Annotated in this window: 51 protein-coding genes, 3 pseudogenes and 2 CRISPR repeat arrays (2 of these 56 running past the window's edge); of the genes and pseudogenes, 24 read left to right on the forward strand and 30 right to left on the reverse strand. The window is 70.4% G+C overall.

Features of this window, described 5'->3' with window-relative positions; genetic code table 11:
- Nucleotides 1–201: the 3' end of a GNAT family N-acetyltransferase gene (locus tag C1701_RS14890; protein WP_026419277.1), read on the forward strand. The gene continues 282 nt to the left of window position 1, outside the view; only the last 201 of its 483 coding nucleotides appear in the window; its start codon lies off the left edge, out of view; the stop codon is at nucleotides 199–201.
- Nucleotides 202–382: 181 nt separating this feature from the next.
- On the opposite strand, the gene C1701_RS14895 is transcribed toward C1701_RS14890, so the two are convergent.
- The 3 genes from C1701_RS14895 to C1701_RS14905 form a co-directional block, all read right to left on the reverse strand.
- Entirely contained in the window at nucleotides 383–922 is a 540-nt protein-coding gene (locus tag C1701_RS14895) for a GNAT family N-acetyltransferase (RefSeq protein WP_030105020.1), read from the reverse strand.
- Nucleotides 923–955: 33 nt separating this feature from the next.
- Nucleotides 956–1540 (reverse strand): histidine phosphatase family protein, encoded by a 585-nt coding sequence (locus C1701_RS14900; protein WP_026419275.1) that lies wholly within the window; start codon nucleotides 1538–1540, stop codon nucleotides 956–958.
- Nucleotides 1541–1879: 339 nt separating this feature from the next.
- Nucleotides 1880–2491 (reverse strand): dTDP-4-dehydrorhamnose 3,5-epimerase family protein, encoded by a 612-nt coding sequence (locus tag C1701_RS14905; RefSeq protein ID WP_026419274.1) that lies wholly within the window; start codon nucleotides 2489–2491, stop codon nucleotides 1880–1882.
- Nucleotides 2492–2816: 325 nt separating this feature from the next.
- On the opposite strand from C1701_RS14905, the gene C1701_RS14910 reads away from it, so the two are divergent.
- Together C1701_RS14910 and C1701_RS14915 are read left to right on the forward strand one after the other, a co-directional pair.
- The gene (locus C1701_RS14910) at nucleotides 2817–3977 is read left to right on the forward strand and encodes an NAD(P)-dependent malic enzyme (protein WP_030105021.1); all 1161 of its coding nucleotides are present in this window, start codon (nucleotides 2817–2819) and stop codon (nucleotides 3975–3977) included.
- Between the two features lie 562 nt (nucleotides 3978–4539).
- Nucleotides 4540–7437, forward strand: a complete 2898-nt coding sequence (locus tag C1701_RS14915) for a sensor domain-containing protein (protein ID WP_103056043.1) — start codon at nucleotides 4540–4542, stop codon at nucleotides 7435–7437.
- Nucleotides 7438–7477: 40 nt separating this feature from the next.
- On the opposite strand, the gene C1701_RS14920 is transcribed toward C1701_RS14915, so the two are convergent.
- Complete coding sequence (locus tag C1701_RS14920; protein WP_245588849.1) at nucleotides 7478–9157, reverse strand: bis-aminopropyl spermidine synthase family protein; 1680 nt, start codon at nucleotides 9155–9157, stop codon at nucleotides 7478–7480.
- Between the two features lie 92 nt (nucleotides 9158–9249).
- Here C1701_RS14920 and C1701_RS14925 point away from each other — a divergent pair, with 92 nt between their 5' ends.
- The 4 genes from C1701_RS14925 to C1701_RS14940 are packed head-to-tail and all read left to right on the forward strand — an operon-like array spanning nucleotide 9250 to nucleotide 12695.
- Nucleotides 9250–10407, forward strand: a complete 1158-nt coding sequence (locus tag C1701_RS14925; RefSeq protein WP_103056044.1) for an ABC transporter ATP-binding protein — start codon at nucleotides 9250–9252, stop codon at nucleotides 10405–10407.
- On the forward strand, nucleotides 10404–11078 hold the full coding sequence (locus C1701_RS14930) for an ABC transporter permease (RefSeq protein ID WP_103056045.1): 675 nt from the start codon (nucleotides 10404–10406) through the stop codon (nucleotides 11076–11078). Before C1701_RS14925 ends, C1701_RS14930 begins: the two co-directional genes overlap by 4 nt.
- The gene (locus C1701_RS14935; RefSeq protein ID WP_245588848.1) at nucleotides 11075–11857 is read left to right on the forward strand and encodes an ABC transporter permease; all 783 of its coding nucleotides are present in this window, start codon (nucleotides 11075–11077) and stop codon (nucleotides 11855–11857) included. Before C1701_RS14930 ends, C1701_RS14935 begins: the two co-directional genes overlap by 4 nt.
- Nucleotides 11790–12695 carry an ABC transporter substrate-binding protein gene (locus C1701_RS14940; protein ID WP_245588847.1) on the forward strand — a complete coding sequence of 302 codons (906 nt, stop codon included), beginning with the start codon at nucleotides 11790–11792 and terminating at the stop codon, nucleotides 12693–12695. The genes C1701_RS14935 and C1701_RS14940 overlap by 68 nt, the downstream gene beginning before the upstream one ends.
- 150 nt (nucleotides 12696–12845) lie before the next feature.
- On the opposite strand, the gene C1701_RS14945 is transcribed toward C1701_RS14940, so the two are convergent.
- The 3 genes from C1701_RS14945 to C1701_RS14955 form a co-directional block, all read right to left on the reverse strand.
- A complete protein-coding gene (locus C1701_RS14945) occupies nucleotides 12846–13652 on the reverse strand; it encodes a choice-of-anchor P family protein (protein WP_030105025.1) in 807 nt (268 codons plus the stop codon).
- Nucleotides 13653–13723: 71 nt separating this feature from the next.
- Entirely contained in the window at nucleotides 13724–14593 is an 870-nt protein-coding gene (locus C1701_RS14950) for a L,D-transpeptidase (protein WP_103056046.1), read from the reverse strand.
- 859 nt (nucleotides 14594–15452) lie between these two features.
- The gene (locus C1701_RS14955) at nucleotides 15453–16256 is read right to left on the reverse strand and encodes an IclR family transcriptional regulator (protein ID WP_103057055.1); all 804 of its coding nucleotides are present in this window, start codon (nucleotides 16254–16256) and stop codon (nucleotides 15453–15455) included.
- Nucleotides 16257–16453: 197 nt separating this feature from the next.
- Here C1701_RS14955 and hutH point away from each other — a divergent pair, with 197 nt between their 5' ends.
- The 5 genes from hutH to hutI all read left to right on the forward strand — a co-directional run bounded on the left by hutH (nucleotide 16454) and on the right by hutI (nucleotide 23816).
- On the forward strand, nucleotides 16454–18043 hold the full coding sequence (gene hutH, locus C1701_RS14960) for a histidine ammonia-lyase (protein WP_103056047.1): 1590 nt from the start codon (nucleotides 16454–16456) through the stop codon (nucleotides 18041–18043).
- Nucleotides 18044–18193: 150 nt separating this feature from the next.
- A complete protein-coding gene (gene hutU / locus C1701_RS14965; RefSeq protein ID WP_035292531.1) occupies nucleotides 18194–19852 on the forward strand; it encodes a urocanate hydratase in 1659 nt (552 codons plus the stop codon).
- Between the two features lie 121 nt (nucleotides 19853–19973).
- Nucleotides 19974–21200 carry an allantoate amidohydrolase gene (locus C1701_RS14970; RefSeq protein ID WP_030105032.1) on the forward strand — a complete coding sequence of 409 codons (1227 nt, stop codon included), beginning with the start codon at nucleotides 19974–19976 and terminating at the stop codon, nucleotides 21198–21200.
- On the forward strand, nucleotides 21197–22537 hold the full coding sequence (locus tag C1701_RS14975) for a formimidoylglutamate deiminase (RefSeq protein WP_026419262.1): 1341 nt from the start codon (nucleotides 21197–21199) through the stop codon (nucleotides 22535–22537). The genes C1701_RS14970 and C1701_RS14975 overlap by 4 nt, the downstream gene beginning before the upstream one ends.
- A 118-nt stretch (nucleotides 22538–22655) precedes the next feature.
- Complete coding sequence (hutI, locus tag C1701_RS14980; protein WP_026419261.1) at nucleotides 22656–23816, forward strand: imidazolonepropionase; 1161 nt, start codon at nucleotides 22656–22658, stop codon at nucleotides 23814–23816.
- A 53-nt stretch (nucleotides 23817–23869) separates the two neighbouring features.
- Here the strand turns inward: hutI and C1701_RS14985 are convergent, their stop codons facing one another.
- The 5 genes from C1701_RS14985 to C1701_RS15010 form a co-directional block, all read right to left on the reverse strand.
- Entirely contained in the window at nucleotides 23870–24052 is a 183-nt protein-coding gene (locus C1701_RS14985) for a DUF6104 family protein (protein ID WP_026419260.1), read from the reverse strand.
- A gap of 298 nt (nucleotides 24053–24350) precedes the next feature.
- Nucleotides 24351–25166 (reverse strand): ESX secretion-associated protein EspG, encoded by an 816-nt coding sequence (locus C1701_RS14990; protein ID WP_103056048.1) that lies wholly within the window; start codon nucleotides 25164–25166, stop codon nucleotides 24351–24353.
- Nucleotides 25163–25540 (reverse strand): hypothetical protein, encoded by a 378-nt coding sequence (locus C1701_RS27405; RefSeq protein ID WP_337661684.1) that lies wholly within the window; start codon nucleotides 25538–25540, stop codon nucleotides 25163–25165. Before C1701_RS27405 ends, C1701_RS14990 begins: the two co-directional genes overlap by 4 nt.
- Nucleotides 25541–25795: 255 nt before the next feature.
- Nucleotides 25796–26380 carry a condensation domain-containing protein gene (locus C1701_RS15000; RefSeq protein ID WP_103056049.1) on the reverse strand — a complete coding sequence of 195 codons (585 nt, stop codon included), beginning with the start codon at nucleotides 26378–26380 and terminating at the stop codon, nucleotides 25796–25798.
- A 1703-nt stretch (nucleotides 26381–28083) separates the two neighbouring features.
- A complete protein-coding gene (locus C1701_RS15010) occupies nucleotides 28084–30867 on the reverse strand; it encodes an AAA family ATPase (RefSeq protein ID WP_337661685.1) in 2784 nt (927 codons plus the stop codon).
- Between the two features lie 2076 nt (nucleotides 30868–32943).
- Between C1701_RS15010 and C1701_RS15015 the strand changes: the two genes are divergently transcribed.
- Complete coding sequence (locus C1701_RS15015; RefSeq protein ID WP_026420633.1) at nucleotides 32944–33636, forward strand: O-methyltransferase; 693 nt, start codon at nucleotides 32944–32946, stop codon at nucleotides 33634–33636.
- A gap of 711 nt (nucleotides 33637–34347) precedes the next feature.
- Here C1701_RS15015 and C1701_RS27410 read toward each other — a convergent pair.
- The 8 genes from C1701_RS27410 to C1701_RS15050 all read right to left on the reverse strand — a co-directional run bounded on the left by C1701_RS27410 (nucleotide 34348) and on the right by C1701_RS15050 (nucleotide 44940).
- Entirely contained in the window at nucleotides 34348–34779 is a 432-nt protein-coding gene (locus C1701_RS27410) for a hypothetical protein (protein ID WP_337661686.1), read from the reverse strand.
- Nucleotides 34780–35060: 281 nt separating this feature from the next.
- Nucleotides 35061–35858, reverse strand: a complete 798-nt coding sequence (locus C1701_RS15025) for a TylF/MycF family methyltransferase (protein ID WP_248783903.1) — start codon at nucleotides 35856–35858, stop codon at nucleotides 35061–35063.
- A gap of 490 nt (nucleotides 35859–36348) precedes the next feature.
- The gene (locus tag C1701_RS27415; RefSeq protein ID WP_337661687.1) at nucleotides 36349–36531 is read right to left on the reverse strand and encodes a hypothetical protein; all 183 of its coding nucleotides are present in this window, start codon (nucleotides 36529–36531) and stop codon (nucleotides 36349–36351) included.
- A 480-nt stretch (nucleotides 36532–37011) separates the two neighbouring features.
- Nucleotides 37012–37689, reverse strand: coding sequence for an HAD family hydrolase (locus C1701_RS15030; RefSeq protein ID WP_103056052.1), 678 nt, complete (start codon nucleotides 37687–37689; stop codon nucleotides 37012–37014).
- Between the two features lie 389 nt (nucleotides 37690–38078).
- The gene (locus C1701_RS15035) at nucleotides 38079–38534 is read right to left on the reverse strand and encodes a YybH family protein (protein ID WP_103056053.1); all 456 of its coding nucleotides are present in this window, start codon (nucleotides 38532–38534) and stop codon (nucleotides 38079–38081) included.
- A gap of 90 nt (nucleotides 38535–38624) precedes the next feature.
- Nucleotides 38625–38985: direct repeats of the CRISPR family, unit length 30 nt; unit sequence GTTGGAACTCCTCGTAGGAGCGATGAGGAC.
- A 1061-nt stretch (nucleotides 38986–40046) separates the two neighbouring features.
- Nucleotides 40047–40476: a CRISPR direct-repeat array (repeat unit 30 nt; unit sequence GTTGGAACTCCTCGTAGGAGCGATGAGGAC).
- A 1523-nt stretch (nucleotides 40477–41999) separates the two neighbouring features.
- On the reverse strand, nucleotides 42000–42749 hold the full coding sequence (locus C1701_RS15040) for a polymorphic toxin-type HINT domain-containing protein (RefSeq protein ID WP_103056054.1): 750 nt from the start codon (nucleotides 42747–42749) through the stop codon (nucleotides 42000–42002).
- 670 nt (nucleotides 42750–43419) lie between these two features.
- On the reverse strand, nucleotides 43420–43797 hold the full coding sequence (locus C1701_RS15045) for a CPCC family cysteine-rich protein (protein WP_103056055.1): 378 nt from the start codon (nucleotides 43795–43797) through the stop codon (nucleotides 43420–43422).
- Between the two features lie 912 nt (nucleotides 43798–44709).
- On the reverse strand, nucleotides 44710–44940 hold the full coding sequence (locus C1701_RS15050) for a DUF7848 domain-containing protein (protein ID WP_103056056.1): 231 nt from the start codon (nucleotides 44938–44940) through the stop codon (nucleotides 44710–44712).
- Between the two features lie 399 nt (nucleotides 44941–45339).
- On the opposite strand from C1701_RS15050, the gene C1701_RS27420 reads away from it, so the two are divergent.
- From C1701_RS27420 to C1701_RS27430, 5 genes and pseudogenes are all read left to right on the forward strand, one after another.
- Nucleotides 45340–45540: a replication initiator gene (locus C1701_RS27420; RefSeq protein ID WP_337662296.1), complete on the forward strand. Its 201-nt coding sequence runs from the start codon at nucleotides 45340–45342 to the stop codon at nucleotides 45538–45540.
- 14 nt (nucleotides 45541–45554) lie between these two features.
- Nucleotides 45555–46166, forward strand: coding sequence for a replication initiator (locus C1701_RS15060; RefSeq protein ID WP_337662297.1), 612 nt, complete (start codon nucleotides 45555–45557; stop codon nucleotides 46164–46166).
- The gene (locus tag C1701_RS15065) at nucleotides 46156–46341 is read left to right on the forward strand and encodes a helix-turn-helix domain-containing protein (RefSeq protein WP_103056057.1); all 186 of its coding nucleotides are present in this window, start codon (nucleotides 46156–46158) and stop codon (nucleotides 46339–46341) included. Before C1701_RS15060 ends, C1701_RS15065 begins: the two co-directional genes overlap by 11 nt.
- 67 nt (nucleotides 46342–46408) lie before the next feature.
- Nucleotides 46409–47071 (forward strand): annotated as a pseudogene (locus tag C1701_RS28145) (site-specific integrase); the annotation flags it as partial.
- Between the two features lie 157 nt (nucleotides 47072–47228).
- The gene (locus C1701_RS27430) at nucleotides 47229–47504 is read left to right on the forward strand and encodes a tyrosine-type recombinase/integrase (protein WP_337661689.1); all 276 of its coding nucleotides are present in this window, start codon (nucleotides 47229–47231) and stop codon (nucleotides 47502–47504) included.
- Nucleotides 47505–47641: 137 nt separating this feature from the next.
- On the opposite strand, the gene C1701_RS15075 is transcribed toward C1701_RS27430, so the two are convergent.
- From C1701_RS15075 to C1701_RS27445, 5 genes and pseudogenes are all read right to left on the reverse strand, one after another.
- The gene (locus C1701_RS15075) at nucleotides 47642–47884 is read right to left on the reverse strand and encodes a hypothetical protein (protein ID WP_103057056.1); all 243 of its coding nucleotides are present in this window, start codon (nucleotides 47882–47884) and stop codon (nucleotides 47642–47644) included.
- Between the two features lie 14 nt (nucleotides 47885–47898).
- The gene (locus C1701_RS15080) at nucleotides 47899–48225 is read right to left on the reverse strand and encodes a Fic family protein (protein WP_337661690.1); all 327 of its coding nucleotides are present in this window, start codon (nucleotides 48223–48225) and stop codon (nucleotides 47899–47901) included.
- 93 nt (nucleotides 48226–48318) lie between these two features.
- Nucleotides 48319–48426: pseudogene (locus C1701_RS27435) on the reverse strand (hypothetical protein); the annotation flags it as partial.
- Between the two features lie 538 nt (nucleotides 48427–48964).
- Nucleotides 48965–49261, reverse strand: a complete 297-nt coding sequence (locus C1701_RS27440) for a hypothetical protein (RefSeq protein WP_337661691.1) — start codon at nucleotides 49259–49261, stop codon at nucleotides 48965–48967.
- A gap of 41 nt (nucleotides 49262–49302) precedes the next feature.
- Entirely contained in the window at nucleotides 49303–49905 is a 603-nt protein-coding gene (locus C1701_RS27445) for a type I-E CRISPR-associated protein Cas6/Cse3/CasE (protein ID WP_337661692.1), read from the reverse strand.
- A 201-nt stretch (nucleotides 49906–50106) separates the two neighbouring features.
- On the opposite strand from C1701_RS27445, the gene C1701_RS15100 reads away from it, so the two are divergent.
- The 3 genes from C1701_RS15100 to C1701_RS15110 are packed head-to-tail and all read left to right on the forward strand — an operon-like array spanning nucleotide 50107 to nucleotide 51942.
- Nucleotides 50107–50343 carry a hypothetical protein gene (locus tag C1701_RS15100; RefSeq protein WP_337662298.1) on the forward strand — a complete coding sequence of 79 codons (237 nt, stop codon included), beginning with the start codon at nucleotides 50107–50109 and terminating at the stop codon, nucleotides 50341–50343.
- Nucleotides 50344–50357: 14 nt separating this feature from the next.
- On the forward strand, nucleotides 50358–51101 hold the full coding sequence (locus tag C1701_RS15105; RefSeq protein WP_103056059.1) for an AAA family ATPase: 744 nt from the start codon (nucleotides 50358–50360) through the stop codon (nucleotides 51099–51101).
- 55 nt (nucleotides 51102–51156) lie between these two features.
- On the forward strand, nucleotides 51157–51942 hold the full coding sequence (locus C1701_RS15110) for an aminoglycoside phosphotransferase (RefSeq protein ID WP_418153759.1): 786 nt from the start codon (nucleotides 51157–51159) through the stop codon (nucleotides 51940–51942).
- 217 nt (nucleotides 51943–52159) lie between these two features.
- Here the strand turns inward: C1701_RS15110 and C1701_RS27450 are convergent, their stop codons facing one another.
- Together C1701_RS27450 and C1701_RS27455 are read right to left on the reverse strand one after the other, a co-directional pair.
- Nucleotides 52160–52294 carry a hypothetical protein gene (locus C1701_RS27450; protein ID WP_337662323.1) on the reverse strand — a complete coding sequence of 45 codons (135 nt, stop codon included), beginning with the start codon at nucleotides 52292–52294 and terminating at the stop codon, nucleotides 52160–52162.
- A 171-nt stretch (nucleotides 52295–52465) separates the two neighbouring features.
- Nucleotides 52466–52519 (reverse strand): annotated as a pseudogene (locus C1701_RS27455) (hypothetical protein); the annotation flags it as partial.
- Nucleotides 52520–52659: 140 nt separating this feature from the next.
- Between C1701_RS27455 and C1701_RS15120 the strand changes: the two are divergent.
- Nucleotides 52660–53499 carry a rhamnogalacturonan lyase family protein gene (locus tag C1701_RS15120; RefSeq protein ID WP_337662299.1) on the forward strand — a complete coding sequence of 280 codons (840 nt, stop codon included), beginning with the start codon at nucleotides 52660–52662 and terminating at the stop codon, nucleotides 53497–53499.
- 379 nt (nucleotides 53500–53878) lie between these two features.
- On the opposite strand, the gene C1701_RS15125 is transcribed toward C1701_RS15120, so the two are convergent.
- Together C1701_RS15125 and C1701_RS15130 are read right to left on the reverse strand one after the other, a co-directional pair.
- Nucleotides 53879–54487, reverse strand: coding sequence for a DUF3558 domain-containing protein (locus tag C1701_RS15125; RefSeq protein ID WP_155886162.1), 609 nt, complete (start codon nucleotides 54485–54487; stop codon nucleotides 53879–53881).
- A gap of 16 nt (nucleotides 54488–54503) precedes the next feature.
- Entirely contained in the window at nucleotides 54504–54917 is a 414-nt protein-coding gene (locus tag C1701_RS15130) for a hypothetical protein (protein ID WP_026419194.1), read from the reverse strand.
- Nucleotides 54918–55786: 869 nt separating this feature from the next.
- Here C1701_RS15130 and C1701_RS15140 point away from each other — a divergent pair.
- Nucleotides 55787–56497, forward strand: coding sequence for a trimeric intracellular cation channel family protein (locus C1701_RS15140; RefSeq protein WP_081893708.1), 711 nt, complete (start codon nucleotides 55787–55789; stop codon nucleotides 56495–56497).
- Nucleotides 56498–56634: 137 nt separating this feature from the next.
- Here the strand turns inward: C1701_RS15140 and C1701_RS15145 are convergent, their stop codons facing one another.
- Nucleotides 56635–57225, reverse strand: a complete 591-nt coding sequence (locus C1701_RS15145) for a rhodanese-like domain-containing protein (protein ID WP_026419193.1) — start codon at nucleotides 57223–57225, stop codon at nucleotides 56635–56637.
- 410 nt (nucleotides 57226–57635) lie between these two features.
- Here C1701_RS15145 and C1701_RS15150 point away from each other — a divergent pair, with 410 nt between their 5' ends.
- Nucleotides 57636–57671, forward strand: partial view of a C39 family peptidase gene (locus C1701_RS15150; protein WP_103056061.1) — the beginning only. The gene runs 1254 nt beyond the window's last position; only the first 36 of its 1290 coding nucleotides appear in the window; it begins with the start codon at nucleotides 57636–57638; its stop codon lies beyond the right edge, outside the window.

A 57671-nucleotide genomic window follows, 5' to 3' on the forward strand; every position in this document is an offset into this window, starting at 1 on the left:
CGTCTCGCCGAGTTCGTCCTCGCGGAGGCGGCCCAGGCCGGCTACCTCGCGATGCAGTTCAACGCGGTCGTCGAGACCAACACCCACGCGGTCCGGCTGTGGAAGTCGCTCGGCTTCGAGGTGCTCGCGACCGTCCCCGACGCCTTCCGCCACCCCCGTCTCGGCCTCGTCGGCGCGCACATCATGCGTCGCGCGCTCTGAACCACCCGGGGCCGAGGGGGATCGCACGGCGGTCGGGGACCCGCCGACGTCTCCGACGGGCGACGCGTCCGCTCGTCGAACCGGTGCGGCGCGGGCGCCACGACCGGGTCTGACGTCGTACGCGTCGCCCCGCCCGCCCCACGGTGGGCCGCGGCGGTGCCAGGCCCCGGGTCGAACGCGTTCAGCCAGAACCGGTCGGGAGCGGGGCTTCGGTTCCCGGCTTCCCGGCTCCCACCGGATCGGCCGAACCCAACGCGGCCAGCGGGCTCCCGGTCAGGCGGAACACGGTCCACTCGTCCATCGGCACGGCGCCCAGTGAACGGTAGAAGGCGATCGTCGGCTCCAACCAGTTCAGCACCGACCACTCCAGACGGGCGTAACCGCGCTCGACGCACAGCTCCGCCAGCGCGGCCAGCAACGCCCGCCCGAGACCCTCCCCCCGCCGGTCCTGGGCGACGAACAGGTCCTCCAGGTAGATGCCGTGCGTGCCCCGCCACGTGGAGAAGTTCAGGAACCACAGGGCGAAGCCCACCACCTCACCACCCACCTCGGCGACGTGGCCGAACAGGGCGGGTTCGGGACCGAACAACGCGGTCCGCAGGGCGTCGGCCGTCAGGTGGCACTCGTGCGCCGCCTCCTCGTGCGCGGCCAACTGGTGCGCCAGCTCCACCACTCGGGTGACGTCACGGGGTTCGACGCGGCGAACGCGGGAATCGGGCATGATCGTGGGGACGCCTTCCTCGACGGGGCCTACCTACCGGCCCCAGGATCCCAGGTTCAGCGCCTGGAGCTGCGGCGTCCCCCTGTCCACCCCCAGCACCGCCGCGCCCCCGGTCAGCATCGAGAAGTGCGCGGCGGTGGAGAACGGGAGGCCGAGCCAGCGGGCGATCATCACCCGGCTGAGATGGCCGTGGCCGACGAGGACGACGTCCCGGTGCGGGAGGGCGTCCCGGACCCGGTGCAGGACGCGGTCTGCGCGGGACGTGACCTGGGCCGCGGTTTCCCCGTGGGGAGCGGGATGGGTCCAGATCGACCACCCGGGGAGCTCGCGGCGGATGTCGGCGGTCGTCCTGCCCTCGTAGTCCCCGTAGTCGATCTCGCGGAGGTCCTCACTGACCTCGGTGTGGTCGAGCCCGGCGAGTTCCGCCGTCCTGCGGGCGCGCTGCCGAGGGCTGACGAGGACCAGCGGTGGGGGGCCGGTCGGGAGCACCCCGCGCAGCACCTCGCCGGCCCGCACCGCCTGTTCCTCGCCCACCGGTGTCAGGGGGACGTCGGTGCGCCCGGTGTGACGACCAGCGAGGGACCAGGGCGTCTGCCCGTGGCGGACGAGGAACACCAGGGGACGCCGATCCCCAGGCTGGTCGGCGGGTGCGCCGGTCCCGGGACCCGCCGGGCTCACGTCGGCCTCCCCGAACGCGGGAGGCCACCCGTCCGGACCGGGAGATCCCGGGAGGGGCCCCGCCCCGTGTTCGGCGAACTCGTGGCCCCGCGGCCGGCGGCGCCCTGCGGGAGAAGGCTCGACCGGCGCGCCGTCGTGGGCTTCCCGACCGGGTCGGGTGGAGGCGGGGGCATGGGTCCTCCTGCTGGTGGCCGGGGTACCGCGTCGACGTGCCGGACCCTACTCGTGGCCGGGTCGATCCACCGCTCGACGCCGTGCCCCGGGGCGGGGTCGAGCGCGTCAGGCCCCGCCCGGGTCGGCCGGCCTCCCGTACCAGGCGAGGCAGTCCTCGTACCGGGGCAGCAGGCCAGCCTCCTGGGCCTCCCGCAACGTCGGTGCGCTCCGGTCCTTGTCGGACAGGACCAGTCCGTCGTGCTGGGGCAGTGGAAGTCCGAGCTCGGGGTCCAGCGGGTTGATGCCGTGCTCGGAGGCCGGCCGGTACCCGGTCGAGCAGAGGTAGGTCAGGAGGGTGTCATCCTCGAGCGCGACGAGCGCGTGACCGAGACCCTCGGCGAGGTAGAGCGCGTGGAAGTCGAGCGAGTCCAGGCGGACCGCCTCCCACCGGCCGAAGGTCGGGGAACCCACGCGAATGTCGACGACGATGTCGAGCAGCGCCCCCCGGGGGCAGTAGACGTACTTGGCCTGGCCCGGTGGCACGGCCGAGAAGTGCACGCCGCGAACGGTGCCTCGCCGGGACACGCTGTGGTTGGTCTGGGCGAGCCGGAATGGTCGCCCCACCGCCTCCACGAACGCGTCCTCCTGGAACGGTGCCACGAACAGCCCGCGGTGGTCGGGGAAGACGGAGGGGATGAACTCGACGGCTCCGGCGATCTCAAGCTTGCGTACCTGCACACCGGGCAGCGTATGAGGTCGTCTCCGCGACCGGAGGAGGGGCCGGTGCGGCCGGAGCCGCCCACCACGCCGGTACCGCCCTCGTCGGTGCGTGCCGGATCCCGGGCGGGGCGTGGTGGGGACGTGCACGGACCCTCACCTTTCGCTGGCCCGGCCTTGGGGAGTCCGCCGAGGCGCTGTCACACTGTCCGGCACCGCGTCGTCGCCGCGTGGCCAGACCCCGAGCCCGCGCCCACCGCCCCGCCCCGCCCAGTTCCTTGTCGGCCCACCGCGCCGTCCCCCTCACTGGAGCCTGGTGGCGGTGCCATCGCTCAGTTAGGACGACATGACAACGCTGGACACCACCTCGCCACTGACCGACTCCGAGATCCTCGAGGGACACCGAGGGGGGAAGCTCGCCGTCAACCTCACCCGCCCCCTGGTCGACGCGCGGACCCTCTCGATCGCCTACACGCCCGGCGTGGCCAGGATGAGCCGTGCCATAGCCGACGACCCGGCTCTCGCCGGTACCCACACCTGGGCCGGTCGGCTGGTGGCCGTCGTCAGCGACGGCACCGCCGTGCTGGGTCTCGGTGACGTGGGACCCCGTGCCGCGCTCCCGGTGATGGAGGGGAAGGCGGCGTTGTTCAAGGAGTTCGCGGGTCTGGACTCCATCCCCCTCGTGCTCGACACGACCGACGTCGACGAGCTCGTCGAGACCCTCGTCCGGCTCCGACCCTCCTTCGGTGCCGTCAACCTGGAGGACGTCGCGGCCCCGCGCTGCTTCGAGCTGGAGGACCGCCTTGTCGAGGCGCTCGACTGCCCGGTCATGCACGACGACCAGCACGGCACCGCGATCGTGGTGCTCGCCGCGCTGCGGGGAGCCGCCACGGTGGTGGACCGCGCGGTCGAATCGCTGCGGGTCGTGATCTCCGGCGCGGGCGCCGCCGGTGTCGCGTGCGCGCGCATCCTGCTGGCGGCCGGCGTCGCCGACGTCACGGTGCTGGACTCACGGGGGGTGCTCCACGTCGGGCGTGACGACCTGAACCCGGTGAAGCGGACCCTGTTGGGGCGCACGAACCCGAGGGGGCTCACCGGTGGGCTGGCCGAGGCGCTGGCGGGGGCGGATGTCCTCGTCGGGGTGTCGTCCTCCCCCGTGCCCGAGGAGTTGGTCGCGTCGATGGCCCCGGGAGCCGTGGTGTTCGCGCTGTCCAACCCCGACCCGGAGATCCACCCGGACATCGCCGCGCGGCACGCGTCGGTCGTCGCGACCGGGCGCAGCGACTTCCCCAACCAGATCAACAACGTGTTGGCCTTCCCCGGGGTGTTCCGGGGAGCGCTGGACGCCGGAGCCCGTCGTATCACCGAGCGGATGAAGCTCGCGGCCGCGGAGGCCATCGCCCGGGTGGCCCTGCCGGGCCTGAGGGCGGACCGGGTCGTGCCGAGCGTGTTCGACCCGGCGGTCGCTCCGGCCGTGGCCGAGGCGGTGGCCGGCGCCGCCCGCTGAGGGCGGCCGCCCCGGATGCCGGTCGGCGGGCGCTCACCGCCGCCGACCGGCCCGTTCCGAACCCGTGGGTCTTGGTGGAGCGAACTCGCCGGGAATCACTGAATTGTGCGAGTAGTTCGCGCGGAAACTCTCTCTTCCGGGTGAAGATGTGCGTTGGTTGGTCACGCAGAGCGCCCAAAACCCGCCCTTCCGCAATTCGGACGACCAATCCGCGCGGGTAAGCCCGTTACGGAATGATCCTCGCCGCTGGCCCGGCGCCGCCGTGGGGGATACCTTGCAGCGACCGGGGTCAGGCCCGCTCCCGCGGGGACCCGACTTCGGGCGGACCCGTGTGCGGCTGGGAGGATCGGTCCGGCGACCAGCGCACTTGACTCAAGCTTGACACTGAATGGATGTGGAGACTCGGGTGGCGGTCAACCGCGCGACTCCGGACGGTGTCCTTTCCCTCGCCTGTTCAGGGGAGAGCTCCGCACCTGCCAATGGAGTACAACCGAATGTGTCCACTCGGCATGTTCCGTGGGACAACGCTCTGCCTCTGGGGCCCGTGCGGGAGGATGAGACCGTGACCGACCCGGCCCAGCGCGCCGAGATCAGCGTGGATGCGTGGCGCGCACGCTGCGGCGCAGCGGACAACCCCCCGGAGGCCCAGGCCTCCACGCCGACCGAGCTCGACCGGCTGACCGCGCTCACCGTTCCGGCGGCGCTGTGCAGCGACGGAGACGTCGTCGAGTACGCGAACGAACCCTTCGCCAGGTTGCTGGCGGCAGGCGGCGTCGACGACCTCATCGGCAAGGACCTCGGCAGCTTCCTCGTCCGGGCGGGCGCGCTGGGCGCGCACCGGCTCTCCCGGCTCGACGGCTCCGAGACCACGGTGCGACTGTCGGTGTGGCCGACGGGGAACGGCCGCGATCCCGCGCTCCGCCTCGTGCTCTGCACCCCCTGTGACGAGGAGCGGCCGCCGGGGGAGGCCGTACCCGCCGCCCCGGCCGCGCCCCGCGCCGCCCGCGTGCCCACCGGGCAGTTCCCCGACGTGGGCTGGTTGACCGACGCCCAGGACCTCGCGGAGGCGGAGCGGCTCGCCGGGGTGGGGAGCTGGACCTACGACCCCGCCACCGAGGAGATGTACTTCAGCCAGGGCGCCTTGGAGATGTTCGCCCGCCACGGCTACGACCTGGACGACCCGCTGGCCAACGTGCACCCCAACGACCGGGACGCCACCGCCACCCTCATCAACGACGCGGGGCGGAACCGGATCGAGATGGAGTTGCGCGACCTCACCGGTGAACACTTCTTCATGCTCCGCGCCCGACCCGACTTCGACGAGTCCGGCGAGGTCATCCGTTGGCTGGGCACCCTCCAGGACGTCACCACCATCCGGGAGAACGAGCGACGGCTCCGGGAGCGGCTCCGACGTTCCGAGGACGCCGAACGAGTCGCCATGTTGGGCATCTGGGAGTGGGACCCGGTCACGGACGAGTGCCGGTGGTCCGAGACGATGGCGGCGCTCGTGGGCGTGTCCTCGGACCTGGACCTGACCTACGGCAGCTACCTGAGCTTCGTCCACCCCGACGACCGGCAGTGGGTGGACCGGCTCTGGCGCCAGCTCGCCGTCAAGCACGAACCGGTGTCCTGCGAGCACCAGATGGTCACGGCGGACGGCGCGGAGCGGATCTTCCGGTGCAACGGCGCGGCCGTCACCGGCCCGGACGGCCGGGTGACCCTGGTGGGCACCGCCCAGGACGTGACCGAACACCGGGCCGCCGAGGCCATCGTGGAACGCTCCAGCCAGCGCTTCGCCGACCTCGTGTCGATCACCCCGGTGGGGATCGGGATCTTCGACCACTCCGAACGGTTGGTCGACGCCAACGACGCGCTGTGCGAGCTGCTCGGCTACGACCTCGACCAGCTGCGGGGCATCACCGCCGAGGAGATGACCCATCCCGAGGACCGCACGGCGCGGTCCCGCTCCGCGGCCTGGATCACCGAGTCGGGGGAGAAGAGCTCCAAGGTCGCGCAGCGCCTCCTGGTGCGGTCCAGCGGGGAGCCGGTGTACTGCGAGCTGCACATCGCCATCTCCGTCCAGGACGACGGGAGCCGGTTCTGGCTCGTCGTCTTCCAGGACATCACCGAACGCCGCAGGACCGCGGAGGCGCTCCGCCACCAGGCGACCCACGACGACCTGACGGGGCTGCCCAACCGGGCAGCGGTCAAGGAGTTGTTGGGGAAACTGCTGGCCACCGTCGACCCCGACCAGCTCGCCGTGCTGTTCTGCGACATCGACAACTTCAAGCGGGTCAACGACTCCCTCGGCCACGACGCGGGAGACGAGCTGCTGGTGGCCCTGGCCCGCAGGCTGGAAGGGGGACTCCCCCCGCACTGCACGGCCGCGAGGATCTCCGGTGACGAGTACGTGGTGATCTGCTCCGACGTCGCGGCCGTCGGAGGTGTCGACGCGCTCGCCACCCGGGTGGCCGGCCTGCTGCGCGCCGCGGTACCGGTCCACAACCAGCTGGTCCGCGTCTCGGCGTCCATCGGGGCGGCGGTGCCCACCGGCGCCACCTCCACGGGCGCCGACCTGCTGAGGTTCGCGGACGCGGCGATGTTCGAGGCGAAGCGGGAGGGCGCCGGGCGGGTGTCGCTGGCCAGCGCGGCCCTCATCGCCTCGGCGGACCGCCAGGTGCACCTGGAAGGCCAGCTGCGGGACGCGCTCAGCCGGGACGGGCTCACCCTGCACTTCCAGCCCGTCGTGGGTGCCGACGGTTCGGTGCAGACCGCGGAGGCCCTCGTGCGGTGGCCGCACCCGGACCGGGGTCTGCTGTCCCCGGACATCTTCCTGCCGGTCGCCGAGCAGGGCGACCTGCTCCGCGAGCTCGACCGTTGGGTGCTCAGGACCGCGTTGCGGGAGGCCGCGTCCTGGCCGGAACCCGACGGGCGGCAGGTGGGGGTGGCGGTCAACCTGGCCGGCCTCGTGCCCGGTGTTCCCGACTTCGTCGAGTCGGTGATCAACGCGGTGTCGGAGAGCGGGATCGCCTGGGACCGGGTGATCCTCGAACTCGTCGAGACGAGCCTGATGGACCTGCCCTCACGAGTGCTCAACGCGATGGGGCAGCTGGTGGACCGGGGCGTGCGGTTCGCCGTGGACGACTTCGGGACCGGCTACTCCTCCCTCGCCAGGCTCAAGGAACTCCCGGCCCAGATCGTGAAGGTGGACCGCCAGTTCGTCTCCGGAGTGGGCACCGACCCCTCCGACTTCGCGGTGGCCCGCGCGGTGGTGGACATGGCCAGGGCGATGGGGCGCAGCTGCGTCGCCGAGGGCGTCGAGACGGCGACGCAGTTCCACGTCCTCCGGGGTGTGGGCGTCGACGCCTACCAGGGCTGGTTGTTCTCCCGTCCCGTCCCGCCCAAGGAGTTCCGGGCCGTCCTGGGACTCGGCCCCCTCCACGTGCCCAGGGCGGGCTGACCGGTAACCCGAGGTCGGTGCCGGAGGAGGGAGGCCCGGGTCAGGAGGCGCGCACCGCCGCCAGCAGCTCGGCCAGCCGGTGCCGGGGGAGGTCGATGAGCCGCTCGGCGAGGTCCTCCCGGCGAGGCGCCAACCGGCGCACCAGCTCCCGCGCCTCCTTCTTGTTGAGGCTGACCCCGTCGGCTGCCCGCCGGCGGATCAGGGCCTCCCGCCATACGTTGTCGACCCGCCCGTGCGCCCTGCGCAGCAGTTGGCGGGCGCACCACTCACCCTCGGCCAACCGCGAACCGGTGCGGTCCGCCGGCCGTGCCGGGTCCTCGGCTGGACCGGCCGGGGTCGCCGCGATCACCGCCTGCCCCCGGCCGGGGACCCCTCGGTGGAAGCGGAGCTGGTACCGCCCCTCGAGCAGGCCCGCGAGCCGTCGCTGCCCTGCCTCGTCCACCACGTCGGGGTGGCCGTCCGGCACCAGCACCGCGACCCGGTCGGCCGAGGCCGCCAGCAGGATCCGGAGCGGGCCGAAGCCCTGGTCGCCGGTGGCGTCGGCGAGGAGCACGCCACCCGGGGGCCCCACCGGCTCGGACCAGTCGACACGGCGTGGCGCGCTGTCGTCGTCGGTCGCGCCCACCAGGTCCCGCAGCCGTGAGGTCCAGTCCGCCGTCCGCTCGGCCGTCCGACCAGCGGCCTCCACCGACTGCGCCCCGTGGGTGTAGATGTTGCTGGGAGCGTCCTGCGGTCGCCGACCCGCTCCGCTGACCGGTCGGCAGACGTACAGGTCGCTGCTGCTACCGATCGCCTGCGCCCCCACGTAGCGGTCGAAGTCGGGCAGGATCGCCTCGAACAGCAGACCGAGCCGCCCGAGCTGGCGCTGCACGGTCAGCCCCAGCCGAGGTGTGCGCGCGCTGTACCCGTAGGCCACGAGCAGCCGGCCGGTCCCGGCGCGGAGTGCCTCGACACCGCGAGCGGCGAACAGGCCGATGCCCTCCTCGGTGTAGGGCGGGTCGGTGAAGACGAGGTCCGCCTGCCGCACCGCGGTGGGCGGGAGCCCGAACCGCAGGTCCGCGTGCAGGCACCGGACGCGCAGGCCACGGCGGGTGGCGATGGTGTCGATGTGCTCGAGGACGCGCTCGTCGAGGTCGACGACGGTGATGGGGAGGTCGGGGCACAGCCCCCCGAGGGCGAGCGAGGTGAGGTCGTGGTCGCCGAGGAACATCACCCTGGCGTCCACGAGGTCATAGGTGTCGCGCAGCCACAGCGCCCGGTTGACCACGCTCGTCGGCGTCGCCGGCACGTGGTCGAGGTGCGGGAGCGGCGGCGGACCGGAGGCGATGTCCTCGGTGGTCGTGGCCACCAGGTCGGCGTGGTCCTCGAAGCCCGGTTGGCGGGGTTCGGAGGGAGGGCGGGACACCCGGCCGAGGAGGGGGCGGTACTGGGCGACGCGGTCCGGGCGGAGCCGGAACTCCTCCTCCTCACCCCGCCGGGAGATCCGGTCCAGGTCGGGGCCGAGCGCCGTCAACAGCTCCTCCACCGTGCGCCGGGGTACCGCCGCCAACCGGACGGCGTCGGCGAGGGAGACGGGCCCCGCCACGATCAGCGCGAGGACGGCGCGGACCCGGTCCCGGTGGATGCCGGCCTCCTGCGACAACCCGGCCACGGCGGCCAGCGCCGTGTCCGTCACGTCGTCCGGGCGTTCGGCGTCGGCGCCGTCCTGCGATGTGGCCACAGTTCTCCCACTCTACGGACGAGCCCCGGTAGGCCACGTGCCCGGTGGCACTTTTGGTCGCCGTGGTGCCCCGTTCCGTCTAGGGTCGAGCGATGACTTCGGCCGGCGAGTGGCCGTGGCGAGAGCTTGGGGGGGCTCGGTTGATCGAGTTCCAGTCGGTCACCAAGGCGTTCGACGACGGGACCGTCGCCGTGAACGACCTGGACCTGACGGTGGAGGCGGGCACGATCACGGTCTTCGTCGGACCGTCCGGTTGTGGCAAGACGACGTCCCTGCGCATGGTCAACCGCATGGTGGAGCCCACCTCGGGGCGAGTCCTGGTCGACGGTCGTGACGTCCGGTCGGCGGACCCGGCGTCGCTCCGCAGGGGGATCGGGTACGTCATCCAACACGCGGGACTGTTCCCGCACCGCACGGTGCTGGACAACGTCGCCACCGTGCCCCTGCTGGCCGGGTGGACCCGGAGGCGGGCACGGTCCAGGGCGGCCGAGCTGTTGGAGGTGGTCGGTCTTCCCGAGGAGGTGGGACGCCGCTACCCGGCGCAGCTCTCCGGAGGCCAGCAGCAGCGGGTGGGAGTCGCCAGGGCGTTGGCCGCGGACCCTCCCGTGCTGTTGATGGACGAGCCGTTCAGCGCGGTGGACCCCGTGGTGCGCGAAGGCCTCCAGGACGAGCTGCTGCGGTTGCAGAGCGAACTGGACAAGACCGTCCTGTTCGTCACCCACGACATCGACGAGGCCGTGCGGGTGGGTGAGCGGGTGGCGGTGTTCGCCACGGGCGGCGTGCTCGCCCAGTACTCCGAACCACCGGAGCTGTTGGCGCGGCCGGCGAACGACTTCGTCGCCGACTTCGTCGGTCGGGACCGGGGGTACCGGGGGCTGTCGTTCGTCGCGGGCGCCGCGTTGCGGCCCGACGAGGTGGAGACCGTCACGGTCGGAGCGCCGGGCGTGGTGTCCGGTGACGAGTGGCTCTTGGCCCTCGACGAGGACCGGCGTCCCCGGGGCTGGTTGCGGCCGAGGGCCACCGTGGCGGGTCCGCTCAGCGAACAGGAGCTGGAGCCGGGCGGCTCACTGCACACCCTCGGCCTGCCGCTGCGCGGTGCCCTCGACGCCGCGTTGTCCTCGCCCTCGGGGCGGGGAGTCGTCGTGGACCGCGACGGTCGAGCCGTGGGTGTGGTCACGGCGCACCAGGTGCTCGAACTGCTGTCCACCGAGCGGGCCGCCGCCGACTCCGAGCCGGAGGGCGGACGGTGACCCTGGACGAGCTGGGTCGCTACCTCGGCAGCCCGAGCAACCGCGAGCAGCTCGCCGAGCAGTTCGGCCAGCACGTCTACCTGTCGCTGGTCCCGCTGCTGCTCGGGCTGCTGGTGGCCGTTCCGCTCGGGTGGGGAGCGCAGCGGCTCCCCTCGGTCCGCGCGGTGGTCTTCGGCGGGGCGAGCGTCCTCTACACCGTGCCGTCGCTGGCCCTGTTCGTGGTGATCCCCGGCATCATCGGGACGAGGACCCTGGACAGCATCAACGTGGTGGTGGCGCTCACCCTGTACACGGCCGCCCTGCTGGTCCGGTCCGTGGTGGGAGCGCTGGACGCGGTGCCCGGCCCGGTGACCGCCGCCGCCACCGCGATGGGGTACCGCCCGTTGCGGCGGTTCCTCACCGTCGAGCTGCCCCTGGCCGTGCCCGTGCTCACGGCCGGGGTCCGGGTGGCGTCGGTCAGCAACATCAGCCTGGTCAGCGTTGGCGCGCTCATCGGAACGGGTGGCTTGGGTGTGCTGTTCACCGAGGGCTTCCGCACGCGGTACCTCGCGCCGATCCTGGTCGGGATCGTGCTGACCCTCCTCCTGGCCCTGGTGGTCGACCGGGCGCTGGTCCTGGCGCGGAACCGCCTGACCCCCTGGACGAGGTCGACCCCGGGAGGCGCCCGGTGATCCCGCAGCTCATCGAGTGGTTGACCGACCCGGCGCACTGGCGCGGCCCGGACGGCATTCCGAAACGACTCCTGGAGCACCTCTACTACTGCCTGGTCGCCGCCGGGTTCGCCACGCTCGTCGCCCTGCCCGTCGGCCTCTTCATCGGGCACACCGGGCGGGGCGGGACGCTCCTGGTCGGCGCGGGCAACGCGTTGCGCGCACTGCCGACGCTCGGCCTGGTCACCTTCCTCTACCTGGTCGTCGGGGGCACCCAGACCGCGACGCTCATCGGGCTCGTGGTGCTCGCGGTGCCGCCGATCCTCGCCGGCGCCTACTCGGGTGTGCAACAGGTGGACCGACGGGTGGTGGACGCGGCCGTCGGTGTGGGGATGACCCGCTGGCAACGGCTCTGGCAGGTGGAGGTGCCCAACGCGATGCCGCTGATCCTCGGCGGCATCCGCAACGCCGTGTTGCAGGTGGTGGCGACCGCCGCCGTCGCCGCGTACGTGGGTCTGGGCGGGCTCGGGCGGTACGTGCTCGACGGGATCCGCGCCGTGGACTACCCGAAGGTGCTCGCCGGCGCGCTGCTGGTCGCCCTGTTGGCGATCCTGCTGGACGTGGTGCTCTCCGGGGTGCAGTGGCTCGTGGTGCCAGCCGGGTTGAGAACGGCTGGTGTGGGGGATGTAGGACGACGCCGGCCGAGACGGCCGGCACGACGGGAGGTTCGTGGTGAGACGACGGACACTGGTGGTGGCCGTGTCGACGGCGGCGCTGGCCACGGCCTGCGGAAGCGGTGATCCGCTTTCGGAGGACACCGGGCCGGGCAACGATGGCGGGGGGTCGACGACCATCACGGTCGGGTCGGCGGACTTCGCCGAGAACCAGATCCTGATGGAGATCTATGCCGAGGTCCTGCGGGGAACCGGGGCGGAGGTCAACACCGAGCCCGGCGTCGGCAGCCGGGAGTTCCTGGTCGGTGGTCTGGAGGACGGCTCGTTGACGGTGGTCCCCGAGTACACGGGGAACCTGTTGTACTACGTGGACACCGATGCCGGCGAGACGACACCGGACGACGTGTACGGGGCGCTCGCCGAGCGGCTGCCCGAGGGGCTCGCGGTGCTGGACCAGGCCGAGGCCCAGAACTCGGACGTGCTCACCGTCACGGAGGGCACGGCGGGTCGGTACGGCCTGGAGACGCTGGACGACCTCGGCGAGGTCTGCGGTGAGCTGGTGCTCGGCGCGGCGGGCGAGTGGCGGGACCGCTGGGCGTCGCGCATCCAGGAGCTCTACGGGTGCGAGTTCGCCGAGATCCGCACGACCGATGCGGGCGGTCCGATCACGATCGACAACCTGGACGACGGGACGGTGGACGTCGCGAACCTGTTCACCACCATGCCCGCCATCCAGGAGCACGGTTTCGTGGAGCTGGAGGACACCCGGCAGATGTACCCGGCGCAGAACGTCGTCCCCCTGGTGCGGGACGGGGATCTCAGCGCCGAGCAGCGGGACGCGCTGAACGAGGTGAGCGCGCGCATCAGCACCGACGACCTGACCGAGTTGGCCCGTCGGGTCGAGGTGGACCGGGAGAACTACGTCGACGTGGCACGGGACTTCGTCGAGCGGGTCCTCGGCTGAGCGCCGCCAGGGTGCGGTCCCACGCCGGTGGGGCGTGACCGGGACTGGTCACGCCCCACCGGCCTCGGGAGGAGGCGGTCCCCGGTGTCCCGGGGCGGCGGATCGGCGCGGGTGATCCGCCTGGAGCACCGAGGTGACGTGGCTGTCAGGTCATCCGGTCACCGGGTGGTGCCCGGGTACCGGAGTGGGTCGGGGCGCGTGGCCGCCGCCGGGACCGGGGTCGCCCGGCTCCGCGTCGCCGGGCTGATTGTCCTTGTTTCCGGGGCCACCGGGGTCGGGGGACTCGCCGGGCCGCTCATCGGGGTCCTCCTCGCCCGGAGGGGCGGGAGCCTGGCCCCCCTCATCCGGTCCTTCCGGTCCGGTGCCGCCGTCGCCGGCGTCGCCGCAGGTGGCGGAGGCGATGTCAATGGTCTGGAGGCCGACCACCCGGATGGACAGCGCCGTGACGGTCAGGGTCCCGTCCTCGTTCTCCACCTGCTTGTTCAGCAGCACCTCCGCGATCCCGGGCACCTGGACCCCAGTGTTCGGGCCGACACCGGCCTCCAGCGCGACACCGCCCAGGGAGGCGCCGACGACGGTGGAGGTGCCCTGACCGTTCTCGCATTCGGCGGTGATGACGTCGGCGTTGAGGTCGGCGAGGCCGAGGTCGAGCAGGGACACCTCACCCAACCCCACCCTCAGGTCGGTGACGCTGGCCCTGGCGTGCCCCTCGCCGGCGGCCGCGTTCAACGCCCCGACGCGCACCAGGTCCAACGGGACGCCGACCTCGGCGACCGACCTCTCCTGGTAGCCGGCCGCGCTGTCGAGGTGGGGCAGGGGCTCCACCGTGAGCAGGCCGCGAGCGGACAGGGCGAAGGCCGAACTCGGGGCCTGGTCGGCCTGGGCGGCTGGCGTGAGGACCAGGCCGGCGCTCACCGTCGCGGCGAGGACCCCGAGGGTGGCTGTTCTGCTGGGCACGGTTGGCGTTCCTTTCTGGGGCCTCCGACGTGGCCGGAGGATGGGACGGGATCGGTGCGGGGAGTGCGGGCTCAACGGACCAGGACGACCGTGCCCAGTGGCAGGGTGATCAGCAGGTCGAGGGCGTCGTCGGGAACCCGGACGCAACCGTCGCTGGTCTCGGTTCCGAAGGGTGTCCCGTCAGGCCAGCCGTGGATGGCGACGGTGCCGGGTCCGCCCGCGTAGGTCTGGTGGGTGTCGGAGTGGGCGCCCAACGGCAGGGTGTAGGGGCTGAAGTCGGTGACGGTCTCCTGGATGGAGGCCATCACGAAGGTGCGGCCGGTCGGAGTCGGGGCTTCGGCGCTGCCGACACCGACGGTCCACCGGCCGATCTCCTCCCCTTCCCGGGTGACGGTGAGGGCGAAGTCCGCGAGGTCGACCGTGACGAGGAAGTCGTTGCCCGCCTCCTCGAGGTCGTCGTCGGCGTGGAGCCAGCCCGTGGAGCCGTTCGGCCGGGAGGGCAGCAGGACCTGGAGCCAGTCGCCGGCGCGGTCGACGACGGGCAGCCAGGTCGGCGAACCGAGCTGGCGCTCGGGGAGGCGCGCGACGGGCGCGCCACCTGGTTCCCCGTACACCGGCACCTCGGCGTGGGCTCGGACGACGGTGCCGGTGCCGGGGTCGTGCGGAGCGGGGTCGACGGGGGCGTCGGGGACGTCGCCGAAGGTGCTGGCCTCCGGCAGCCCGGCCAGTTCGGTGTCCGTCACCGCGACGGGACGCACGTCCCCCGGCGCCGGGGTGGGCTGGGCGGGCATGGATTCCGAGGCGGCGCAGCCGGCCAGCACCGCGACCAGGCAGGTGAGCAGGACGGCGAGGACGGGCCGGGGAGGACCGGGGTGCGGGACGGCCGGACCGCCGGGGGCGGGCACGAGCCGGTTGGGCACGGAAGTCCAGGGCAGCGGCATCTCGGGGTTCCTTTCCCGCTGGTGGCAGCGGTGGAGGCGGAGGGGACGGGGAACCGGTCCCACCGGTCGGAACTGGGTGTCGCACGGAGGGCCGGCGCACCGAGAGGTGCGCGGCGGTGCGCTCGGCGCGTGGGGCGGCCCGTGCGGGAGCGGCTCGTCGTGCCGGGGTGCCCGAGGTGGGCTGGGCACGCGCGGTGCGTGGTGGCTACCGGCCACCGGTCCGGTGTCCCTCCGGAGGGGCGCGGTGCCGAGGCGACCCGTCACACCGCCGCTGGATGTCGGGGGTGCCGGGGTGTTCGTGGGGGTGCGGCGTCGTCGGAGGATCGCGCGGTGTACCCGGCGGGCCCGCTGATCGGCGGGCGCCCGTCCTGGGTGTCGCGGTCCTCGGGTGAGGTGTCGCGCGGTTGTCCTCACCGACGACGTGGTGACCCCTCCGCCGCTGTCCCGAACGAGCGGGGCGTCGGCGAGGAGCATCGCGGGCGGCCGACGATCAGGCAAGACCGGAGGCCCGGCGCCACCGGGTTCCCCACCAGGGCATACCGCGCGTTCCCGCTGGTAGATCGACCGCCAGCTTTTCACTCGATGGGGTGAGGTTCTGGGTGCTGTGTCGCCTCGGAGGGATGGTGTGGCGCAGCGTTCCCGGACGCGACGTGTCCGATTGTCGAACTCCTGCTCGAAAGCGTGGGTTACCGACCAACCTGTTCGAGTGGGAGCCGTCACCGTCCGCTCGCGGGTACCCGTCCGGGGAGCCGGTCATGATGATCCGCTGGACACCTCGGCGGGCCAGGGGCGGAGGACGCCCCTCCCGCGCAAGCGCGAGCACGCGACCGGCGCGGTTCCTCGTCAGTGGGACCCGTCCTCACCGGGTACGAGTCCGACCCCGCCCGAGACCGCCGATCCGCGCGGTCAGCTCCCCGGCGGTGCGGGTCACCGGTTCCGCGAGGTCCGGCCACTCCTGGCCACACTCCTCGACCCCCTCGCACACGTGCCGGAACGTCAGGCTCACCGCCGCCACCGCCCGGCCGGCGTGGTCGAGCACCGGGGCCCCGACCGACGCCCAGGACTCCGTGACGCAGCCGTCCTCCACCGCCCACCCCCGGCGGACCTGCCGGGCCAGCAGAGCGCGGAGCTCGGGCAGGGTTCGCGGCCCCCTCCCGGTACGGCGCACGAAGCTGCCGGCCCGGGGGAACAGGGCCCGGACCTGAGCCGAGGGCAGCCCACCCAGGATCGCCCGGCCGGACGCCGGCAACGTGGCCGGCAACCGCACCTCCTCCCGCGTCACCAGGGTCTGCGGTGTCGGCGGCTGGGCCTTCACCAGGTAGACGACCTCCGCGCCGTGCGGGACGACGAGCTGCGCCGGATGCCCGGTGGCCGCCGCCAACCCGGTCAACAACGGACGGCCGAGCCGTTCCAGGCTGCGCGACGCGGAGTGCGCCGACCCCAGATCGGCCGCCGCCCACCCGAGCCCGTACCGGTGCTCCTCCGGGTAGTGCACCACGAACCCGGCGGCGACGAGCTCGCCCAACAGGTGGTAGGTCGACGAGCGGGGCAGGCCGACCTCCCTGGCGAGGTGAGCGGCCGAAACCGGCGAGGGCCGGCTCCCCAGGGCCCGCAGCAGGGCGAGGCCCCGCCGCAGGGCCGGAACATCGCTGCTGTCCCCCACCCGAGCCTCCCGTCCAGCTCCGCCACCCGGCGGGACCGCCCCGCCCACCACCACCGCACCACCCGGCTCGGACAGCCGGCCCCGGGACCGGTGCGGGCCCGCCCCCTCAGACACCACCTGGTGCGAGTCTGGGATACCAGACGCCTCCCGGCTGGTGTCCGCTTGGCGCCCCGCCCTCATCGCGCTGTGATGGAGGCATGTCAGCCCACGCGATCGCGGTCGGCCCCGGGCCCCTCACCGCCGCCGAGGTACTCGCCGTGGCCCGCGCCGGCGCCCCCGTGCGCCTCACCCCCGAAGCGAGGGACCTCGTCGTCGAGTCCAGGGAACGAGTCCGAGGGCTCGCAGCCGAACCCCGCGCCGTCTACGGCGTGTCCACCGGCTTCGGGGCACTCGCGACCCGCCACATCCCGGCGGACCGACGCGCCGACCTGCAGCGGTCGCTGGTCCGATCCCACGCCGCCGGCACCGGCCCCGTCGTGGAGACCGAGGTGGTCCGCGCCATGATGGCGCTGCGCCTCCGGACGCTGGCGGCCGGCAGGAGCGGGGTGCGACCGGCGACCGTCGACGCGTTGGTCGGAATGCTCAACGCGGGCCTCACCCCCGTCGTGCACGAGTACGGGTCGCTGGGGTGCTCCGGAGATCTCGCCCCGCTCGCCGCCGTCGCGCTGGCGTTGATGGGGGAAGGGGAGATCACCGACACGGAAGGGCGCCGACGCCCCGCCGCCGAAGCCCTCCCCGCCGCGGGGCTCCGGCCCGTCGAACTCGCGGAGAAGGAAGGGCTCGCCCTGACCAACGGCACCGACGGCATGCTGGGCATGCTGGTGCTCGCCGTCGCGGACCTGCGTCGACTGCTCGACATCGCGGACGTGACCGCCGCCATGACCGTCGAAGCCCTCCTGGGCACCGACCGCGTGTTCGCCGACGACCTCCAGCGGCTCCGCCCCCACCCCGGGCAGGCGGTGGCCGCGGCCAGGATGACCGCGCTGCTCGCCGGGTCCGAGATCATGGCCAGCCACCGGGGGCCCGAGTGCCCGGTGGTGCAGGACGCCTACTCGCTCCGCTGCGCGCCACAGGTCCACGGCGCCGCGAGGGACACGCTCGACCACGCCGCTTCCGTCGCCGAACGGGAACTCGCCAGCGTGATCGACAACCCCGTCGTCCTGCCAGGCGGGCGGGTCGAGTCCAACGGCAACTTCCACGGCGCGCCCCTCGCCTACGTGCTGGACTTCCTGGCCATCCCGCTCGCCGACGTCGCCAGCATGGCCGAACGGCGCACCGACCGGATGCTCGACGTGCACCGCTCCCACGGACTACCACCGTTCCTCGCCGTCGACGCCGGCGTGGACTCCGGCCACATGATCGCCCAGTACACCCAGGCCGCCGTCGTCTCCGAGCTGAAACGACTCGCCAGCCCCGCCTCGGTCGACTCCATCCCCAGCTCCGCGATGCAGGAGGACCACGTCTCCCTCGGCTGGTCGGCGGCGCGCAAGCTCCGACGAGCCGTCGACGGACTGACCTCGGTGCTCGCCGTGGAGCTGGTCACCGCCGCGCGGGCCCTCGACCTCCGGGCCCCGCTCCGGCCGGCGGCGGCCACGGGAGCCGTCCGCGACCTGCTCCGCGTGACCGTCCCCCCGCCAGGACCCGACCGGCACCTCGCACCGGAGATCCACGCCGCCGAGGACCTGGTTCGCGGCGGGCAGGTGCTCGACGCCGTCGCCGAACATCTCCCGGACGGACTGGCCACCCACCACGACCACCCCCCGGCGGTGGAGCCCCGACCCCACTGACCGGCGACCAACCGGGACGGGGACGAGCCAGGCCCCGGCCCCACCAGTCCCAGCACCTCGGAGGCACGAACGCCTCGCGCCTCGCGCCCCCGCCGGACCCGACAGCGCACGACCGCCCACCCTCGCCACCCCGACAACGTGGAGGTCACCGTGAACCCAGGACCACGAGCGGTGCGCGCCGCCCGAGGCACCAACCTGACCGCCAGGAGCTGGAGCACCGAGGCCCCGCTGCGCATGCTGCACAACAACCTCGACCCCGAGGTCGCCGAACGCCCCGAGGACCTCGTCGTCTACGGCGGGACCGGCAGGGCCGCGCGGGACTGGGCCAGCTTCGACGCGATCACCCGCGAACTGACGCGGCTCGACCAGGACGAGACGCTGCTCGTCCAGTCCGGGAAACCCGTCGGCGTCCTCCGCACCCACGAATGGGCTCCGCGGGTGTTGATCGCCAACTCCAACCTCGTCGGGGACTGGGCGACCTGGCCCGAGTTCCGCCGCCTGGAACACCTCGGCCTGACGATGTACGGGCAGATGACCGCCGGGTCCTGGATCTACATCGGCACCCAGGGCATCCTTCAGGGCACCTACGAGACCTTCGCCGCCGTCGCCGCCAAACGCTTCGGCGGCAGCCTCGCCGGGACCCTGACCCTCACCGCGGGGCTGGGTGGCATGGGCGGAGCCCAGCCACTGGCGGTCACGATGAACGGCGGCGTCGCCCTCGTCGTGGAAGTCGACCCGGCCCGGGCCCGCCGCCGGGTCGACACCCGGTACCTCGACGAGGTCGCCGACGACCTCGACGACGCCGTCCACCGGGTGCTCGCGGCGCGCCGGGAACGCCGCCCGCTCTCGGTCGGCCTGGTCGGCAACGCCGCCGAAGTGCTGCCCGAACTGCTGCGCCGCGGCGTGGACGTCGACATCGTCACCGACCAGACCTCCGCCCACGATCCGCTCTCCTACCTGCCCGCCGGCGTCGCCCTGGAGGAATGGACCGACTACGCCAGGGCCAAGCCCGACGAGTTCACCGATCGGGCCAGGGCGTCCATGGCTGAGCACGTGGCGGCCATGGTCGGCTTCCTCGACGCGGGGGCGGAGGTCTTCGACTACGGCAACTCGCTGCGGGGGGAGGCGCGGCTCGGAGGGTACGAACGAGCCTTCGACTTCCCGGGATTCGTCCCCGCCTACATCCGCCCCCTCTTCTGCGAGGGCCGAGGGCCGTTCCGCTGGGCCGCCCTCTCCGGGGACCCCGCCGACATCGCCCGCACCGACCGGGCCGTCCTGGACCTGTTCCCCGACAACGAGCCCCTGGCCCGCTGGCTCCGGCTCGCCGGCGAACGCGTCGCCTTCCAGGGGCTCCCGGCCAGGATCTGCTGGCTGGGACAGGGGGAACGCGCCGAGGCCGGCGCCCTGTTCAACGACCTCGTCGCCACCGGGGAGGTCAGCGCGCCCCTCGTCCTCGGCCGCGACCACCTCGACACCGGCTCGGTGGCCTCCCCCTACCGGGAGACCGAGGGAATGCTCGACGGCTCCGACGCCATCGCGGACTGGCCCCTGCTCAACGCCCTGGTCAACACCGCCTCGGGCGCGACCTGGGTCTCCCTCCACCACGGAGGCGGGGTGGGCATGGGGCGGTCCCTGCACGCGGGCCAGGTCACCGTCGCCGACGGCACGGAACTCGCCGGCCGCAAGCTGGAACGCGTGCTGACCAACGACCCCGCCACCGGTGTGCTCCGCCACGCCGACGCCGGCTACGCCAGGGCCGTCGAGGTGGCCGACCAGGCGTCGCTGCGCGTCCCCGTCCCGCGAGACTGACGGCCCGGCCGACCGCCGGGCGCACCAACTGGTGGACACGGAGGACGGACGGGAACGACGGCTGGATCTTGCCCGTCGGCGACCGTACCGTTCGAGAGGACGGCATGGGAGGGAGCGAGCCATGGCGGAAGGTGCTACCGGCCTGCTGGCCGGGATCGAACGAGTGGGAATGGACCGCAGGCGGGGTGGTTTCTCCCGCCACGGCTTCGACTACGCGGAGATGGAACTGCGCGAGTGGTTCAGTGAACAGGCCGACCGCCGAGGCCTGGATGTCCGCCCCGACCGCAACGGCAACCTGTGGGCCTGGTGGGGACCACCAGGGCCCAACGCCATCGTCACCGGGAGCCACCTCGACTCCGTTCCCGGTGGCGGCGCGTTCGACGGTCCGCTCGGCGTGGCCTCGGCACTGGCGGCGGTGGACCTGCTGCGCGCCCGCGACCACGTACCCCGCCGCCCACTGGCGGTCGTCGTGTTCGCCGAGGAGGAAGGCGGCCGGTTCGGGGTGCCCTGCCTCGGTTCCCGACTGCTCACCGGGGGCATCGTCCCCAAGGACGCCGCCCGGCTGATGGACGGCAACGGCATGACCCTCGCCGAGGCGATGAGCGGTGCGGGCCTCGACCCGCAACGCATCGGTCGCGACGGCGAGGCACTGCGCCACATCGGCTGCTTCGTCGAACTCCACGTCGAACAGGGCCGAGGGCTCGTCGAACTCGACGCCCCGGTCGGACTGGCCACCTCGATCCTGGCCCACGGCCGGTGGCGGCTCACCTTCTTCGGCGAGGGCAACCACGCGGGCGCGACCCCGATGTCCGACCGCCGCGACCCGCTGGTCCCCGCAGCCCGGACCGTGCTGGCCGCGCGCCGCATCGGCGAATCCGTACCCGGCGCCCGCGCCACCGTCGGAAGGCTCAGCCCGAACCCCGGCGGGACCAACGTCATCTCCTCCAGCGCCGACCTCTGGTTGGACGCCAGAGCCGCCGACGACGCCGCCACCCGCGCTGTCGTCGAACAGGTCACCGCCGCCGCCAAGGACGCCGCCGCCGACGAGGGCTGCGAGCTGCTGGTCGTCGAGGAGTCCTACGGCGGCCCCGTCACCTTCGACGAGGGACTCCGCCGAACCCTGTCCGCGACCCTCGGGGACGTTCCCGCGTTGCCGACCGGGGCCGGCCACGACGCCGGGATCCTCGCCGCCGAGGTGCCCACCGCCATGTTGTTCGTCCGCAACCCCACCGGGGTCAGCCACGCACCGGCGGAGCACGCCGAACCCGCCGACTGCGAAGCGGGCGCCAGGGCGCTGGCCACCGTCCTCGGCCACCTGACGAGCACCACCGGGAGAACCCCGTGGTGAGGCGTTGGTGGGCGCCCTACGCGCTCGTCGGCAGCGAACTGCCCAGAGTGGAGTGGGGCGTCCTGTTCGAGGAGGACGACGGCCGCCTCACCAGGGTCGTCCCCGGCGTCGCCGCCCCTCCTGACGCCACCCGGCTGACCGGGCTTGCCGTGCCGGGACTGGCCAACGCCCACTCGCACGCCTTCCACCGCGCCCTCCGGGGCCGCACCCACTTCCAGGGCGGGACGTTCTGGACCTGGCGACGCCAGATGTACTCGCTGGCGGAGCGGTTGGACCCCGACAGCTACCGCCGCCTCGCCCGCCTCGTCTACGCCGAGATGGCCCTCGCGGGGATCACCTCGGTCGGCGAATTCCACTACCTGCACCACGACATCGGCGGCATCCGGTACGACGACCAGAACGCTATGGGGCTCGCCCTGGTCGACGCCGCCCGGGAGGCGGGCCCGCGCATCACCCTCCTCGACACCTGCTACCTCACCGGCGGCATCGACAAACCGTTGGAAGGGGTGCAGCTGCGGTTCGGCGACAACGACGCCCACGGGTGGGCCGTGCGGGCCGCCGACCTGGCCGGTCGACCCGAGACCGCCGCACCCGGAGTCCGGATCGGAGCCGCGATCCACTCCGTCCGCGCCGTCCCGGCCTCCGGCCTCCGCGTGGTCGCCGACTGGGCGACCAGCCACGGGGCCCCGCTGCACGCCCACCTGTCCGAGCAGCGCGCCGAGAACGACATGTGCCGGGCTGCCCACGGCTGCACACCGACGGAGCTGCTGAGCCGGCACGGAGCCCTCGGCCCCGACACCACCCTGGTGCACGCCACCCACCTCAGCGTGCCCGACATCACCGAACTCGGCGCCTCCGGCGCGTCGGTCTGCCTGTGCCCCACCACCGAACAGGACCTGGCGGACGGCATCGGTCCGGGCAGGGCACTCGCCGACGCCTGCGGCACCCCCGCCCTCGGCAGCGACGGGCACTCCGTGATCGACGTCTTCGCCGAGGCCAGGGCCGTGGAACTCCACGAACGTCTGCGAACGGAGACCCGCGGCCACTTCACACCGCAGGAACTGTGGAGCGCCGCGACATCCGCCGGGCACACGGCCCTGGGCTGGCCCGACGCGGGCTGGCTCGACACCGGGGCCCGCGCCGACATCGTCACCCTGGACCTCGACAGCGTGCGGCTGGCCGGCGTCGACCCCTCGGCGGCCATCCACGCCGCCACGGCCTCCGACGTCGTCGACGTCGTCATCGACGGCGAGCAGGTGGTCTCCGCCGGAATCCACCTGCGCGTACCCGACGTCAGCGCCGAGATGAGGGAGGTGATCGGTCAGCTGTGGGGGTGAGCCTGGCCGCGCCCGGACCCGTGCCGGACATGGCGCTCGGGGGCACGCGAGCAGCAGCGACCCCGTGGCTGGCTGGCCAGGACGGAACGGGTGACCGTGCGGAAGGGACGGAGCCGCCATGAGCGCGACGCTGATCACCGGGATCGGCGAACTGACCACCAACGACCCGGACCTGGGCCGCCCCTCGTCGTCGGCGGTCGTACTCGACGCGGACCGCGTCGCCTGGGTCGGGCCCGAGGACACCGCACCCGCGGCCGACCTCCGCGTGGACGTGGAAGGCCGCGCCGTCCTCCCCGGCTGGGTGGACAGCCACACCCACCTCGTCTTCGCCGGGGACCGGACCGCGGAGTTCGAGGCCCGGATGGCCGGGGAGCCCTACCGGGCGGGGGGAATCGCGACCACCGTCGCCGCCACCCGGTCAGCCACCGACGACAGCCTGCGGGACACGCTGCGCCGCCACCTCGCCGAAGCCGCCAGCCAGGGCACCACCTGCGTGGAGACCAAGACCGGCTACGGGCTGACCGTGGCCGACGAGGAACGGGCCGCGCGGATCGCCGCCGAACAGGCCGACGACGTCACCTTCCTCGGCGCGCACCTCGTCCCACCCGGCACCGGGGCGGCGGCCTACCTCGACCTCGTCACCGGACCGATGCTCGAGGCCGTCGCCCCGCACGTCCGCTGGGCCGACGTCTTCTGCGAGACCGGCGCCTTCGACCTCGACCAGTCACGCCGGGTGCTCGCCGCCGCCTCGGCACGCGGCCTCGGCCTGCGGGTCCACGGCAACCAACTGGGCCCCGGGCCAGGAGTGGAGCTCGCCGTCGAGGTGGGAGCGGCCAGCGTCGACCACTGCACCCACCTCAGCGGTGCCGACATCGACGCCCTCGCCGGCTCCGACACCGTCGCCACCCTGCTGCCCGCCTGCGACCTCTCCACCCGGCAACCACCCGCTCCCGCCAGGGAGCTCCTGGACGCCGGGGCGACCGTTGCCTTGGCCTCCAACTGCAACCCGGGGTCGTCCTACACGTCCTCCATGGCGTTCTGCGTGGCCACCGCCGTGCTGCAACTCGGCATGTCGGTCAGCGAGGCAGTGCGAGCGGCCACCTGGGGCGGTGCCAGGGCACTGCGCAGGGAGGCCGGGCCAGGGGCGGTGGGCGTCCTGCGGCCAGGGGCCAGGGCCGACGTGCACGTCCTGGACGCGCCCTCGGCCACCCACCTGGCCTACCGGCCAGGTGTTCCCCTCACCTGGGCCGTGTGGCGGAAGGGGCACCGCATCCGCTGAACGCGGGGGAGCGGCCGCGTGTGCTCCCGAGATCCCGCCGGGTACCAGGTCGCTCAGTCCGCGTCCTCGTCGCCGTCGTCCCGCGCGAGGTAGGTCGCCAGTCGCTCCACGGCATCCTCGAACCGCGGGTTCTCGTCGACGAAGGCACGCAGCCTGTCGGCGAGGTAGCCGAAGGACACCTCCTCGTCGCCCCGGCGGTCCTCGAGTTCCTCGATCCCACGGTCGGTGAAGTACATCGCTGCCTCCTGGACAGCCCGCGAAGCGCATCTTCGAGTACGGGTGAACGCACCGGCCTCCAGGGCCGGTCACGTCGGCCACCGGCACGGCTCGCGGCACACGGGGTGCGGGTGCGCCCTCGCAAGATACAGCTCCGACCCGGGGGACCGCGGGAAGACCGCCGAAGGGCGCACCGCTGCTCCTGACCCGAGGGAGGAACGCCACCGTTCCCCCAGTCCTCGCGGTTCCCGCGCCGGGGAGAAACGAAGGGGGCGGGCGTCCACGCTGGACACCCGCCCCCCCGTTCCGCCGGTTCCCTCAGGTGGTCACCGAGGTGATCAGTTCCTGGATCCGCCCGGCCATCCGAGTCCGGTCGGTGGGCGCCATGGCGAACCAGGGCCTTCCCTGACCGTCGGGCTTGTGCTGCAACAGGTACCGGCCGATGGAGGTGTCCAACACGTCGACCCGGTAGGCCGACCGGGTGGTCTTGCCCGCCAGCCGGTTGAAGGAGCGCGTGCTGAACTCCCCGTACCGGAGGCGTTCGCTGGTCAGGACCTCGGCGATGAACTCCGCCTCCCCGGGACGCATCCCATGGGAGGTCAGGGAGGCGCGAAGCCCGCCAGGCCCGGGGGACGCGTTCGCCGTCGCCTTCTCGATCAGATCCGAGGGGCAGCTCACCGACTGCCCCTTGCCCGGGCGGTGCTCGGGAAGGAGGCTCGCCGCCACGTGCGCCAGACCGGTGGGGCGTACCGCCTCCAGCACCAGCTCCTTCTCCTCGCGGGGAGCGTTCTCGGGGCCGGACTGCATGGCCAGCACCGCGAAATCACCGCTCGCCGCGATCACCGCGTCGATGCCGTTCTCCCGATCGGTTTGGAGCAGTGCCCAGACCGCGAGTGGTGGCCGGGCGAGGATCTGGAACGCGTCCTCCAGGAACGGGTCGAGGTCACCGGTCCGGACCAGGCCCCGGGCCTCCAACTCCTGCCACGCTCGTTGGTGCAGCATCCTGCGTTCGTCCTCGGTGGACCCGAAGCCGACCGTTTTCAATGCCGCGGGGAGCGTGGCCCGGAGCCTGGTCTGGATCACGTCGACGGCGATCGCCGGTAGCGTGATGCGCCCTCGTGGTGACACGGTCACCGTCCGGTCGGAGGTTGGTCGCCGAGCACGGAGGGCGCGACCAGGCGGCCGTCACCGAAGACGTCGTCGGTCTCGAGCAGGTAGTCGGCGCGCTTGTGCTCGCCGTCGTCCTCGCCCTGTCCGCCGCGGCCTCGGGCACCGCCGCCGGCCATGCCGCCTCCGCCGCCGGCCGCGCCACCGCCCATGCCAGCGCCACCGCCCATGCCGCCGCCGGCGCCGCCCATACCGCCGCCGGCCATACCGCCGGGGCCACCGGGTGTGGAGCCGGGGCCGAAGCCGCCACCGCCGGGGCCGAAGCCGCCGGCACCGGGGCCGAAGCCACCGCCGGGGCCGAAGCCGCGCGTTGTCCGTGTCGCGGCCGCGTCGCGGCTCACCTGTCGTCGGCTCCAGCTGGTGCCGTGAACACGGCCGGGAGCTCCAGCGAGCCCAGTCGCCCAGGTACCGCGCCGCACGCGGTGGCACCCGAGCATCGGCGGCCGGGCGGGGGCGAGCTCATCGTCCGGTATCGTCCGCCGCACCCGGGCCATGACCCATCGCCCTGTGGTGGCCGTGCCGCCCGGGATCCGGTCCTCACGGGTGGCGGGTGCGGGCTCCGCGGCGATCCGCACCCCGGTTCCCGGCCATGCTGATCAGCAACCAGCGGAGGAGTACGACCACCTAGGCGCCCCGGGGTGGACGAACCCGGCCACCGACACCGGGGGCACCGCCAGCTCGGTGTCGTTCCACCCCCGCACCACCAACTCCCGCTCCGAGGAGCCGAGCAGGTCCCAGGAGCTGAGGGCCTGGTCCGGACCGGTGACGAGATCGGTCAGCAACCGGACCAACCGATCGGCGAAGGAGGCGGCGGTGGGTTCGTCGAAGAGGTCGGTGGCGTACTCGAGTGCCCCGCTGATGCCGGCCGGGCCTCCGTCCTCCCCTCGGCGTTCGTGCAGGCCGCAGGTGAGGTCGAACTTGGCGATGCGGGAGGCGTCGGGTTCGAGCCGCGCGTCGAGTCCAGGCAGGTCGAAGACCGTTCCCGTGGTGGTCTGGAAAGCGATCATCACCTGGAACAGCGGGTGCCGGGACAGGGACCTGGTCGGGTTGAGGACCTCCACCAACCGTTCGAAGGGCAGGTCCTGGTGGGCGTAGGCCGCCAGTGAGAGCTGGGGCGCAGCGGCGGCCAAGAACAGCGGTCGGGTCAGGACGAGCGGGCCCGCCCGGGAACGACGCGTCATGAGCAAGCCCGAGGGCCTACGGGCCTCGCCCGGCCCGCCCGGCGCTGGGGGCGCCTGGTTCACCGCGTCCGGCGGACTCGGGCCACGCCACCCTGCCTCGCGCACCTTCGGGAGGCGCGCGGGGACTGGTCGCGGGACCCGCGCCCAGTCAGCGAGGGACGGTCTCGGACGGGGGGCCTCAGCTCAGGCACTCCCGCACGGCGTGTTCGATGGTGTCCACCCGGTCGAAACCGGCGAGTCGGCGGGTGACACCCCGGTGACGGTGACCGGACCGCTGCCCTCGTTGGTGACCGGTCCGGCGTTGGTCGTCGACGTGCGCGTCCGCCCGTCCGGAGGCAGGCAGTCCCGTGCATGCGGCTCGGCATCGACGCCACCCCCCGCCAGCAACGGACCGTGGCGGGCAGGTCCGCCGGAACACCCAGCGACGGCGAGCAGGACCGCCAGGAGGGCGGCGCACCCCCGCGCCCTCACGGGTACATCTGGACAACGAGAGTGCCCGGCCCTGGTTCGGTTCGCTGAGCGGGGTGATTCCGGGTACCGCAAACCGCGCGGCCTGCCTCCACGAAGTCGAATCGAGTTTTGGCCGTGTTCGAGTAACCCGTACGTGCGGACAGATCTATGCCAATAAGAGATGAGGTCTTCGCCCCCGTAGCCCAGGTACTTGCCTTCGTCACGGTCTGATCATGAATGGTTCGGGGTGCGTACGGAGCGCATCGCGATCGGGGCTGGTTCGGAGGAATATGCGCACTCGCTGACCGCGATCGCCCTCCCGCGTTCCCCCCGTAGGCGAGCGGTTGCACCGTCGAGGTACTCCGGGTGCCCGAACAGTTCCACCGTGTGTACCGAGCATAGGGGCGCTGGGTGTCGAAGAATCGGTATGTGTACCGGCCGTGCCGGCCAAACCCGATCGTCGTGTCGGAGGCCCGGTTCACCGTGCCACTGGCGCTGTAGGAACCGTTGTTACTGGCGACTCCCACCCCCAACTCGGCATTCGCACCGCTGAGGTGTTGGAGCTCTCCCCACACGCCGGTCACCTTGATGAACAGTGCTCCCACATTCGTCCACCGCACGCCAAGGTTGACGTACTGCGCGTGCACCAGACCGTCATCGTCGGCGGGAACGTCCGACCGAGCCACGCTGCCCGCAGGCTCCAACGTCAGGTCCAGTTCGCTGGGCAGGGACGGCTCCACCACCTCGTCCCCAGCGGCCCGGGACGAGAAGGTCCCGCCCAATGCCTCCTCGGGGGCAACCGTGCCCTGGTAGCTCGCCTGCCCCTCGGGAGCCTGGACGTCCAGGCTCACCTCCACCAGACCATCTTCCGACTCGAACCTCCCCAGATCAACGCTGGGATCAACCCGGAGCTCGTAGTGTCCGTCGGAGTCCGTCGACGTCCGCGCGATGGGAGTCAGGGTGAATGTGTCACCGTCCTCGAGCGAAGCCAGCTCTCGGCCAGCGGGCCAGGCGAGCAGCCGAACGACCCGATCGCCTCCGAGGACTTCTCCTACCTGACGGGGGTCTCGATCCCCGTCGACGGCGGTGTGGCGGCGGGTCGACCGTTGCGGCTGCCCGCCCTGTGAGACGGCACCCGGGGTGAGATGATTCCCGGGCGCCACCTCACCCGCCACTTCTGGTGCGAGGTCCGACGAGCCCGGTGGGACGGGGGTGGCACCCTCCCCTCCGCCGCGATCCGCCGCCGCCCCTGGTCACCGACCCGCTGGAACAACGCCATGCCGGACCACCGGGTCGTCGGCGTCGTCGAGCGCACGGGCGAGCTGACCGCGTCCGCTGATCCCCAACTTCCGGTAGACCTGGGTCAGGTGCATCTCCACGGCACGGCGCGTGATGAAGAGTTCGGCCGCGATCTGGCGGTTCGTGTGGCCGGTCGCCGCCAGGCGGGCGACCCGGCGCTCGCCGGCCGTGAGGGCGCCGACGCCCGTCACCTGTTTCCGCACCCGCCCCCCGGCGTCCCGGAGCCGGGCCTCCAGGCATGCCCTCAGCCTGACCGCCCCGGTCTCCTCCGCCAGCCCGCACGCGCGGCGCAACCGCGACCGTGCCGCTCGGGAACGGCCCATCCGGGAGAGGGCCGTTCCCAGTTCCCCCAGCGACCGCGCGAGTTCGACACGTGAGCCACCGGCTTCCAACACCTCCACCGACTGGCTGAGCAACCCCAGGCCGACGGAGGGCCCGGCCACCCGACCGGCGAGCCTGAGGGTCACCCCGAGCTCGTTCCCCACTGGGGAGCGTCGTCGGACGTCGCTGAGCTCCACGTCGATCAGTCGGCGCGCGGCGTCCAGCCGGCCGAGGTCCAGCAGGGCCACTGTCGCGTGACGACGCCAGCGCAGCGGATGCGGAACCCGGGAACCGCGTTCCCTGAGGACCCGGCCACACCGCACCAGGTCGGAAAGGCCACCCGCCGGATCGCCGAGCAGCCTGCGCAGTCTGCCACGGCGGAGCAGCAGGGCCAGCTGGTGCCAGTGCGGACGGCGGTCGGGGTTGAGGGGCAGCTGCCGCAGCAGTTCGACGGCGGAGTCCAGTTCGTCGCGTTCGATCAGCGTGTCGAGGACGGGGGGCATCGCCGCGATGATCGGAAGGCACCCGCCCGGGTGGTCCAGCGTCTCCCACTGCCGCAACACGTCGTTGACGGCGGCCCCCGCGCAGCGGATACGGTCGAGGCGGAACAACGCCTCGGCGAGTTGCGCGTGCCCCAGCGCCAGGCGCAGTGTTCCCTGCCGGGCGGCGGAAACCCAGAGCCGGGCGTAGGACAACAGACCCGCGCCCTCGCCTGCCGACAGAAGTGCCCGGACCGCCGTGAACCACGTCAACGGCAGCCCGTCGGGAGCGGCCGGGGTGAGCAGGTCCCACAGGTCGCCCAGGGCGAGACCGTGACGCGGTGCGCCACGAACACCGCCATCGACCAACAGGTGGACGACCGCTGCCACGGCGTCCCGGGGATCGGATGTCGGGGCCATCGCGACCGCCGGGTCACCGGCCACGATGGTAGCGAGCTCCAGGCGGACACGGTCCCGCAACGCGGGGTCTCGCTCCCCGGCGGGCGTCTCGGCGTCGACGGAGCACAGCAGACGTGCCGCCTCGTCCAACCTCCCGAGGGCGTGCAACGCGCGGGCGTGGTCGACCAGGACCGCCGGCCGGCGCGAGCACCCCAGCAAGACCACGGCCTCGCCCAACCGGCGCTCCGCCAGCCCCACGTCCAGGTCCAACTCCGCCCGCGCGCACAGCTGGAGCAGCTCCGTCCGCACGGGAAGCGGAAGTCGACGTGAGAGCGCGTCCCGCAACCGAGCCACCGCCTCCTCCGGTGGTGACCGGTCCACCATCCCACGCGCCGTCGCGACGACGAGCTCCGCGCCCTCCGGGTGGTCGGCGACACCGCTGTCCACCAGGTAGGAGATGACCGAGGTCTCGGGCGCGCCGGTGGTCACGAGCCACCGGGCCCCGACCAGCCGCAGCCTCACCAGCTCATGCGGCGTGATCTGCCTGGCCACGGCGGCCTCGACGACCGGATGGGCGAACGCCGGTCGAGGGCCGGGCCGGAGGAGCGACAGCTCGGCGAGGGCGCGGATCCCGTAGTCGACCTCCAGGGCGGAGAGACCGGCGACCTCACCGAGCACCGTCGGGCTCGCGTGGTCGCCCAGGGCAGCCAACGCACGTACCACGGGCAGGCAGACCGGGTTGCCGTTGGCCAGTAACCCGGACAACCACGGGTACACCGTTCGCGGGACGATGTCGGTGACCTGACCGCGCGGGTGGCCGGGCAGCTCGGTGAGGACCTCGTCGAGCAGGAACGGATTCCCTCCCGTCCACTCGAACAGCGCGGCCCGGAGGTCGGCGGGTACGGGTCCGAGAACGCCGGCCACGAGGCGGTCGGCCTCGGCCCGACCGAGTGGACCGAGCCGGACCCGGACCGGCCGGGGGTGGGAGCGTTGCGCCTCGTCCACCAGCACGGGGTCCGCACCGCTGACCCCGGTGGTGAGGCTGGCCAGGACACCGAGACCGCGAACCCCGCGCCGCAGCAGGAACGACAGGCAGCGCAGGGAGGCGGCATCACACCACTGGAAGTCGTCGATGGCCAGGAGCGCCGGCGCGCCACGCGCCCACGCCGTCACCCGCTCCAAGACGACGCGGCGCGCCTCGGGTATGTCGTCGACGAGCGCTGGGGGTTCGGTGCCCGCCGCCTCGCAGATCCGCCGTGCCAATCCCAACGGTTCGTCTGCCTCGTACGAACTCGCAGACACGGGGAGCACGGGCAGCCCGAGGCCGTGGGCGCTGCTCCCCGCCGCCCGCAACAGCGCCGACTTCCCGGTTCCAGCGCCGCCCTCGACCAGGATGACGGCCTCGTCTCCTGCGGCGACCGCCGCCAGCGCGGTGCGGACCGCTCGCAGGTGCTCCCGGCGTCCGACGAGCGCGTGACCAGCACGGCGGAACGGGCGCTTCTCGTCGAATTCCGTAAAGATCAGTTCGCCTGTTGACACGGCTCCGTCTGCACAGGTTTGACGACAGGGAAAGGAAAACGTTCGACGACTGGAGGACAACGACCTCGTTCCGTCCACCGCGAACCGTTAGCGGAGTTTCCTGACCAGATTTCGCGAACAACGTCATCCCGGGTCGAATTCGGAACGAGGTTAACACCGCACGGTCGGGACAACAATGGTCCTAGGACCACCGTTCACCCACCACAGCGGATTTCCCTCCCCACGATTCCGCGATTCCGCCATCCACCCTGATCACAGCACCGGCCAGCGTCATGGGAGGGCCAGGGTGGTTCTAGAACCAGACCTCGTCTTGTTCCACCGCCGCCCACTCCGCGACTGACGCCAGGATTCGTGGCACGGCCGCCACCGCGAAGCGGAGTGGACGACCACCGCACGGGAGCGAACCCGGGAGTGCCGGGCTTCCGCGCCACGCGGGCCGTCGCTCGGAAGCGGCGGCCCCTCGTCCGGCCAGGACTCCTCCGCCTTCCGCTCCGTCTCCCGTCCCCCGGACGACGACGTGGCCGCCGGTTTCGGTAGTGCCCGGACGGCGTTCGGAAAACCGTTCGGTGCCACCACAGAGACTTCGTCCGATCCGCACTACATCCTTGGTTTCCGACCAGCGGGAAGGGGCCAACACGATGTCGACAGCACCGTGCGTCACCCGGTGCCAGGGCACGGGGGAGCCGCTGGTGGGCGACCTGGGCGGGTGATGCTCCGGCCACGATGCGAACCGCCAGCTCCGTTGACCCGGGCCGACGGCAAGGGGTCGTGCCCGCTCCCCACCCCGACGCGCGACCGGCTCGACCCAAGGCCCGCCGGAACGCGACGCGCGTCTCCTCCCTCCGCCTCCTCGCGTGCGGCGCGGGCACGGGCGGAGGGACAGCCCGAGGACGTCCGGACAGCTCATGACGGAGTACCAGAGGAGCATCGATGACGGAGTTCAGAACCGCGCGAGCCACGTTGATGCGCTGTGGGTACAGCGCTCTCGCGACGCACGCGCTCGACGTGGCGATCAAGCTCGAACTGGCGGACGGACCAGTTCGGTGACGAACCCCGCCACGCGCGCCACCGGACTGGGCGACCGGTGTGAGACCAGCGCCGGCGACTGCTTCACGGCGGTTCCGCCTGGGAGGGACCTCTACCCGCTCAAGAGCATCATGCGCGGCTGGGACGACGACCGTGCGGCCACCATCCTGCGCTGTCGCCGGGGGCGATGCCCACGTCCGGGAAAGTGCTGATCGTCCAACCCGTGCCGCCCGGAACCGCCTCGGCCGTGGTCGACGCCGCTACCTCAGCGACCTGAACATGATGCTGATGACGGTGGCCGGGAACGGATCCGGAACGACTACGCACGGCTGTGCGCGACGGCCGGGCTCGCTGTCTCCACCGTGACCCCGCTCCCCTCCGGTGTCGGATACGACCTCGTCGAGGCGGTTTCGGGCATGACCGGCGGTCCGGCGATCCTCCCCGCCCCGGTCAGCGGCCCTCTTGGCGACCAGGCCCTCCGGACGGTCAGCTCCGCTACCACCGCGCGGCGCGACCAGCTACCCCGCCCCCACCGCACGGGTGATCCGCTCGCTGGCGGATCGGGAACCCGCGCCCGCCCAGCCGCACTCCAGCTCCCCTCCACGACATCCTCGGAAATCGTCGAGGGCAGTGCGGGAGCCTCTCCCGGGAGGAGGGCCGACCGGCTCGCGGGGTGCGGCGGCAGGTGGCAGGTCGGGACGCCGCCCTCGGTCCTTCCCACCGAGACGTCCGCGCTCCCTGACCGGGTGGGAGGAGACCGTTGACGAAGGCTGCCACCGGGAGCGCCTCCCGCTCCTCAGCCGGCGACCACTCCCCCCGGTGGCTCCGGGGCCTGGCGAGGGCGACACCAGCGAGCGGGGCAGGCCGACGACGCCCGAGGCCCCGGACCCGCCCGCACCCGCCGATCCCGCCCGCGCACCGGGCGGCACGGCGCCCCCACGTCCCATCCACGCCCGTCGACCCGAACCGGAGCACGCGGAGTGCCACCTCACCTGGTGCGGGGCCCACGTCCGGTCCGGTGCCGGCCCTGTTGTTACTGAAGGAGCATCCATGAACTCACTCACGGACCCCCGGGTGGCCGACGTCATCGCACGTCTGCACCAGGAGGCCGAGGCCGCCGACCAACCCGTCCTGGAGGACCGCCCAGGCGGGGCGATGGCGGACGAGGACCTGATCCGGCGGACGCTGGAAGAGGAGGCCCGCGATTACCGGAGCCTGTACCACCGGTACGCGGACAACTACTTCAGCGTGTCCCCGACCTTCGGCCAGTTCCTCTACGTCTGCGCCAGGACCACGAGGTCACGACTCGTGATCGAGTACGGGACGTCGTTCGGGGTCTCGACCCTGTACCTGGCGGCCGCGTTGCGCGACAACGGCGCCGGTCACCTGGTCACCACGGAGCTGGAGCCCGCCAAGGCGGCACGGGCCCAGGAGAACCTCGCGGAGGCGGGACTGGCCGACCTGGTCGACGTCCGGGTCGGGGACGCCCTCGACACGCTGCGCGCGGAGCCCGCCGAGCCGGTGGACCTGCTCCTGCTCGACGGGGCGTTCTCCCTCTACCTCCCCGTCCTGAGGCTCGTGGAGCCGTACCTGCGCCCCGGCGCGCTGGTCGTCGCCGAGAACGCGATCGAGGCGGTGTCCGACTACCGCGACCACGTCCGGGCCCCGCACAACGGCTACCTGACCCTGACGGTCCCCTTCGACGAGACCCGGGGGAACGAACTGTCGCTGCGGACGGGCTGAGGGGCTTCCGGAGGGCGCGCTGGGACCCCTCCCTCACCGCCGGCCGGTGGACCGAGGGGGAGCGGGCGGCGCCCGCGTTCACGAACACGGGAGGTCGCGCCGGTCCCGGCCACGCCTTCGTCAGCTCCCCCCACCAGCGCCCCGGCGCGGGACGGTCCACACTCCCGGCCACTTGGGGTCCGGTGGTCCACGTCTCCCGGTGGCCCCGGTGCGCTGGCGGGCGCCTGACGGTCCAGGTCGGTGCCCGAGCGGGGCTCGCCGTCGTGGACGTGTTCCCCGAGCGGGACATGCTGACGGAGTTCCTGGCGGACGTGGTGGCCAGCGGCGGCCGTGACGAGGACGCTCCCGACGTCCCGTCGGACCACTACCAGCGGGCAGTCCGTGGCGACGACGTCTTCGCCCTCCACCCGTCGTCTTCCAGGACGTGTACCTGTTCGACGCGACCACCGAGGAGGACCCGCGGCTCGCTCGACCGGACGCCACCGCCGACCAGTTGCGGGAGGCGGCCCGCGCGGCACGGGTCGACGAGATCGTGGACCGTCTTCCGCACGGCTGGCAGACCCGGGTGGGTGAGGCCGGGCCCAGTTGTCCGGAGGGGAACGCCAGCGGGTGTCCATCGCCAGGGAGCTGCCCAAAAGGCCCGGATCGTGCTCATCGACGGGGTGGCGTCCGCCCTCGCCCCGGAGAACGAGGCGTCGGTCAGCCAGGCGATCACGAACCTGGCCCGCGACCGGGGTCGAACCGTCCCGAGATCGACTCGACACCCGCTCGCCGTTCCAGGTCCCCCACCGTCCTCAGCACGGGAACGGTCATGGCGACCGGGATATCCGGCGGGACCAGCATCCCCACGGCAGCAGTACCCAGGCCACGCCGGCACGTTCGGCGGCCAACTGGGCGCCGGCCTCCCGGATCCACCACCACGAGGTCCGGGGACCACGACCGCACGGTCCGGACGGACTCGGCGAGGGTGTCCTCGGTGAGGGGGTACGGGGTGGTTCGGTGGCGGTCGTCGGGGTCGCGGGGGTCGACGGTCCACGGCTCCTTCACCAGCTCGACGATCAACGCCGCCGAGTCGAACGAGGCGTTCGTCGGTAACGCCGTGGAACCCGCACTCGCCACTTGGGCGGTGCAGTCGCGCGGCACGGCGAAGAGCACCTCGTGGCCGCCCGCCCGGAACCCTGACGCGGGGGATCATCGGGTAGAGATGCCCGACCGTGGGGAAGATCGAGAACAGCGCACGCACGTCGCGACTCCGTCTCGTCCGGTCCCTGGGCGGGACGGCGCACCGGACCAGGAATTCGCGCGCGGTGGTCCGTGGTGCCGCCCCGCCAGCCAACGGGAGGGGCACCGCCGGGTACGGGGTGCCGGGGGCGAGGCGGAAGCCCCCCTCCGCACCCCCGCGCATCCCGGGCGCGGCCGCTGGTTCAGTTCTCGCGGCGCCAGTAGACGCCGCCGTCGTCGATCGCGACCAGCGGCTCCTCGACGCCCGCCCGCTGCCGGAAGTCGTGCACGGCTTGGGCACACGCCTCGATCACGAAGTCGTCGATGATGACGAACCCTCCCGGCGAGAGCTTCGGGTACAGGTTGGTGAGGGCGTCGGTCGTCGACTCATAGAGGTCACCGTCCAGGCGCAACACCGCCAGCCGCTCCATGGGCGCGGTGGGCAGCGTGTCCCTGAACCAGCCGGGCAGGAAACGGACCTGGTCGTCCAGCAGCCCGTACTGCTGGAAGTTGCGTCGCACGACATCGAGGGGAACACCCAGGACATGGTTGGCCTCGTGCAACGCCAACGCGCGGTCCAGGTGGTGGCCGTCCGGGCCGGTATCGGGAATGCCCTGGAAGGAGTCGGCCACCCAGACGGCGCGGTCCGTGCATCCGTACGCCTTGAGCACGCCACGGGCGAAGACGCAGACGCCCCCTCGCCACACACCGGTCTCGATGAAATCGCCGGGTACGCCCTCGGCGAGGACGCGTTCGAGGCAGTAACGCACGTTCCGCACACGTTTGAGGCCGACCATCGTGTGCGCCACGCTGGGCCAGTCGATCCCGTTCTGGCGACGGTCGAGGTCGAACCGGCCGTCCGGGAGGTACCGGTTCGGGATTCCGTCGTCCTCGTAGATCAGGTTCGTCACCACCCTCTCCAACAGGTCCAGGTACAGGGCGGCCCCGGTCTCGCTGGTGTCGGGCGCGCTCGAGTGCGAGGTGTTCTGCCTAGCGATCACAGCCACACGTCCTTCGTGGTTCGTTCTGGTGCCCGCTCCGGGCGCACCGCCGAGGCATCGGGGGTCCGGGCCTGTCCCTCGACGAGTTCGCCGACACGGCAGGGTCATCCGACAGGGGTGGGAGCGCACGAGGAACACCCGACGCGGAAACGCCACCCGCCGGCGTGGAACGTTTCCGACCAGCATCGGAGGAACAGAACACGATCCGAACCGAGAATGAGGAAAATTCCGTTCCCAACGCTCGACGGAACATTACCAACTCCGCCCGAGGACCCGCAACGAAAACCAGGAGAAGCCGTTGGCGCGGAGCCAGCTCCCTCCCTCACCAGGAAACCGGGGTTGAACTCAACGGAATTGAATCCGATGCCTTCGGTACGTACTTCGGTAACACCCCAGCGACTCGCCCGTCCATCGTGCGGCACACTCCGGGACGACGCCCCCTGGGCGTCCGGTGAGGCCCGAGAGGAACGGTGCCGGGCTCGCCCTGGCGCTACGCCGCGGGGTGGTCCTCCCGCTCCACCGCCGCCGGGTCCGGGAGGTAGACGAGCAGCGACTGGCCGTGCGCTTCGTCGACGAACTGCCGCTGGGCCCCTCCCACAAGGTCCTCAAACGCGAACTGCGCCGGAGACTCGCGGCGGAGCCGGGCGCGGAAGCCGGCTGAGAGTCGGGTCACCAGCGCCAGTCCACAGGGTGTGGGAGGACCGGGGGAGGCGTCGCGGCAGCAGACCTCGGCGCCCGACCCCGGCCCCCGCCGGCGGAGGGCCGGACGCCGCCCACTCCTCCGCTCCCCGCGGTTCCTCCGTCGTCGTTGGATTGGCGCTGACCTCCGCTGCTGGTGGTAGCCGCTGTTCTTCCGTGGTCGAGCCGTGTGACGAGGGGCGGAAGCCGCCTCCCACCCGGCGGTTGACCGCTGGGGACTCCCTGGTCGTGGGTCGATGGCCGTGATTAGGGCCGCACCGCCGGGCCAGGACCGCTTCGGGCCAGCGACCACGCTCGAGTCCGCGTGTCCTCGGGCAGACCAGATCAGCGATGGCACACGTGGGGGACGGAAAGACCTGGTCAGATCTGCCGGTGCGATGGCCCCGAACCGCTCAGCGGCGCTCGATCCCGTAGGAGCGCTGACGGACTCCGCGCCACTCCTGCATCGGCGCCTTCACGAGGACGTGGGAACCGAACCCACGAGGTTCCGGACATGGTGTAGGCGCCGCTGCCGAGCATCGGTGAGTGGAGGGACGAGCATCGTCGGCATACCGAGCTCGACCGCGACGCCGTCATACGATGCGCGGTCGCCCACCATCAAGGTTCGACGCGGCTCCGTACCCAACTCGTCGAGTGCGGATCGGAACATGGCCAGTTGAGGCTTCTGCATGCCACGCTCGAAAGACAGCACGAAGGCATTCACGAAGCGATCCAAGCCTGCCTCAGCGAACACCGGGCGGAGATCGAAGTGGATGTCGCTCAGGATCGCCACTCCGCATCCGCGTGCGCTCACGGCGTGAAGTGTCTCGGCCACGTCGTCAGCGAAGTGGTTGTACGCGGGGTCGGACTCGACCGTGTACAGCGCATCCGCCAACTCAGCGTCGAGTCCGGCTTCGGAGAAGACTGAGTAGTAGGTGTCGTGGTGCAACCCCTTATCGCTGTCGACCCCTGCGGCTTCAAGGCGATTCGGGTTGCCGGCTGCACGCTCGATGGCACCGTGCACCGCGGCTACCGACGCAGCCCCTTGATCACGGCCCAACAAGCGCAGGGCCTCGCGGACCCACTGCTCGGAATTCAAGGTCGTGACCAGGGTACCTCGCCAGTCGAACACCACCGCCTGAAGATCAGCCATGTCGCGATGTCTACCAGACCACAGGATAGGTAACGTCGTTTCTGGTCGCTCTGAACCTTCATCACCAGAATCGCGACAAGGTGCCCGTTTCCGCTGGCCATGGAACTCCTCGTAACCGCGATAGGGAAGGCGGCAGCAGCGCGATCCAGATGGAAGCGGTAACGAGCGCGTGTCCTCGACGCCCAGACGAGGCCGACCCGATCGCCTGCCCGCGACTCACCATCCAGAGTGCGTGATCAACCTTGCTTGCGCGCGGGGGTTCCCGCCAGTTTCTCGGCTGGACCGCACCCCTTACGACTCCGACCTTCGGTAGCAGGTGGGACGGAAGAGATGGGGACGCAGGTCCTTCGCAGGGTTCGCTGCGGCGTGGCCTGGTGGCGGTCTGCTGGTTACGGATGGAGTTGGGTGGCGGCCGCTCCCGATCCGTCCATCAGCAGGGGCACCGAGGCGTGCTCGTGGCTGATCAGCCAGGTGTCGTCGTGGCGGCGCAGGACGAGGGTTTCTCGGAACCACAGATCGGTCTCGACGCCGTCGGTGCGTCGCCCGGTCAAATGGACCAGGCAGTGGGCACAGGCGACGTCGCCGCTGACCTCGACCACCAGATCACGCCGCTGCCGACCGATGGGTCCGGTGAAGGAGTCGTACCAGGCGCGCGTTCCCGCCTCATCGAACGCGGCTTGTCCTCGCAGGCTCAGCGGGGGCGCGAGAGCGAAGACGGTCACGTCGGGCACGTATACCGATGACGACGCCAGCACATCCTTGTCCCGGATGGCCCGTTCCCGGGCGAGGAGAACGGTGTGAACCTGCTCGTGGTCATCGTGTGATGTGCGGGAGGTGGAGACCACCGCTGCATCTCCTCACTCGTCGTCACCTGAAACTCCTTAGGAGCAGCGTGAATGGGCTGCCACCCGATTGTGCAGGGCCGCACCGACACTGTTGGAACTCCTCGTAGGAGCGATGAGGACGAAACCGCACTTCAGGTCGCCGCGTACAGGTACGCGTTGGAACTCCTCGTAGGAGCGATGAGGACACAACGCCGACCACATCCACCTGGCCGCGATCCTGCTGTTGGAACTCCTCGTAGGAGCGATGAGGACCCGGGCTGGCGGAAGTCGCGGCGCAGCGCGAACCAGAGTTGGAACTCCTCGTAGGAGCGATGAGGACCCCCTCCCCGCCGTCCTCGTCGGACTCGGGCTCGCGTTGGAACTCCTCGTAGGAGCGATGAGGACCGTCCGACACGCGCCCCATCTCGCTGGCCTCAATGCGTTGGAACTCCTCGTAGGAGCGATGAAGACCCGAGAGTAAAGTCGCTGGTCAGGGCCTTCTTGCACGGTGCTTTTGGCGGCGCTTTTGCAGTGAACCTGAGGTTTGACATCTGACCCGGGGGGTTCGCTGAAATCTCCGTGCGCAAGCCTACCGTGCCCTGACGACCGCGATGACACAACCAGCAGGAGCCCCGAGGGCATTCCGGACCAGCCCGGCACTCCTGGTCGTTGAGTAGGAACTCCTCGTAGGAGCGATGAGGACCGGCCGCTGTGACCGCAGACCAGCGCATCGCCGAAATGTTGGAACTCCTCGTAGGAGCGATGAGGACAAGCTCCGCCGGAACGAAGAGGCGGGTCAGCTCACGTTGGAACTCCTCGTAGGAGCGATGAGGACCCTGAGAGTAAAGTCGCTGGTCACAAGGTATCTACAGTGGGATTCTGGGGGCTGTTCTGCAGCGAACCCGAGGTTTGACAGGCGGTCACAGGGTGTCAACGCTTCCCAGGTCCTGGACGACCTGGCGCCGGTTCGCGAGGCCCGCACCGGAACTCAGAGAACCACGGACCACACCCCGGAGCAGGCGGACAGGGTGGCGCAGGAACTCCTCCTAGGAGCGATGAGGACGCCGCGCCCAGCGGAGGGGATGGACCTACCGCCGGTTGGAGTTCCTCGTAGGAGCGATGAGGACAAGGCCGTGACACCACCCACGGGACCGAAGACCCACGGTTGGGACTCCTCGTAGGAGCGATGAGGACACGCACGTCACCGCGACAGGCCGCCCAGCACAGGAGGTTGGAACTCCTCGTAGGAGCGATGAGGACTCCCGGGCCTGCTTCAGGTCCCCTCGTACGCGGCCGGTTGGAACTCCTCGTAGGAGCGATGAGGACCCGAGAGTAAAGTCGCAGGTCAGGATACACGTGGATGGCGTCGATCGATCCCACGCCTGGTGACCACACCTGATTGGCCACGTCACGAGGTGTCTACGGTGCGAGAAGCCGCAACACGTTGCTCGATCCCAAGCTGTCACTCAGCTGGAACCTCGTAGGAGCGATGAGGACCCGACAGGCCACACCTCTGCCGGCGTGCACGGTGTGGTTGGAACTCCTCGTAGGAGCGATGAGGACGCGAGCCTGTATGACCTGCTCGCCGCCAAGAACGGATGTCGGAACTCCTCGTAGGAGCGATGAGGACGCGGCACGCAGTCAGGCAGCGTGCAACCCACGTGGGTTGGAACTCCTCGTAGGAGCGATGAGGACCGGGCGGCACGTCATCCTGAACAACGTGTCCCGCCACCAGTTGGAACTCCTCGTAGGAGCGATGAGGACCCTATGCCCGGCCAACCTCGCTGACCGGCCCGTACACAGTTGGAACTCCTCGTAGGAGCGATGAGGACCCTTCCGATCGCCGGGGACATCGCCGCGACGTCCGCGTTGGAACTCCTCGTAGGAGCGATGAGGACCCGAACCGGTCATCGTCGGGGCCTACGAGGACACGTTGGAACTCCTCGTAGGAGCGATGAGGACCCGAGGGTAAAGTCGCAGGTCAGCATACACCTGGGCGGCTTCAACGACGCCCGATTCGCAGCGAACCCGAGGTTTGACATCAGACCCGGGGGGTTCGCTGAAATTCGGCTGCACGTGGTGGTGGCTCCCGTCTCCAACTACCCGGCGTCTCCGTGGCAGGATCGTCGTCGACAGCGGGCCAGCGAGCCTGGGCGGTACCCCGTGGTGACGCCTCCACGCCGAGGCACGTCGTGACCCCTCTTAGGGGCGATGAGGACAGCCGGAACACCAGGGCGCGGATCGACTCCTACCAGTTGTGACCCCTTTTAGGGGCGATGAGGACCGTGCCGACCTCGCATGTCAGGCAGCGAAGACGTTGTGATTCCTTTAGGGGGCGATGAGGACCCGAACGCGGAGCTCCGGGTCCTGGGCGCACAAAAGGGTTGTGACCCCTCTTAGGGGCGATGAGGACCTGGATGGGACAGATCGCACTCGTCGCTGTGCAGGGAGTTGTGACCCCAGGGGCGATGAGGACCCGAGAGTAAAGCCGCAGGTGGGATGCTCTCCACGAGCGGCTTTTCGCGGTTGTTTTGCAGCGAACCCGAGGTTTGACATCAGACCCGGGGGGTTCGCTGCAAATCGTACTCGGACCTGCGGCTGCTCTGCGCGAGGGGAAACCGGAACACGCCCAGGTCAGGCCGAGGGCGGCGGCGTCCCTCCCGGGCGCGTCCCGTCGTGGCCGCGTACGCGTACCCGGGTGCTGGCTGGAGAACGTCGCCGTTCACCAGCTCGACGAGAACACCCACGTCCGGTCCAGGGCCCGCGTCAGCCCGTCCCTCATCCGAGGCCTGGGCCGGAGGAAGCTCACCAAGCTCGCCGCCCAGAACGTCCGCACCTGGCCGAACCAGCTCCACACCGTATGCCGGTGGGCTGCGCCAGGAACCGAGGCGGGGGGTGGGGAAGCCCGTCGCCACGCCGTCGGACGGTGCCGCCGCAAGCTGGGTGGGCGTGATGTTTCCGGGGGAGATGGCACCCCCGGAAACCATGCGTCCATAATCGCGGTTTTCTAAGTCTTTCGGGTTATTATTACCTGAACGTAAGACGCGTTCTGTGCGTCATCGACTCGCACGGAGCAGTGTGTGACTTTGTTCTCTTCGTAGAACGCGACCTTAACGTGTTCGTTCGGATCGTGCACTACTAGCATGCCGTGTGGGCAAGGAAGTTCAGTCTCGAAAAGAGTTAGAGGGAGTGTCGTGGGTGGCGTGGATCTCCACACTTCGCAGGAGACGGGATTGACGACGCTGGGCATAACGCTGAAGATTATGGAGCTTTCGTCCTGGTACCAACTCGCTTCGTTCGGATTCCAATCTGATAGATCTCCCTCGCTCGCCACGTCTTGTAGGATCAGGCAACCGTGTTCAATGTATGCCATGAATGAAGCTATCGGCGCTTCCTTTACCATGATTTGTTGCTCCTTGCCTTCCTTAGCTGTGGTACGACCCCGCCTTGTATGCGGGCGCACTGCTGGCAGTGGGGGTAAGCCGTTTATGGGCTGCCGGGTGGAACTAGGCTACTCGGTGGCTGGTGGTCGGGTATCCACCGACCATTAGGGGTGTTCGGAGATCTGAAAGAACAGGTATGACAACCATGGGCCTGTCCGGATTTTTCGATCAGCTCCCGGCCCCCACTCACATCTATGTTCCCGTCAACGAAGGCAACTCCCTCCGGGGCGTTTGGCCCAGCCCCTAATGTTAGGTCGCAGTTCTCCTCGGGAGTGGCATTGTGCACCAGGACCGGAGTTGCCCCGGCCAGTACATAGTACGTGTGGATGGTGTTGGTGGTGAGGTTGTGGACGCGGTGGTGGTGGGGGTAGCTGTGGGCGTGGGTGATGGTGGTGTGGTCCCCGGTGGGGGTGAGGAGGGTGTCTCCTCGGGTGAGGTCGGTGGCGTGAATCCAGTGGCCGTGGTTGTTGACCCAGAAGGGGTGTTCGTCGGTGACGGTGTCGGGGAGGTGGTCGGGGCTGGGGGTGTGGCTGACGTCGACGAGGGTCTTGGGTCCCTCGTTGGTGATGGTGGCCACGACACGTTGGGGTCCGATTTCCCCGGTGTCCGGGTCGGAGGCGAGGACTTCGTCTCCGAGTTGGTTGTCCTCGATGGGTTTGTGGGTGCCGTCGGCGAGGAGGACGAGGGTGCCGGGGACGAAGCTGTTGACCCGGCAGCCGGCGCTGCGGAGCAGCGCGGTGGCCTCGTCGCGTTCGCGCCGCCAGGTCCGGACGCGGTCGACGGCGCGATCCATGTCGGGTGGTGATATTCGTTAAGTGTTCGAATCTCGTGTTCTCCGGGAGGGTGACTCATCGTCCCGGAGACACGAAATTCATCGTCGTAAGATTCATGTCCCTTTGGTCAGTATGATTTGAATCCGAGAGGCGTGCTTTATGTTGTCGCCTAGTATCAAACAGTGAATGACTCTGTGTTCTCCGTAGAATCCAAGCTTGGCGTGTTCGTTCGGATCGTGCACTACTGGCATGCCGACGAGCATGGGATCTGAGTTTCAAGAAGTGTCAGAGGTAGTACTGTAGGTGGTGTGGATCTCCACACTTCGCAGGAAACGAGGCTTGTCCTCGCCACGCTGATTGGTCGGATTGGTCGGCCTCTCGATGCTGCTGACGTCACCCGCCGCTCCTGTGGCCGGGCCGCGCTCTGCCGCATCTGGCTCCATGGCCTCCGGCACTCGACGACTCCGTGGGGAACAGCGAGCCCAACCCATCCTGATCAAGAGAATTCTGTGGGCTGAGTTGGCAGTGAGGAGGATACTTATCTCGATGCCTCTCGCGTGCTGCTGGCGTTCCACGCAGATGCCCCGCCAGGATCAGCTGGCGGGGCATATAGGCGCGATATTAAGTGCGGAAGACCTGGGCAGATGTGGCGGCCCTGATCGTCGATGATGAGGAAATCGCGGATTTAGATCAAGGGCTTTTATGTAACCTTCTCCAGAAATTCGGTCTCCACCAGTATAGTCGCGTACGATCCTCCGGCCAGTTTGCTTCGATTGCCCCATTCGGCTCGAAGTTATGGATTTTTTCGTCAATAGTGCGAAATCCGAAATCTATCGACCAAAAGTCTGCAAGTGGGCGAATCTTGGACGTCGAGTTGCTGTCCGCGATGCCGATATCTTTATAAATCAGTTGAGACTCGGTCAAGGGAACTTGATTGGCACCACTGATGTCCGGCCAGCGAAGCTGCACCAAATCATCCTCCCAGTCGCAGATGGGGCAGATGCAGTGGGAGCCGGGTGGAAAATTGTGGACGAGGTATCCGCAGCAAGGGCACGGGTAAAGGTTCATTTATGGTCTCCCGATCCCCGGCTGGCGCCTGAAATAATCTAGGCCGTCGTCGGGTTTGAAATAAGTAGTGATACCCCTCGGTCCTGTTTCCCCAAACTCCCCGGATTCGGGGTCAAAGAATCGCTGCACGTTGCCATCTTGCTTCATGAAAACCCTGGGTCTGCGTCCATCGCATGTGCACATGATGTCCTGTGCCGCGTAGTTATACTCGGTCATCGTATCAAAGCTCATTCTTTCACCATGTTCTTGAAAGTGCTGGTCGAGGTTGGTGGCGTCGCTCCACTTATCCCCGAAGCAGCTTTCGTTGTGAACCAGGACAGGTGTCTGTCCCGCCAGCACATAGTACGTGTGCGCGCTGGTCGGTCGTCATCTGCGTTTTTGCTGGTCAGCGAATTCCGGCCTGTCCGTGGAAGTGCCCTCTTGTGCGCCCGTGTTGCCGTCGGCGTTGCCGTCAGACGGCTACGTACGTGAGGGCGGTGGAGTGGGGTTTGGCCGGTGTCCTGCCCGGGTTGGGGTCGGGCATGGTCAGGGGGGCCGTATGTTGGCCCGGCAACTCGGGCAGGTCGTGATCCTGCCCGGAATTTGAACGAGTGGCCCCCTGGCCTTGCCCGACGCGGGCTCCGGCCCGGGGAGGTGGGTAAAGCCCACGGAGCCGACCGACCCCAACGCTGTGCTGTTTCTGCGCGGCCTGGTCGCTGGCCGGCCCGCGGTGGCGGAGCCGAGAGCGGGCCGGGTGGGCGGCCGTGCCGCGCGCGACCCGCGTCAGCGGGTCGCCTTGAAGACGTAGAGAAAGTTTGGACGCATCCCGCTTCGGCGGTAGGCCGTGGTCGGTGGCCGAGCGTCCGGTTGGGCTGCTGGCCTGGTGCGATGGTCTGCGGGATGCGGGTCCTGTTCCGGCTGGCGGTGTTGGTTCTACTCGGCTCGGGTGACCTTGGCGTGGCCGGTGAAGACGCGTCTGAAGAGGTCGTGGCCGGTGCGTCCGGTGTGACGGAGCGCCCAGTCCTGTGCGGCCTCCTGCTCGGCGTGGGGTCCGGATTCGGCTCCGCAGTTGGCGGCGACGCGGAACGCCTCGTAGGTGATGCCGCCTTCAGGGGTGTGGCGGATGGTGTGGGTGACGTGCTGGTAGACGACGCGGGGGCTCACTGGTGGCCCTCCGGGTGGCGTCGCATGTAGACGTTGCAGTCGCTGACGGTGGTCATGTCTCCGACCGCCCGGGCCCGGTCGCGTACGTTGGCCAGCTCGGCGCAGCCCACGCAGCCCGCGCAGCTCGGCGCAGCCCGCGCAGCCCGCAACGGGAGTCGGCTCCGGCTCCAAGCGCAAGGGGAGTTCGACCGGCGGGGTCGAGTACCTGGTCGGCTCCGCCACCTCTCGAACGTCTCATGGCCGACCTCTTGACAGATCGGTGCTCTAGTTCAGTATTCGAGTGGCCGAAGCACTCCCGCTACGGTTCGTAGTGCACTAGTGTGCTCCCACTGACATCACGTCAACTCAACGGAGGGGCACCCGCTCGACCCCGAGCGGTACGACTACACCGGCGCCGTCCTGTGGAACGCCCACGCCGCAGCCCTGTGGGCCCGCTTCATGCTCCGCCTGCGCCGCACCATCGCCGCCGCAGCCGGTGTCCCGCAACGCCTGCTCTCCCAGGTCGTCCGGGTCTCGTACGCCAAGGTCGCCGAGTACCAGCAGCGCGGGCTGATCCACTTCCACGCCGTCATCCGCCTCGACGGCCCCGCAGGCCCCTAAACCCCGCCGCCCGCCTGGGCCACACCCGACCTGCTGGCCGATGCCATTCGGATCTCGGCCACCCGCGCCCACATCGACGGGCCGGAGGTCAACGGCCGGGGCCGCGCCTTCGTCTTCGGCGAGCAGATCGACACCAGGATCATCCGGTCCACGGCCTTCCAGCCGGGACCACGATCACCGAGGGCAAGGTCGCCGGATACGTCGCCAAGTACGCCACCAAAGGCACCGAAAACGCGACCGGCACCCTCGACCACCGGCTGAAGAGGATCAGTGACCTCTGGTTCGAGTCCGTACCCGAGCACGCCGCCCGCATGATCCGCACCGCCTGGGCCCTCGGCGCCCGCGACGACCTCAAGCACCTGAACCTGCGCAAGTGGGCCCACATGCTCGGCTTCCGCGGCCACTTCTCCACCAAGACCCGCGCCTACTCCACCACCCTCAGCGCCCTCCGGGCCGCCCGTGCCGCCTGGCACCGCCGCCACACCTCTCCGCCCTCACCGACCACCCTCGTCCTCGCCCACTGGGCCTACGACGGCATCCGCCTCACTCCCGACCTCGAACGCCTCGCCGCCCTCATCGGCGGCGGCCCGACGCGCGAGCAGGACGTGACAACCAGTGCGTGGTGACGAACTCCTCACCGTCCCCGAGGCGATGGCCCGTCTCAAGATCGGCCGCTCCGCCCTGTACGACCTGTTGCGCACCCGCCGCCTGGCCTCGCTGACCATCAGCCGCGCCCGCCGCATCCCAGCCCACGCGCTGGACGACTACGTCCAGCGCCACCTGGAACAGGCCTCCCGATGACCGCCCCCAAGCGCAAGAAGGCCCGCGCCAACGGCGAGGGCACCCTCTACCAGCGCAAGGACGGGCGCTGGGAAGCCGCCGGCTACGTCCTCGCCGCCAACGGCACCCGCAAACGCGTCCGCGTCTACGGCACCATCCGGAGAGAAGCCGCCGACAAACTCGCCGAGAAGATCGCCGACAGCAACCGCGTCTCCCTGTCGCCACCGCAGACAGCACCGTCGGTGACTACCTCACCTACTGGCTCAGCAGCGTCGCCGTTCACCGGCTTCGCGAGAACACCCACACCCGCTACTCCGCCTGCGTCCGCCTTCACCTCATCCCCGGACTCGGCACCAAGAAGAGCGCCCGCCTCACCGCCAAGGACGTACGCACCTTCCTCGACCGGCTCCGCACCACCTGCCAGTGCTGCACCCAGGGCCTGGACACCGAACGAAATCGGTGCTGCGCCATCGGCGAGTGCTGCCAGAAGCAGGTGTCCCCTTCGACGGTGACGTACGTGCACTCGGTCCTCAAGTCCGCCCTCGAACACGCTGTCCGCGAAGACGAACTGCCCCGCAACATCGCCGGGAACGTCAAGGCCACCGCACCCCGGCCCAGGCGCTTCCGGCCCCTGACTGCGACAGAAGCCCGCCGGTTCCTCGACGCGGCCCGCGGCGACCGGCTCCACGGGCTGTACGAACTCGCCCTCCGCACCGGACTCCGCAAGGGCGAACTCCTTGGCCTCCACTGGGAAGACCTCGACCTCAGCGCAGGCACCGCCGCCATTCGCCGCTCGCTCCAGCGCACCCGCACCGGCGGCCTCACCCACCTGCCCACCAAGACCCGAGCCTCCGAACGCCGCATCGCCCTCCCGACCGATGCCTCCACACCCTCAAGGAGCACAGGGAATGGCAGGACAAGGAGCGAGAGACAGCAGGATCGGACTGGAACGACAGCGGACTCGTTTTCACCACGCCGACGGGCCGCCTCTCGACCCTGCCAACTTCACCCGTCGCTTCCGCAGCTTCCTCAACCGGGCCGGGCTCCGACGCATCCGCTTCCACGACCTACGGCATTCGACCGCGACCCTGCTCCTGGAACAGGGCGTCGACCTCGTCGTCATCAAGGAGCTGTTGGGCCACGCACACATCGGCGTCACCACCGGCAAGCCATCGACACCCTGAACGGCGCCCTCGGCCCTGTCAACGACGACCCCGACGACCCACTCGCCGCGGCAGGCGTCCGCTGACGTTGCCGTCACCGTTGCCGTCAAACGGCACGAGGCCCTCCCGAAGAATTCGGGAGGGCCTCGCTTCAATGGCTATGAGATTTCCGCCAGCCATTCCCAGTCGCCGGGCCGGGAACGCAACCGGTTGAATCCCTGTTCGAGGCAGTCGCTCAGGCTGGAAGATTCAGCGCGGATAAATCCTTCGGGCCCCAGCCCCGGACCCGACATCACCAATGTCCAGGGCTCGCCACCTTCCGCCATCCTCTCGTCATCCACCTTAAGGATCACGGTGACGCCTGAGCGACCCAACTTCTCCATGAGCTGCTCGATATCCATTCCTTGCACTCCCATCAATAGCCCCTCAAAGCCGCCGAGATGTCACTGACGTCGTGTAGCTGACCTTTACCTACTCTGTCGATGACACTTCGGAGACCGGCAGAAGTGGGGCCACATGTAACGTTGTTACGTTCCATCAGCTGCTCTACGACAGCTTGAGCAGTGCGCTTGTTTCCGTTGTTGAACATGTGACCACCAGCGATATCACGAATCACGACGGCCGACTTATCCCAGAAGCTGTTGTAGCGACTGGCGTTAGCCATGGTGTTCGCGGGCGACCCACTCAGCAGGGTTTCGCCGCCAAAACCACGGTTGATATCGGCGATCTCGTCAGGAGTCACACCCACCTTGAAGCCGCCGGTCAGCGGGCAGTTGGAATTGTGAACCAGGACCGGAGTGTCGCCCGCCAGTACATAGTACGTGTGGGTGGCGTTGATGGTGAGGTTGTGGACGTGGTGGTGGGGGTAGGTGTGGGCGTGGGTGATGGTGGTGTGGTCGCCGGTGGGGGTGAGGAGGGTGTTTCCTCGGGTGCGGTCGGTGGCGTGGGTCCAGTGGCCGTGGTCGTCGACCCAGAAGGGGTGTTCGTCGGTGGCGGTGACGGTGCCCGGGCGCTACCTTGACACGGTAGAGGTCACTGGTTCAATCCCAGTATCGCCCACCAGTTATACATGGTGGTCAGAAGCCCCGTCGACGATCTTCGTCGGCGGGGTTTTCTGCGTCGTGGGAGGATTTTGGGAGGATCGGTTCTGAGCACTACCGGAACTGAGCTCTACTGGGTGATCTCCCACCGCCGGCTGAGCCTGGCCAAGATGTCGTCGATCATGACCCTCGTCACTCGCGCGTGCGATCGGTGGGCCCAGCCACGCGGCTGTCCGCCGTACCTGGCCGCACCACACCCCTTCCGCCGCCGGCCCGAGCACTGTTCCGTTCCCCTCGATCACCTTGTGGCGTGACTGCCTTCTCCCGCCCGACCTGACCGCCTCCATGCGCCCGACCTCGGTCCAGAGGGCGGCGGTTGACGTGCACCGTCAACTGATGGAGCCCGACGGCGCCTTGCCCACGCCGCGACCGACGTTGAGTTCATCGGAGAAGTGAGTCCGGCGTAGGAGGTCGACCATTCGGTTCCACCTCCGTTCTCCAGGCCGGCAGCGGGTCGCGGTGCCAGGTCACGCGACGACCACCAGGGCTTCGGCTCTCCGCGAGCAGGTTCACCGCGTGGTGGCTGATCGTGGTGCCGGGACCGAGCATGAGGACGCTCAGGGTCGCCGCCGGGATGTGGAAGGTCCCACGCTCGTCGCGGGAGGTGATGGCGTTGGCGTCGCGGTGGACGACGCAGTGTTCGAGGTAGACGAAGGTGAGCCGGTCCGTGGCTCGCACCAGGTGCGAGATGGGGACCGGCCTCGCCCCGGGGATTTCCGTCACGTCGGCCTGACCCGGGCCAGGGTGAGCAGACCGCACCCGTAGCCCTTGGCGGACCCGACACCGTGGGTCAGCGTCCGGCGGAACACGCCGGGGTCGGCGACCCGCAACCTGCCCTCGTAGGTGGCGAGGGTGAGGGTGACCGTGGTTCCCTGGCGGGCGAACCTGCCCATGATCCGGGAGGGCAGGTAGTTGCCGGACTGGGTGCCGCCCTTGCCGGCGATGAACACCTGGATGCCGGTGCCCGCGCTGTCGGTGTGCGCGTAGACCCCGCTGATCGTCACCGCCTCCCGAGCGGTGATCCGCACCGCCCGCGTGCCGGGCGGCAACGGCGGACTGGTCCACTCGCCGTCGGCCCGATCGGCCTGCCCCGACCGGTCGGGGATGACGCTGACCGGGGCGCCGCCGTCGACGGAGACCTCGAAGGACCCGTTGTTCGACCCCTGGCCGTGGAACACGGTGAGCAGGGTGGTGCCCGAGGGGAGGTCCCGTTCGATCCACTCACCACCGAGCAGCCGACGGGACCGGAAACCCAGGTCGGCGTCGACGCCGTCCGCCGTGCCGCCCCCGGCTGGGACGTGGCGGTGCCGGTTGGGGGACATTCTGGACGGGGATGTCATCCACGGCCGCTGATCGGCGCGGGCTCGGCGCCCCGCCGGCGGGTCACGCCCGACGGGCGTTCTCCGGCCAGATCACCACGACGGGGATCCCTCGTTGGCGGGCGGCGGCCACGACGTCCGCCGTGCGGCCCCGACCGTCGACAAGAAGTGGCGGTGGCCGCTGACGGCACCGTGTGGCCGTGTGTGTTCTCGCGCTGGCTGCCGGTCGGTAACGTGCGGGTCGCCCCCCTCGCCGAGATCCTGACCGGGCCGACGATGCTGAAGACCACAACGGTGCTGGCCGCGCACTTCTCGGCTCGCCCGTCGAACCCGTGCGTGCCCAACATGTGCGACCCACAGTGCGGGCCGAGCTGCAGCCCGGCGTGTGTCCCCGCGAACAACTGCGCACCGGTCGGTGCGTGCGTCCCGTCCGAATACTGATCAAGGACACACACATGCTCGCTCGCCGTGCGTACATCCCCGACGAACTGCTGTCTTCCGAGGTGGCCGACAGCTGGCCGCTCACCGTGCCGTGCGTGGCGCAGTTGGCTGAGCAAGGCATGGTGTTCGACAAGCCGATCACGTTCCTGGTCGGGGAGAACGGTTCGGGGAAGTCCACCCTTGTCGAGGCGTTCGCCGAGGCGTGGGGCCTGGACGCGCGCGGCGGGCGGGCAGGGCGCAAGTACGTCAACGACCGGCCGAAAACCGCCCTCGGTGAACTGATCCGCTGGGAGACCACCAGTGCGGGCGCGCGACACAAGAGCGGAACGCGAACCAAGCGCCGAGGGTACTTCCTGCGCGCCGAAACCGCGTTCGGCTTCATGGAGGCCGTGAGCGGGATGCGTGGCTACTGGGAGGAGGACACCAGCGAAATGAGCCACGGCGAGGGGTTCCTCACCGTGCTGGCGAACATGTTCCGCGAGCCCGGCTTCTACCTCATGGACGAGCCTGAGGCGGCGCTGTCTTTCAAGTCCTGCCTCAGGCTGGTCAACCTCCTGTATGACCTCGGCCAATCCGGCGCTCAGGTCATCTGTGCGACGCACTCGCCGGTCCTTGCGGCCACCCCCGGCGCCGACATCATCGAAGTGGGCGATGACGGTTTCCAGCGCATCGAGTGGGAAGACCTCGACCTGGTCGACCACTGGCGTCGGTACATGAACAATCCCACCGCCTACCTGCGGTACATCACCGACGAGTGAGAGGGAGCCGGTGGTGGTCGACACCAGCGAAGCCGACGCACGATTCAGGCAGTGGATGCACGGCAATCTTGACCGCGCCGCGGAACGCTTCGGCGTAGTCGTCATCGGCGAGCCGCTGCTCGGCTGGCTCGACCGGTCGATCAGCGCGCCGGTCCGCAAAGGTGGCGCCGATTACTGGCTGCGCGTCGTCTCCGAGGACAAACAGTGGATCGGGGGCGACTTCTGGACCGGGAATGTCGACGCGAACGTGGTGACCGGCCTTGCCAAACCACGCGTGCTCGACGTCTTCGAGTGGGAGGAATGGCGTCAGCAACGCGCCGAGATCATGACCCGGTTGCCGGGCTCCCCCTGCTCGCCCACGGACGCACTGCGTGCCGAGGTCGATCTTGCCGACGAGTGGTGGACGGAGCTGCGTCATACCGTGGACGTCATCGCGACGACTCCGACCGAGCGTGTCAACAGCACTCAGGACAAGGTCGCCGATCGCATCGTGCACCGATTCGGCGACGCGGTCGACCCCGCCGTGCCCGCGTGGGAGACCGTGCACGGTGATGTGCACTGGGCAAACCTGTTCGGCCCGCGGTTCGGCCTGCTCGACTGGGAACTGTGGGGGCGTGGACCCGTGGGCACCGATGCGGCAACTCTGCTCTGCTACAGCCTCTTGGTGCCCACGATCGCGCAACGAGTTCACAAGGTCTTCGCCGACGTGCTCGACACCGAGGCGGGGCGGTTCGCGCAGCTCTACGTCATCGCTCGACTGTCTCGCCGGACCGACAGCGGCGAGTTCCCCGACCTCGCAGGGCCACTCGAACGGCGCGCGCGAGCACTGCTCAATCCTTGACCGCCCCCGTAGGAAGCCGCGCGGCCGGAGTTCGCCCGCCCGAACTCAGCTCCACACGCGAGGAACCGAGGTCAGTCGTCCGACGGCGAGCTGGTGTCCGGATAGGTCGGCGTCCGAGCCGAGGAGCACGGACCAGGGTGACGGTGCCGGTCCTGGACCTCCAGGCCGGGATGCCCACGGCCGTTGATCGGCGCGGGCTCGGCGCCCCGCCGGCGGGTCACGCCCGACGGGCGTTCTCCGGCCAGATCACCACGACGGGGATCCCTCGTTCCGGCCCCGTCCCGAAGCCGGGTGGGAGTGTGCGGTCGGAGCCGGCGGGGGCCAGTACCCGCCGCGGTTCCCCAACGTCCATGGGGTGTCTCCTCCGACCGGGACGCGGGGGCGTTCTCCCCGGCGGGCAGGGAGAGTGAGGGAGAGGGCGGCCCTTCGCGCCTTGGTTGTCCCCTGCCTGGTGCGGGACACCGCGCAGCCGGGCGAGTGCCCGCGCGGTCTGGCTCGTGACCGTGCCCCTGGAGGCCCAGAGGGCCGTGGCGGTCCGTTCTTCCGTCAGGTGCTCGGAGAAGCGGAGCACGATCACCGCCCGCTGTCGGGCGGCAGCGTGGCCCGCGCGCGTGACCTCGTCGGGCCGGACCAGCTCGGGTTCTGGTCCATGTTCGCCCCCGTCCTCCCACGGCGTCTCCCGGCCCCCCTCGGGAGAGGTGGCGCCAGCGGTTGGCCGTGGCGTTGGCGAGCGTCGCCCGCGCGTGGGCCCCAGGGGAACCGGCGACGCAGGACCTCGGCTTCCACCTGTTCCGCGACGGCCGGAAGATCAACCGCCAGCCCATCCGCTCCAGCACCAACTTCCTCGATCCCGACGGTGCCCCCGGGGCCACCTACGAGCTGCTGCCACTCGGCCAGGGTGGGCGCGCCGCGTCGGAGACGACCACCGCCCTGGCCGAGGCGCACTTCGACATCCCGCTGAACAAGCCCGAAGGCGGCACGACCCCGGACGGGGGCGAGTTCGAGTACCGGATCAACGACGCCAGCGTCGGCGACCTCAACGGCGACGGCCAGTACGACATCGTCGTCAAGTGGGAGCCCACCAACGCGCAGGACAACTCCCGGTCCGGCTACACCGGTGAGGTGTTCCTCGACGCCTACACCCTCGAGGGCGAACAGCTCTGGCGGCTCGGGCTCGGACCCAACATCCGCGCCGGAGCGCACTACACGCAGTTCCTGGTGTACGACTTCGACGGTGACGGCCGCGCCGAGGTTGTCCTGCGCACCGCCGACGGCGCGGTGGACGGCCTCGGCCAGGTCATCGGCGACCCCGACGCGGACTACCGGAACTCCTCCGGCTACGTCCTCACCGGCCCGGAGTTCCTGACCGTTTTCGACGGGCTCACCGGTGAGGCGGTGGAAACCGTCGACTTCGAGCCGGCACGCGGCGACATCTGCCAGTGGGGTGACTGCTACGGCAACCGGGGTGACCGGTTCCTCGCCGCCGTCGCCTACCTGGACGGTGATCGTAGGCCTCCATGCGGTCACCGTGCCCGGTCCAGCTGGAGGGGAGGATGACCTCGAACCCCTCCTTCTTGGGCTCGTCCTGCCCCTCGGGGATGTTCAGGACGGCGACATTGCGGCTGGTGCTTTGGGAGGAGACGCCGGAGCCGATCGCCTGTGCTTGGTCCTTGGCCTGTTCCGCGTAGGTGACCAGGGGGAGGGTGGCGGCTCGTGAGGTGTCGGCCGCTTCTCCCTGGTGGGCGTCGGCTGCTCGGGCGAGGGAGGTTTTGATGTGGTCGGCGAGTTCTGCGAAGCGGATGGAGACGTCGCTCCACTCGCCGTAGACGTCGCTGGCGTTTCCGCCGTGGCCTTCCCCGGTAATGTCCTGCCGGAGTTGTTTCGCGTTCTTGCCAGCGAAGGTCTCACACGTCGTCTCGAGGTGCATGATGTCCCCTTAGGAAGCCGCTGGCAGTTCGGCGATCACTGCCTCGGTGAATTCGATCGCGGCCTGGCACGCGTCGAAATCGTCAAGCGTGTTCCGAACGAAGTTTGTGTTCAAGTACTGGTCGTCAGCGATTCCGGTGTACAGCACGCATCGCGATTCATCCTCGATGGTGTGGGCGTGTACCGCCGGGTATTCTCCGACCATCATCTCGTCGAAGACGCCGTACCTGTCGCGGATCTGGTAGATCCATGACAGCCCGCCGTCTTCGGTGTTCGCGCGTAGGGTGGCTCTGCTGCCCTCGTGTTCAGTGGAGTCCCAGGTGCAGCTGTTCTCAAAGCCGGTCCGGGCTGAACCTGCGTCGTACCCCATAGCGCTGACTTCCTGGTCGGAGATCAGGGCGCACGGCTCGATATCGGTCGCGTCGAGTGGGGTCGAGACGGGTGGCGCGAGTAGCTCCGTCTCACGTGGAAACTCCTCGGTCAGACTCGGGGCCGCAGTGCTCTCGGTGGTAGCGTCAGTGGTGTCTGGCTCCGAGGCATCCTCGGTCGAGCAGGAGGCGAGAACCAAGGCGGCCGCCAGGAGCAGTGCGCCCATGACACTACTGCTGTGTTTCTGCACGAAAGTTCTCCTTACCTCAGATGGCGACGTAGTCGCCGCCGGATCGACGACCGTTGTTCAGGGCCTGTCGTTCCCAGTAGTCCGGAGGCAGACTGACCTGGCTGACCTCGCCGTCGTACTCAGGTAGCGTGGCGGACTGCTCGAGCTCCAGGTACTCCCGAAGCATTTCCTCGAAAGCAAAGATGGTGTTGTCGAGCTCAGCACGGAGCTTGGCTGCGGTCGCGGCGAGTGATCCTTCGCCTGGGTCGCCCCCCAGCCGAGCGAGCTGATCTCCCGCGTTCATGCTCACGCCGTCGTCACCCCGCGTGGAGCGCTTCGCGGAGATGGCAATTCCCCGGTCTTCCAACTCCGCGACAACCTCCCGTGCTTCCTTGAGTTCCGCGATGGCCCGAGGCAGGGCCTCGGGGTCCACTTCGTAACTGCCGCTCACGGCGGTTCCTCCCCAGGAGATCCTCAACCAACAGCACACTGTGCGGGCGCCCGAGGCTGCTCGGGCCTCGCTGGCCCGCACACCCCCTCGCGTCAGACCCTCGGCGACACCGCCGGGTCAAACAGAACGGTAGCAGCGTCGGCGGTCCCGACAGGGGGGAAACCGACCAAGCTGCCGCAGCCCTGTGGGAGGACCCGGGCGGAGCCTCCACAGGATGTGTGACGCCCGCGGATTCGAGCCTTCGGGAGGGGCGGTGTCTGTTGCGGGCTGGTCGCCCACGACCAGCAGCGGCCCGTGGGCGGCAAGTGTGTCGAACAGGGCCCGGAGTTGGGGTTGTTGGGTAGTGGCCGGTCGTGCAGCCGAGTCCAGGCCCACGGCGTGGCGGGAGTCCTTCCCGACGTCGAGACCGAGGAACACGCCGACGTTGCTGGTCATGCGGGTTCTGCCGTTCGTTGTGGGTGGTCACCGGTCGGGCATCGAGCGCCGACACCCCCGTGACGACGAGACCGACCGTGGTGGTGGCCGTGTCCCCTGTCAGCGGTCCCTCGATGCCACCAGGTCTGGTGACACCGCCCATGGGATCATGGGTTCGCCTGGGGCGTGAGTCATGCCGGACCTGGGGACCACGGCTCCTGGCCAGGAGCAATGAAAAGGTAACGGGGAACGGCGTCCTTCTGGGACGCTCCTGCCCCGGGGCGCGCCGCGCCGACCGGGCGGGTGCCTCCCCGGCCTCGCGGGCGAGTCGACCGCTCGCCTCCCGGCTGGTCGCTCCGTGGGACACTCGCGGGCGCCAACAGCCCTCCTGCCACCGCACCGCGTCGTCCAGGTCGTGGGGGCGATCGTGACGGTGCGGGGAGAACGGACGAGACGTGAGCGGAACCACCTCGATCGTCGCCCTCGAAGGGCTCACCCGGACGGTCGACCTGATCGGTGTGGGCGCGAACGCGGTGCTCGGCGGGATGTTGGCCCGCTCGCGGAACTTCGACGCGGTCGGGTTCCTGGTCCTCGCGATCGTGTCCGGTCTCGGTGGTGGTCTGATCAGGGACACCCTGCTCCAGCAGGGCACCCCGGTGGCCCTGACCGACTACGCCTACCTGCTGACCGCGCTGGGCGGGGCGCTGGTGGCGTTCCTCCTCCAGTTCGAGCACCGGGTGTTGTGGCGGAGGGGGTTCCCGGTCGTGGACGCGGCCGCCGTGGGCTGTTGGGCGGCGGCCGGCGCCGGGAAGACGCTCGACGCGGGGCTGGGCTGGCTGCCGGCGGTGCTGCTCGGCACGATCACCGCCGTCGGCGGCGGGATGACACGGGACATCATGCTCGGTCAGATCCCCAGGATCTTCGGCGGCGGTCCGCTGTACGCGACGTGCGCCGCGATCGCGAGCGGGGCGTTGGTCGTCCTCGCCGGCCTGGGCCTCCGGGAGATCGGGGTCCTGGCGGCGCTCCTGCTCGGCACCGGGCTGTGCCTGGTGTCCCAGTGGCGGGGTTGGACCGCGCCGAGAGGCCGGACGTGGGGCGGGGGTCGCGCGGGCCCGCCGGAGGGCTCCGGACCGCCCGAGGGACCTCCCCCCGCGCCGGGCTCGTAGGGGCGGTCGGCCACCGCCACGTCGAGCGGGCCGCCTCCCGGAAACCCACCCACCACCCGATCCGGGGCCGCCCGACCACCCACCGCCGCGCGCACCACACCGGGCGAGCCGGGCCCGCCCGGGTCACCGCTCGCGGATCAACTCCGTGCGGAACGGCCCGCGCCCAGCACCTCCCCGATCCGGCTCGGTGCCGGCTCCCCCGCCCGGTTGTAGGGCAGGAGCCGCAACACCCGGGCGAGACCGCAGGTGTTCGTGAGACCGGCGAAGGCCAGTCCGCCTCCGACGAAGGCGGCCAGCCAGCGCCAGCGGGGCCACCGCAGGCTCGCGAGCACCGACGCCAGCACGACGCTGCCCGCCGTCAGCCGGACCTGGCGTTCCAGGTCCCACCGGGCCCGGCCACGCGTCACGGCGTGACCGTTGGCCGTCCACTCGCCGATCCCCCCGTCGAGCACCGTGACGTTGCCCAGGCCCGCCTCCGCCAGCAGCCCGCGCGCCTGCCGCGCGCGGGTGCCGGTCGCGCAGATCAGCACCACGGGGTCGTCGTGGACGTCCCGCAGTTGGGCCCGGTGCCGCCGGAGCAGGTCGAGCGGAAGGTTGTGGCTTCCGGGAACCCGCACCGTCTCGAACTCCGACGCGGTCCGGACGTCGACCAACCGCACGTCGGGATCGGCCGCGACCAGGCGCTCCACATTTGCCGCGTGCAGCAACATCTCTTCAGTGCTCGTCACTCGAAGCTCTCCGTCTCTTCCCGTTCTCCGAACGTCGGGCGGAGGCACGCCACGGTTCGCCCCCGCGCGGCGTGCGCGCCACCACGTTCCCGCGTGGCCCCGACGTTCCCCTCGTCGCGGGCCGGTGGTCCCCGCATCCAGGGTGCCGGCTGCCCGAAGCCGCTTCAATACGCCGTCGGGTTGGCCCTCCAGCGTGGACCTTCATCCGATCGGACACAAACTATCGGGTGAAACCAGGACGAAGAGCGGCGGAGAGATCCGTGGTGGTCACCGCCGTCCGCCGATCGCTCGTCCCGCTGACGGCGGACCGTTGGTCCAGGGACCCACCGGTTGCGGGATTTACAGGGAAGCGGGACAACTTGAAAGCTGGTCACATCAGTCCCTGCCCGTCCCGCGCCCGAGGAGTGCCCGTGACCGGAACGTCGTTCTCACGCCGGAGCCGTCGG

It is taken from the genome of Actinoalloteichus sp. AHMU CJ021, assembly GCF_002895405.1.
In the GTDB taxonomy this organism is placed as follows: Bacteria; Actinomycetota; Actinomycetes; order Mycobacteriales; family Pseudonocardiaceae; genus Actinoalloteichus_B; species Actinoalloteichus_B caeruleus.

Coding starts and splice junctions, on each gene's coding strand:
- C1701_RS14895 (WP_030105020.1), bottom strand. CDS start 922: ATGCCCGATTCCCGCGTTCGCCGCGTCGAACCCCGTGACGTCACCCGA.
- C1701_RS14910 (WP_030105021.1), top strand. CDS start 2,817: ATGACAACGCTGGACACCACCTCGCCACTGACCGACTCCGAGATCCTC.
- C1701_RS14925 (WP_103056044.1), top strand. CDS start 9,250: ATGACTTCGGCCGGCGAGTGGCCGTGGCGAGAGCTTGGGGGGGCTCGG.
- C1701_RS14950 (WP_103056046.1), bottom strand. CDS start 14,593: ATGCCGCTGCCCTGGACTTCCGTGCCCAACCGGCTCGTGCCCGCCCCC.
- hutH (WP_103056047.1), top strand. CDS start 16,454: ATGTCAGCCCACGCGATCGCGGTCGGCCCCGGGCCCCTCACCGCCGCC.
- C1701_RS14970 (WP_030105032.1), top strand. CDS start 19,974: ATGGCGGAAGGTGCTACCGGCCTGCTGGCCGGGATCGAACGAGTGGGA.
- hutI (WP_026419261.1), top strand. CDS start 22,656: ATGAGCGCGACGCTGATCACCGGGATCGGCGAACTGACCACCAACGAC.
- C1701_RS14985 (WP_026419260.1), bottom strand. CDS start 24,052: ATGTACTTCACCGACCGTGGGATCGAGGAACTCGAGGACCGCCGGGGC.
- C1701_RS15000 (WP_103056049.1), bottom strand. CDS start 26,380: ATGACGCGTCGTTCCCGGGCGGGCCCGCTCGTCCTGACCCGACCGCTG.
- C1701_RS15015 (WP_026420633.1), top strand. CDS start 32,944: ATGAACTCACTCACGGACCCCCGGGTGGCCGACGTCATCGCACGTCTG.
- C1701_RS15030 (WP_103056052.1), bottom strand. CDS start 37,689: ATGGCTGATCTTCAGGCGGTGGTGTTCGACTGGCGAGGTACCCTGGTC.
- C1701_RS15040 (WP_103056054.1), bottom strand. CDS start 42,749: ATGGATCGCGCCGTCGACCGCGTCCGGACCTGGCGGCGCGAACGCGAC.
- C1701_RS15045 (WP_103056055.1), bottom strand. CDS start 43,797: ATGAACCTTTACCCGTGCCCTTGCTGCGGATACCTCGTCCACAATTTT.
- C1701_RS27430 (WP_337661689.1), top strand. CDS start 47,229: ATGGCAGGACAAGGAGCGAGAGACAGCAGGATCGGACTGGAACGACAG.
- C1701_RS15075 (WP_103057056.1), bottom strand. CDS start 47,884: ATGGATATCGAGCAGCTCATGGAGAAGTTGGGTCGCTCAGGCGTCACC.
- C1701_RS27445 (WP_337661692.1), bottom strand. CDS start 49,905: ATGTCCCCCAACCGGCACCGCCACGTCCCAGCCGGGGGCGGCACGGCG.
- C1701_RS15105 (WP_103056059.1), top strand. CDS start 50,358: ATGCTCGCTCGCCGTGCGTACATCCCCGACGAACTGCTGTCTTCCGAG.
- C1701_RS15110 (WP_418153759.1), top strand. CDS start 51,157: ATGCACGGCAATCTTGACCGCGCCGCGGAACGCTTCGGCGTAGTCGTC.
- C1701_RS27450 (WP_337662323.1), bottom strand. CDS start 52,294: ATGGACGTTGGGGAACCGCGGCGGGTACTGGCCCCCGCCGGCTCCGAC.